Origin of the sequence: Lachnoanaerobaculum sp. MSX33, assembly GCF_000512995.1 — a bacterium.
Taxonomy (GTDB): Bacteria; Bacillota; Clostridia; order Lachnospirales; family Lachnospiraceae; genus Lachnoanaerobaculum.
This window is the reverse complement of sequence record NZ_AZXX01000086.1, coordinates 1-57,671: the sequence shown is the minus strand read 5'-3', so window position 1 is coordinate 57,671 and position 57,671 is coordinate 1. Positions and strand designations below refer to the sequence as shown.

Annotated in this window: 56 protein-coding genes, 1 pseudogene and 1 other annotated feature (1 of these 58 running past the window's edge); of the genes and pseudogenes, 47 read left to right on the top strand and 10 right to left on the bottom strand. The window is 35.3% G+C overall.

The genetic code is table 11. The annotated features are described in order from the left end of the window. Positions 1-902, bottom strand: the 5' portion of a protein-coding gene (locus tag HMPREF1495_RS10330; RefSeq protein WP_034214507.1) for a BCCT family transporter. 595 nt of this gene lie to the left of the window's left edge; 902 of the gene's 1,497 nt are visible here — the first part of the coding sequence; the start codon lies at positions 900-902; its stop codon lies beyond the left edge, outside the window. A gap of 187 nt (positions 903-1,089) precedes the next feature. Here HMPREF1495_RS10330 and HMPREF1495_RS10325 point away from each other — a divergent pair, with 187 nt between their 5' ends. The 17 genes from HMPREF1495_RS10325 to HMPREF1495_RS10250 all read left to right on the top strand — a co-directional run bounded on the left by HMPREF1495_RS10325 (position 1,090) and on the right by HMPREF1495_RS10250 (position 13,320). Further along, complete coding sequence (locus tag HMPREF1495_RS10325) at positions 1,090-1,635, top strand: hypothetical protein (RefSeq protein WP_009662573.1); 546 nt, start codon at positions 1,090-1,092, stop codon at positions 1,633-1,635. Then, positions 1,632-2,594 (top strand): ComEC/Rec2 family competence protein, encoded by a 963-nt coding sequence (locus HMPREF1495_RS10320; RefSeq protein ID WP_034214505.1) that lies wholly within the window; start codon positions 1,632-1,634, stop codon positions 2,592-2,594. Before HMPREF1495_RS10325 ends, HMPREF1495_RS10320 begins: the two co-directional genes overlap by 4 nt. A gap of 150 nt (positions 2,595-2,744) precedes the next feature. Continuing rightward, the gene (locus HMPREF1495_RS10315; RefSeq protein ID WP_034214502.1) at positions 2,745-3,773 is read left to right on the top strand and encodes a S66 family peptidase; all 1,029 of its coding nucleotides are present in this window, start codon (positions 2,745-2,747) and stop codon (positions 3,771-3,773) included. Positions 3,774-3,811: 38 nt separating this feature from the next. Then, on the top strand, positions 3,812-4,357 hold the full coding sequence (locus tag HMPREF1495_RS10310) for a DUF6609 family protein (RefSeq protein WP_034214501.1): 546 nt from the start codon (positions 3,812-3,814) through the stop codon (positions 4,355-4,357). A gap of 25 nt (positions 4,358-4,382) precedes the next feature. Continuing rightward, on the top strand, positions 4,383-4,922 hold the full coding sequence (locus tag HMPREF1495_RS10305; protein WP_034214497.1) for a DUF1697 domain-containing protein: 540 nt from the start codon (positions 4,383-4,385) through the stop codon (positions 4,920-4,922). A gap of 233 nt (positions 4,923-5,155) precedes the next feature. Further along, positions 5,156-6,025 carry a hypothetical protein gene (locus HMPREF1495_RS10300; protein WP_034214494.1) on the top strand — a complete coding sequence of 290 codons (870 nt, stop codon included), beginning with the start codon at positions 5,156-5,158 and terminating at the stop codon, positions 6,023-6,025. Positions 6,026-6,277: 252 nt separating this feature from the next. After that, complete coding sequence (locus HMPREF1495_RS10295) at positions 6,278-6,784, top strand: GNAT family N-acetyltransferase (RefSeq protein ID WP_034214492.1); 507 nt, start codon at positions 6,278-6,280, stop codon at positions 6,782-6,784. 35 nt (positions 6,785-6,819) lie between these two features. Beyond that, positions 6,820-7,134: a hypothetical protein gene (locus HMPREF1495_RS10290; RefSeq protein WP_034214490.1), complete on the top strand. Its 315-nt coding sequence runs from the start codon at positions 6,820-6,822 to the stop codon at positions 7,132-7,134. A 13-nt stretch (positions 7,135-7,147) separates the two neighbouring features. Then, the gene (locus tag HMPREF1495_RS13930; RefSeq protein WP_242832896.1) at positions 7,148-7,267 is read left to right on the top strand and encodes a DUF523 domain-containing protein; all 120 of its coding nucleotides are present in this window, start codon (positions 7,148-7,150) and stop codon (positions 7,265-7,267) included. Next, a complete protein-coding gene (locus HMPREF1495_RS10285; protein WP_034214488.1) occupies positions 7,268-7,774 on the top strand; it encodes a GNAT family N-acetyltransferase in 507 nt (168 codons plus the stop codon). It abuts the gene before it with no gap. Positions 7,775-7,811: 37 nt separating this feature from the next. Then, a complete protein-coding gene (locus tag HMPREF1495_RS10280; protein WP_034214487.1) occupies positions 7,812-8,327 on the top strand; it encodes a GrpB family protein in 516 nt (171 codons plus the stop codon). Further along, positions 8,324-8,740: a DUF523 domain-containing protein gene (locus HMPREF1495_RS10275; protein WP_034214484.1), complete on the top strand. Its 417-nt coding sequence runs from the start codon at positions 8,324-8,326 to the stop codon at positions 8,738-8,740. Before HMPREF1495_RS10280 ends, HMPREF1495_RS10275 begins: the two co-directional genes overlap by 4 nt. Positions 8,741-8,789: 49 nt before the next feature. Further along, positions 8,790-9,056 carry a hypothetical protein gene (locus tag HMPREF1495_RS10270; RefSeq protein ID WP_034214482.1) on the top strand — a complete coding sequence of 89 codons (267 nt, stop codon included), beginning with the start codon at positions 8,790-8,792 and terminating at the stop codon, positions 9,054-9,056. A 251-nt stretch (positions 9,057-9,307) separates the two neighbouring features. Next, the gene (locus HMPREF1495_RS10265; protein ID WP_034214480.1) at positions 9,308-10,639 is read left to right on the top strand and encodes a tagaturonate reductase; all 1,332 of its coding nucleotides are present in this window, start codon (positions 9,308-9,310) and stop codon (positions 10,637-10,639) included. A 475-nt stretch (positions 10,640-11,114) separates the two neighbouring features. Then, positions 11,115-11,315 (top strand): hypothetical protein, encoded by a 201-nt coding sequence (locus tag HMPREF1495_RS14120; RefSeq protein ID WP_242832895.1) that lies wholly within the window; start codon positions 11,115-11,117, stop codon positions 11,313-11,315. Positions 11,316-11,371: 56 nt separating this feature from the next. Then, positions 11,372-12,112: a hypothetical protein gene (locus HMPREF1495_RS10255; RefSeq protein WP_034214476.1), complete on the top strand. Its 741-nt coding sequence runs from the start codon at positions 11,372-11,374 to the stop codon at positions 12,110-12,112. Positions 12,113-12,192: 80 nt separating this feature from the next. Then, entirely contained in the window at positions 12,193-13,320 is a 1,128-nt protein-coding gene (locus tag HMPREF1495_RS10250; protein WP_034214475.1) for a glycerate kinase family protein, read from the top strand. A gap of 49 nt (positions 13,321-13,369) precedes the next feature. Here the strand turns inward: HMPREF1495_RS10250 and HMPREF1495_RS10245 are convergent, their stop codons facing one another. Further along, the gene (locus HMPREF1495_RS10245) at positions 13,370-14,458 is read right to left on the bottom strand and encodes a PTS transporter subunit IIC (protein ID WP_034214472.1); all 1,089 of its coding nucleotides are present in this window, start codon (positions 14,456-14,458) and stop codon (positions 13,370-13,372) included. A gap of 172 nt (positions 14,459-14,630) precedes the next feature. On the opposite strand from HMPREF1495_RS10245, the gene rpmG reads away from it, so the two are divergent. The 13 genes and pseudogenes from rpmG (at position 14,631) to HMPREF1495_RS10175 (ending at position 28,285) form a co-directional block, all read left to right on the top strand. Then, positions 14,631-14,795 (top strand): 50S ribosomal protein L33, encoded by a 165-nt coding sequence (gene rpmG, locus HMPREF1495_RS10240; RefSeq protein WP_278321299.1) that lies wholly within the window; start codon positions 14,631-14,633, stop codon positions 14,793-14,795. A gap of 8 nt (positions 14,796-14,803) precedes the next feature. Then, positions 14,804-15,001 carry a preprotein translocase subunit SecE gene (gene secE / locus HMPREF1495_RS10235; protein WP_007591298.1) on the top strand — a complete coding sequence of 66 codons (198 nt, stop codon included), beginning with the start codon at positions 14,804-14,806 and terminating at the stop codon, positions 14,999-15,001. 8 nt (positions 15,002-15,009) lie between these two features. Then, positions 15,010-15,543, top strand: coding sequence for a transcription termination/antitermination protein NusG (gene nusG, locus HMPREF1495_RS10230; RefSeq protein ID WP_034214470.1), 534 nt, complete (start codon positions 15,010-15,012; stop codon positions 15,541-15,543). A 71-nt stretch (positions 15,544-15,614) separates the two neighbouring features. Beyond that, a complete protein-coding gene (rplK, locus tag HMPREF1495_RS10225; RefSeq protein WP_009662424.1) occupies positions 15,615-16,040 on the top strand; it encodes a 50S ribosomal protein L11 in 426 nt (141 codons plus the stop codon). 17 nt (positions 16,041-16,057) lie between these two features. After that, the gene (gene rplA, locus HMPREF1495_RS10220) at positions 16,058-16,753 is read left to right on the top strand and encodes a 50S ribosomal protein L1 (RefSeq protein WP_007591304.1); all 696 of its coding nucleotides are present in this window, start codon (positions 16,058-16,060) and stop codon (positions 16,751-16,753) included. Positions 16,754-17,095: 342 nt separating this feature from the next. Then, the gene (locus HMPREF1495_RS10215; protein WP_034214468.1) at positions 17,096-17,794 is read left to right on the top strand and encodes a hypothetical protein; all 699 of its coding nucleotides are present in this window, start codon (positions 17,096-17,098) and stop codon (positions 17,792-17,794) included. A 20-nt stretch (positions 17,795-17,814) separates the two neighbouring features. Further along, on the top strand, positions 17,815-19,602 hold the full coding sequence (locus tag HMPREF1495_RS10210; RefSeq protein WP_034214465.1) for a leucine-rich repeat domain-containing protein: 1,788 nt from the start codon (positions 17,815-17,817) through the stop codon (positions 19,600-19,602). 35 nt (positions 19,603-19,637) lie between these two features. Beyond that, positions 19,638-21,257 (top strand): leucine-rich repeat domain-containing protein, encoded by a 1,620-nt coding sequence (locus tag HMPREF1495_RS10205; protein ID WP_034214463.1) that lies wholly within the window; start codon positions 19,638-19,640, stop codon positions 21,255-21,257. A gap of 149 nt (positions 21,258-21,406) precedes the next feature. After that, positions 21,407-22,874 (top strand): annotated as a pseudogene (locus tag HMPREF1495_RS14355) (transposase); the annotation flags it as partial. 469 nt (positions 22,875-23,343) lie between these two features. Continuing rightward, positions 23,344-23,754: a hypothetical protein gene (locus tag HMPREF1495_RS10190; RefSeq protein ID WP_007591309.1), complete on the top strand. Its 411-nt coding sequence runs from the start codon at positions 23,344-23,346 to the stop codon at positions 23,752-23,754. Between the two features lie 54 nt (positions 23,755-23,808). Next, the gene (gene radA, locus HMPREF1495_RS10185; protein WP_034214695.1) at positions 23,809-25,173 is read left to right on the top strand and encodes a DNA repair protein RadA; all 1,365 of its coding nucleotides are present in this window, start codon (positions 23,809-23,811) and stop codon (positions 25,171-25,173) included. A 25-nt stretch (positions 25,174-25,198) separates the two neighbouring features. Next, positions 25,199-25,666 carry a Cys-tRNA(Pro) deacylase gene (gene ybaK, locus HMPREF1495_RS10180; RefSeq protein ID WP_034214457.1) on the top strand — a complete coding sequence of 156 codons (468 nt, stop codon included), beginning with the start codon at positions 25,199-25,201 and terminating at the stop codon, positions 25,664-25,666. Between the two features lie 9 nt (positions 25,667-25,675). Beyond that, a complete protein-coding gene (locus HMPREF1495_RS10175; protein WP_034214455.1) occupies positions 25,676-28,285 on the top strand; it encodes a translation factor GTPase family protein in 2,610 nt (869 codons plus the stop codon). Positions 28,286-28,336: 51 nt separating this feature from the next. Here HMPREF1495_RS10175 and HMPREF1495_RS10170 read toward each other — a convergent pair whose 3' ends face one another. The 4 genes from HMPREF1495_RS10170 to HMPREF1495_RS10155 form a co-directional block, all read right to left on the bottom strand. Continuing rightward, the gene (locus HMPREF1495_RS10170) at positions 28,337-28,477 is read right to left on the bottom strand and encodes a FeoB-associated Cys-rich membrane protein (protein WP_007591313.1); all 141 of its coding nucleotides are present in this window, start codon (positions 28,475-28,477) and stop codon (positions 28,337-28,339) included. A gap of 41 nt (positions 28,478-28,518) precedes the next feature. Continuing rightward, positions 28,519-30,651 carry a ferrous iron transport protein B gene (feoB, locus tag HMPREF1495_RS10165; protein WP_034214452.1) on the bottom strand — a complete coding sequence of 711 codons (2,133 nt, stop codon included), beginning with the start codon at positions 30,649-30,651 and terminating at the stop codon, positions 28,519-28,521. Between the two features lie 9 nt (positions 30,652-30,660). Next, the gene (locus HMPREF1495_RS10160) at positions 30,661-30,885 is read right to left on the bottom strand and encodes a FeoA family protein (RefSeq protein ID WP_007591316.1); all 225 of its coding nucleotides are present in this window, start codon (positions 30,883-30,885) and stop codon (positions 30,661-30,663) included. Between the two features lie 113 nt (positions 30,886-30,998). Next, positions 30,999-31,211, bottom strand: coding sequence for a FeoA family protein (locus HMPREF1495_RS10155; RefSeq protein WP_007591319.1), 213 nt, complete (start codon positions 31,209-31,211; stop codon positions 30,999-31,001). Between the two features lie 291 nt (positions 31,212-31,502). Between HMPREF1495_RS10155 and HMPREF1495_RS10150 the strand changes: the two genes are divergently transcribed. From HMPREF1495_RS10150 to thrS, 5 genes are all read left to right on the top strand, one after another. Then, a complete protein-coding gene (locus tag HMPREF1495_RS10150) occupies positions 31,503-31,769 on the top strand; it encodes a DUF6110 family protein (protein ID WP_007591321.1) in 267 nt (88 codons plus the stop codon). Positions 31,770-31,903: 134 nt separating this feature from the next. After that, positions 31,904-33,940, top strand: a complete 2,037-nt coding sequence (locus tag HMPREF1495_RS10145) for a heavy metal translocating P-type ATPase (RefSeq protein WP_051007193.1) — start codon at positions 31,904-31,906, stop codon at positions 33,938-33,940. 152 nt (positions 33,941-34,092) lie between these two features. Then, the gene (locus HMPREF1495_RS10140; RefSeq protein ID WP_007591325.1) at positions 34,093-34,458 is read left to right on the top strand and encodes a metal-dependent transcriptional regulator; all 366 of its coding nucleotides are present in this window, start codon (positions 34,093-34,095) and stop codon (positions 34,456-34,458) included. Positions 34,459-34,614: 156 nt separating this feature from the next. Continuing rightward, positions 34,615-35,832, top strand: a complete 1,218-nt coding sequence (locus HMPREF1495_RS10135; protein WP_034214449.1) for an FAD-dependent oxidoreductase — start codon at positions 34,615-34,617, stop codon at positions 35,830-35,832. 52 nt (positions 35,833-35,884) lie between these two features. After that, positions 35,885-36,077, top strand: a binding site (T-box leader). Positions 36,078-36,121: 44 nt separating this feature from the next. Continuing rightward, entirely contained in the window at positions 36,122-38,077 is a 1,956-nt protein-coding gene (gene thrS / locus HMPREF1495_RS10130) for a threonine--tRNA ligase (RefSeq protein ID WP_034214447.1), read from the top strand. 51 nt (positions 38,078-38,128) lie between these two features. On the opposite strand, the gene HMPREF1495_RS10125 is transcribed toward thrS, so the two are convergent. Next, positions 38,129-38,611 carry an RNHCP domain-containing protein gene (locus HMPREF1495_RS10125; protein WP_034214445.1) on the bottom strand — a complete coding sequence of 161 codons (483 nt, stop codon included), beginning with the start codon at positions 38,609-38,611 and terminating at the stop codon, positions 38,129-38,131. A 221-nt stretch (positions 38,612-38,832) separates the two neighbouring features. Here HMPREF1495_RS10125 and HMPREF1495_RS10120 point away from each other — a divergent pair, with 221 nt between their 5' ends. Further along, positions 38,833-39,639, top strand: a complete 807-nt coding sequence (locus HMPREF1495_RS10120) for a CAP domain-containing protein (RefSeq protein WP_034214443.1) — start codon at positions 38,833-38,835, stop codon at positions 39,637-39,639. 53 nt (positions 39,640-39,692) lie between these two features. Here HMPREF1495_RS10120 and aroA read toward each other — a convergent pair whose 3' ends face one another. Further along, on the bottom strand, positions 39,693-40,943 hold the full coding sequence (gene aroA / locus HMPREF1495_RS10115) for a 3-phosphoshikimate 1-carboxyvinyltransferase (protein WP_034214441.1): 1,251 nt from the start codon (positions 40,941-40,943) through the stop codon (positions 39,693-39,695). Positions 40,944-40,953: 10 nt separating this feature from the next. Beyond that, positions 40,954-42,045 carry a prephenate dehydrogenase gene (locus HMPREF1495_RS10110; protein WP_034214439.1) on the bottom strand — a complete coding sequence of 364 codons (1,092 nt, stop codon included), beginning with the start codon at positions 42,043-42,045 and terminating at the stop codon, positions 40,954-40,956. A gap of 304 nt (positions 42,046-42,349) precedes the next feature. Between HMPREF1495_RS10110 and HMPREF1495_RS10105 the strand changes: the two genes are divergently transcribed. The 4 genes from HMPREF1495_RS10105 (at position 42,350) to htpG (ending at position 49,156) form a co-directional block, all read left to right on the top strand. Further along, positions 42,350-44,452 (top strand): elongation factor G, encoded by a 2,103-nt coding sequence (locus tag HMPREF1495_RS10105; protein WP_034214437.1) that lies wholly within the window; start codon positions 42,350-42,352, stop codon positions 44,450-44,452. A 144-nt stretch (positions 44,453-44,596) separates the two neighbouring features. After that, positions 44,597-45,208: a sortase B protein-sorting domain-containing protein gene (locus tag HMPREF1495_RS10100; RefSeq protein WP_034214435.1), complete on the top strand. Its 612-nt coding sequence runs from the start codon at positions 44,597-44,599 to the stop codon at positions 45,206-45,208. 242 nt (positions 45,209-45,450) lie between these two features. Continuing rightward, the gene (locus HMPREF1495_RS10095) at positions 45,451-46,974 is read left to right on the top strand and encodes a 4Fe-4S dicluster domain-containing protein (RefSeq protein ID WP_009662580.1); all 1,524 of its coding nucleotides are present in this window, start codon (positions 45,451-45,453) and stop codon (positions 46,972-46,974) included. Positions 46,975-47,107: 133 nt separating this feature from the next. After that, positions 47,108-49,156 (top strand): molecular chaperone HtpG, encoded by a 2,049-nt coding sequence (htpG, locus tag HMPREF1495_RS10090; RefSeq protein ID WP_034214432.1) that lies wholly within the window; start codon positions 47,108-47,110, stop codon positions 49,154-49,156. A gap of 69 nt (positions 49,157-49,225) precedes the next feature. On the opposite strand, the gene HMPREF1495_RS10085 is transcribed toward htpG, so the two are convergent. Next, positions 49,226-49,639: a TOBE domain-containing protein gene (locus HMPREF1495_RS10085; RefSeq protein WP_034214430.1), complete on the bottom strand. Its 414-nt coding sequence runs from the start codon at positions 49,637-49,639 to the stop codon at positions 49,226-49,228. A 344-nt stretch (positions 49,640-49,983) separates the two neighbouring features. Between HMPREF1495_RS10085 and HMPREF1495_RS10080 the strand changes: the two genes are divergently transcribed. The 7 genes from HMPREF1495_RS10080 (at position 49,984) to HMPREF1495_RS10055 (ending at position 57,346) form a co-directional block, all read left to right on the top strand. After that, the gene (locus HMPREF1495_RS10080; RefSeq protein ID WP_034214428.1) at positions 49,984-51,549 is read left to right on the top strand and encodes a leucine-rich repeat domain-containing protein; all 1,566 of its coding nucleotides are present in this window, start codon (positions 49,984-49,986) and stop codon (positions 51,547-51,549) included. A 71-nt stretch (positions 51,550-51,620) separates the two neighbouring features. Then, positions 51,621-51,833 (top strand): hypothetical protein, encoded by a 213-nt coding sequence (locus HMPREF1495_RS10075; protein ID WP_051402827.1) that lies wholly within the window; start codon positions 51,621-51,623, stop codon positions 51,831-51,833. Positions 51,834-51,938: 105 nt separating this feature from the next. After that, positions 51,939-53,066 (top strand): hypothetical protein, encoded by a 1,128-nt coding sequence (locus HMPREF1495_RS10070; protein ID WP_242832894.1) that lies wholly within the window; start codon positions 51,939-51,941, stop codon positions 53,064-53,066. A 56-nt stretch (positions 53,067-53,122) separates the two neighbouring features. Further along, positions 53,123-53,371, top strand: coding sequence for a hypothetical protein (locus HMPREF1495_RS14115; RefSeq protein ID WP_242832893.1), 249 nt, complete (start codon positions 53,123-53,125; stop codon positions 53,369-53,371). A 521-nt stretch (positions 53,372-53,892) separates the two neighbouring features. Further along, positions 53,893-55,056, top strand: a complete 1,164-nt coding sequence (locus tag HMPREF1495_RS10065) for a hypothetical protein (RefSeq protein WP_242832892.1) — start codon at positions 53,893-53,895, stop codon at positions 55,054-55,056. A 4-nt stretch (positions 55,057-55,060) separates the two neighbouring features. Then, positions 55,061-56,455: a hypothetical protein gene (locus HMPREF1495_RS10060; RefSeq protein WP_034214422.1), complete on the top strand. Its 1,395-nt coding sequence runs from the start codon at positions 55,061-55,063 to the stop codon at positions 56,453-56,455. Between the two features lie 276 nt (positions 56,456-56,731). After that, on the top strand, positions 56,732-57,346 hold the full coding sequence (locus HMPREF1495_RS10055; protein WP_242832891.1) for a hypothetical protein: 615 nt from the start codon (positions 56,732-56,734) through the stop codon (positions 57,344-57,346). Positions 57,347-57,671 lie beyond the last annotated feature (325 nt).

The window sequence follows — 57,671 nt, the reverse complement described above, 5'->3', positions numbered from 1 at the left end:
TGCCCGGTAGGGTCAATATAAGTTGAAAGTGAAAAGAAATTATTCACAAGGTTTCCAAGCGAAGTAAAACCGAGCTCAAGTATAAACTTTCCATGTCCTCCACCGAAGAATACATATATCAAAAGTGCAAAGAACAGATAAGTACAGCAGGATGCAAGCTTTGATACACCGTCAATGCCCAGATAAGCACAGGCGGAATAAATAATACAGGTCACAATCAAAATAGCTATAGTAAGTATATTATTATTTGAAACACCGAAAAGTTTGGCAACTGTTTGTGAAAGAAGCGGAGTGGCAAGTGAAAATGTAGTGGCCGTACCTGCTATAAGTGCAAATACCGCTATCAAGTCCACAATTTTCCCCCAAATACCGTCAACTTTGGAACCAAGAAGTACTCTAAGTCCTTCTGAATATTTTGCCCTTGTTCTTTTCCTTACATGAAGCATAAAGCCGAAGCATGATGCAAGTACAACATAAAATCCCCATGGAATAGGTCCCCAGTGAAATAAAGGATAGGTAGCCGACCAAAGTGTAGTATCTCCCAGAGAGCTGATTCTGCCTTCATTTGCATAAAGCATCCATTCACACAGTGAATAAAATAATATATCAGCCGCAAGTCCTGCGGTAAACATCATAGTGCCCCATGAAAAGTTTGAATGTTCCTTTTTGCCGCTTCCAAGCTTTATACTGCCGTATTTTGAAAATGCAATATATATGGATAATAAGAATATAAACAAACCGAATATAAGGTAAAATATTCCCAGGCTGTTGTTTAATAAGCTCCTTATTTGTGCAAGTATATTTCCGGCTTGAGCAGGAAATATGAAAAATAACATTACAAGTGATATTACAAGTAAAAAAGGAACTATAGTGACAAAATAATCAATATCAGATTTTTTCATAACACCTCCAAATGTTCAAAATCAAAATATTTACCAAGATATTGAACATGATAACATTTTTATAGCAATAAATCAAGATATAAAAAATATCTTAAAAAAAATGGAATAATCAAAAAAACACTACACAAAACAAAACCCTTTGATATAATATAAAAGTTAGTAAATGTCTAAGGAAAGGTATTCATGTATGATTAAATTTAAAAGACATATTATAGGAATTGTTTCTATAATATTTGCCTTATCTTCAGGAGCCTGTGCTAATTCGGATATAGTCGTCAGAGATTCCTCGATGAATAAAGAGGTAGATGAGCCTGTATTTGAAACTCAAAAAAATATAACTTTGGATTGGACTCAAATAAGAAGTGACGCAGAAGAGCAATTCAATGACAAAACTCTATACCCGATGAGTGATTATATTGATATGGCTTTTAAGGCTGATGAAAATAGGGTATTGCTTATATGGTCACTGTCAAATGAAATCAGTGATGATGAAGCATTGGCATACGGAACTGAATATATTAAAGCAGTAAATGATTATGCCGCAACTCAGGATTTTTCTATAGAAAAATCAAGCGAAAACTCTTATGGCGGACTCTTTGATAAGTATGATCTTGAGGTACAGCTTTTTAGAGAAGATGATATCATGGAAAACTCCAGATATATTGTGAATCAGGTTATTGAAGCAGGGACTAATACTAACTTAGAATTACAGAATAAAAAGGGGGATAAATGAAACTTCTAAAGAAATTTCTGATGGCGTCATTATGTTCATTGATGGTACTTAGTACAAGTATGACATCATTTGCAGGTGTTATAGGTAAGAGTTCATCAAAGTATCCTAAGGTTGTAATGGGTGCACCGGCAGATGCGGATACTTATTTAAACGGTGCCGAAATCCATATGCTCACCTCATCTACAAAGAGTCAGATGATGAGCTTTGTCATTAAGACAAAGAACGGCAAGATTATTGTAGTAGACGGAGGTCTTCCAGAGGATGAGCCACACTTGGTAGAAACTATAAAGAGTTTCGGTAATGAAGTAAGTGCATGGATTTTATCACATCCTCACAGCGATCACGGCGGCGCATTTACAAAGCTTGCAGAGAACGGTTTTGAGGGATTGCAGATAGATGCATTCTACTACAATATAAGAGAGCAGGCATGGTATGACAAATATGAAAGCTATAGAGCCGAGATGGTAAATACTATCAGAAACTCAATAGCAAAATTACCTGCAGGTGTATCTCATATGACAAGCAAGGGTGAGGTTTACTATGTAGACGGTGTAGCCATACATGTACTCAATGATCCTTATTGGATAGAGTCAAACTCTATCAACAATTCATCCGTAGTTTTCAGATTAGACTTTGACAACGGTACCAGAGTATTATTCTTAGGAGATATGGGACCTGCAGCAGGTGAGAGACTTAAGGCGGATGTACCTGCTTCAGAGTTAAAGGCTGATATCGTACAGATGGCTCATCACGGTCAGTACGGTGTAAACAAAGATGTTTATGAGCTCATCGCACCTAAGGTAGCTATGTGGAATGCTCCTGAGTGGCTTTGGGACAATGACGGAGGTTCAGGTTACAATACCGGAAATTATAAGACTCTTGAGGTTAGATCCTGGATGGAAGAGTTGGGAACAAAGAAGAACTTTGTTATAAAGGACGGAGACCAGACCATCAAATAATTTAATACCCAAAAATGATGAACCGGTACAGGTGTTGTGGATTCAATACTTGTACCGGTTTTTGTTTTAATGATAAATAATATAGTGAATTTATGAAAATTGATAGTATAATAAAGATGTTGAAATAGATAGAAGAATGTTGAGGTATTTATGGTAAAGAAAATAGGAATAGTAAGTTTATCAAGCGGTGTTTTAGGAGAAAGCTTTATTAAGCATGAACTTAAAATAGGTCTGGAAAGATTAAATAAATATGGTATTGAGGTTGAATTTTTGCCTAATGCACTTAAGGGTATGGACTTTATAAAAGAACATCCCGAATGTAGAGCTAAAGATTTGATAGAAGCGTTTAAGGATGACTCTATTGATATGATTTTATGTGCAATAGGAGGAGTTGATACATATAAACTTTTGCCATATCTGTTTGAAAACAATGAGCTGAAAAGGCACGTTAAACAAAAAATATTCTTAGGCTTTTCAGATACCACCAAAAATCATTTTATGCTAAATAAAGTGGGAATAAAAACATTCTACGGTCAGGCATTTTTACCTGATATATGTGAGCTCTCAAATGATATGTTGACATATACAAAAAAATACTTTGAGGAGCTTATCAAAACAGGAAAAATAAAAGAAATACGTCCAAGTGAGTTTTGGTATAAGGAAAGAGTAGACTTCAGTGAGAATTCTATCGGAGTTGATATGGAAAAATATAAAAATACCGGATTTGAATTACTTTGCGGTAAGTCGGTATTTAAAGGTGAGATTTTGGGCGGTTGTATCGATTCAATCTATGATATATTTGATAATTCAAGATTTGAAGATACGGTATCTCTTTGTAAAAAATATGATTTATTCCCAAGTCTTAATGAGTGGGAGAATAAAATTTTATTATTGGAGACAAGTGAGAATAAACCTGAACCGAAGCTATATAGAAAGATGATCGGAGCTTTAAAGGAGTACGGAATATTTGATGTGCTCTCAGGTGTTTTAGTCGGCAAGCCTCAAGATGAGGTATATTATGAGGAGTATAAGAAAATTTTAATTGAGGAAATCGGAGATAAAGACTTATCTGTTGTCTATAATATAAATGTGGGTCATGCAACACCAAGGTGCATTATTCCTTTCGGAGTTGAAGCCGAGGTAGATGTGGATAAGCAGGTGATTGTTTTTGATAATTAAATCGGATGCTTGTTGCAGAAATGACTTGAGGAGGTTATGTGTTTTTAAAATATAATAAAAACGAGAAGCTGGAATTCAATTATAAGAGGGCATGTGGCTTATGGTTGATTTTGGTGGCAGCAGTTATTTTAGTGGCTACTTTTGTTGGTGGAAAACAAATCATAAATATGCAGGTGTTTTGCATAGGATATATTGTCAGCTTCTTACTCATAAATACAAATAAAAAAGTGTTAAATAAGCTGTCTGACGGAAGTTCCTCTGAATTTCAAAGAAAAGTATCATTATATGCAATTATTTTATTGGTTGTTTTAATGTCACTACTTGGTGGACCGTTCTTTGCCGATGAGAATTGGAGATTGATTTGGTTGGGAGCATTGATGGCGACCGCAATACACTTTTTTATGTATTACTTTGTACATGGAAAATCAATGATTTATTTAGGTGCTGTTTGTACTTTGAATATTTTGGCAGGATATATTTTCTCAGGCGTTCCTGTAACTGTGATTGCATATATTGATGCGTCAATTAAGCTCATATTCGGAATTTACCTGTTGTTTTTTTCTAAGCCGACAAAACAGAAATGATTTTTATTGTATAGAGGTAAGTAAGTTGAGATATATACTTTTATTGCGTGGTATAAATGTTGGTGGAAAGAATAAAGTCTCTATGGGTGAATTGAAAGTTTTGTTAACTGAATTGGGATTTGAGGATGTTGATTCTTATATTAACAGCGGGAATGTATTCTTTAGCGGTGGGGAAAGCTATGAAAGTTGTATCTCTAAGATAAAACATTTATTGGAAACGAACTTTGACTTTTCAATCCCTTTTACTTTAATTAGTAAAGAAGAGTACTTGAAAGAGAAGGAGAGCCTTCCCAAATGGTGGTATGAAGAAATGGCAAGAAGAGACGTTTTATTCTTTTCCTATGATTTGGATAGAAGCAAAATCCTTGACTTTATAGATAAATCCACATTTTATAATGAAATAGTTTATATTGGAAAAAATGCTGTATTTTGGGGAAAATATGATGAATCGGAATACATGAAAACTACATACCACAAAAAGCTTATAAAACAGGAATTTTATAAGCAGGTAACAATACGGAATGGAAATACATTTGAAAAGATAGCAGAGATCCTTGAAAAATAAAGGCCAGGTTATATGAATAGCTAAGGCCTAATTTTTCCTGTATTTATATCATTTAGATAATACAAAATAAATCTTAAGAAAATAATTTGTTGATTAATTGAAAAGTTAAATGTAATATTTTTATATATAAAGTAGGGTATTTTGTTAATATAAATATTTAAAGTGATAAATATAATATTAAAAATTCTGTGTATATTTATTACACTGATGAATATTGTAGTGGAGGGCAACAAATGAAAAAAAGAATATGGTGTATTGCTTTAGTGTTAGGAATTGCGACAATTTTTAGCGGCTGTGGAGTTAGTTCTAATAAGACAGATGCGGAAACAAATAAAACTGAAATATCCTCATCTGTGGAAGCATCTAAGAAAAAAACGACAAAAAATAAAAAGGATTTAATATGTCCTACGAGACTTGGTTCTCTTGGTTGGTTTGATTCTTTACCTAAAGGTGAACATGTATGTTTTGCTGGTGTGATAGGTGCATTAAGCAATTATCAAAGAGGAAGTGTTACAAATAAAAGAGAAAATGTTGCAGGTGAAACACCGGTAGTAAATCCGTTCAACGCTTTACTTATCAGAGAAAGCTTTACTGAAGAAAAGGCAAAAGATTATGAATTAAAATTTGCTGATAAACTTGAAGAAGTACCGGATATTCTTAGGACACAAAAGTTTTGGGGCATTGGATTAAAGGATTATGCTGGATTAGGTTCCGGTGATGATGATAAAATTGATATAATTGTTGACAAATCTGATAAAGTGAATATAAATGGATTTGATTTTATAAGAGAAGAGGGGCATATAAATTTTTTGAAAGCAGATAATAATGATCAGGATGTAAATAATGCCGCTTATTATGTTGGATATTATTACACAACAAAAGGAGTGGATCCTGCTCTTCTTGAGGAGAATTCTGAGGAAATGATGGGAATGGCTGTATTTGTAACTTTTAGAGAAGGCGTAATTGCATTTTACACAGGAGAGGAAAACGATCGTGGTAAAGATATTACAGAGGAACAGATAAAAGCACTTCATAGCGGATCTGATTTGATTATGAGTACTCTGAGAAAAGAGAAGGGAAAGGCATCATATTCTATTTACTAATTTTGTAACATTGTAAATATAAAAGTGTTGACTATCAAATTATAAAAAGCTGTTTATATAATAGTGTTGAATGGCCCCGTGATAAGGGGCTATTTGATTTTTATATGTATATATTTTATGAAATATACTTATTAAAAAACAAAAAGAAGTAAAATTGTTTATATACGGAAAAACAAATAAAAACAGTTATTTTAAATATTGTTGAATTTATAAATTTGTCGCAGTTTTTATTTTTTAGAAAAAGGGTACAAAGTGGACAATATAATTATAAAAGAAGCGTCTACTGAGAATGCTTTAGCAAGAATAGAATATTCAAAAAAGATAGGATCGGAGACAGATAATTTATCATTTGGAGCGGAAGGCTTTCCGATTTCCGTTGAAGGAGAGGCGGAATATATAAAATCTTTTCTGAAAGATGAAAGATCCTGCTCATTTTTTGCATGGAGAGATGGTGAAATCATTGGAGATGTAAGAATAAGCGGAATGCCAAGAAGGATGAATCACAGGGCGGAACTTGGTATTACAGTCTTGAAATCGGAATGGAATAAAGGTCTTGGAAGCAGATTGCTTAAAATGGCGATAGAGTATGCCAAGTCACATGGTATTGAGATAATAAATCTTGAAGTCAGAAGCGATAATTTTAGAGCGATCCATGTCTATGAGAAGTTCGGATTCAGAAAAATCGGTACATCTTTCGCATATTTTAAAATAGGAGATTCATATATAGATTTTGATATAATGTATCTGGATTTGAGATAGAAAAATGCAGATTTGGAAGGATAGTATAGATAGATATGACCAATAAAGATTTGAAGTGCTTCAAAGAAAGACTGGATTCAATAGATTGGGACAGTGACTTTGAAAAAGCAGATAAAGAAAATTATGAGGTTTTGGACAGCTTATGTGAATATATTAAGACAGAGCTTAAAAGAAATAAAAACTCGGATACTATAGATAAAGCCCTATTACTCCTTGCAGGGAATGTCGGATGTGCAGAGGATTTTGAAAGATACGAAGAAAATTTTGTGAGTAGACTTGAAAAAGAAGGTAAACTTACAAAAGAGTTGGAAGAGTTATTTTACAATAATACGAACAGAAGGCAGGGATAGTGATATATAATTTATGAAGAAGGGATTGAGGATGAAGATAGCAGTCAGTGCCTGTTTGCTTGGAGAAAATTTTAAATATAATGGTGGGAATTTATTTGAAAAGACAGCTAAGATTATTGAGAAGGGAAGATAAATGGACAATATAATTATAAAAGAGGCATTTCCTGAGGATGCTTCAGCAAGAATAGAATATTCAAAAAAGATAGGGGCAGAGACAGATAATCTGTCATTTGGAGCGGAAGGCTTTCCGATTTCTGTTGAAGGAGAGGCGGAATATATAAAATCTTTTCTGAAAGATGAAAGATCATGCTCATTTTTTGCATGGAGAGATGGTGAAATCGTTGGAGATGTAAGCCTAAGCGGAATGCCAAGACGAATGAATCACAGGGCGGAACTTGGTATTACAGTTTTGAAATCGGAATGGAATAAAGGGCTTGGAAGCAGATTGCTTAAAATGGCGATAGAGTATGCCAAGTCACATGGTATTGAGATAATAAATCTTGAAGTCAGAAGTGATAATTTTAGAGCAATTCATGTCTATGAGAAGTTCGGATTCAGAAAAATCGGTACATCTTTCGCATATCTTAAAATAGGAGATTCATATATAGATTTTGATATAATGTATCTGGATTTGAGATAGAGAAATTATAGTTAGAATTTGTGGAGATGACCGGTAAATGAGAACAAAAAGAGTCGTAGTAGAAAAATGGAATCCGCAATGGAAATATGAATATGAAAAGATAGTAGCTTCATTAGGTAAAGATATTATTTACAATTCAATCAAAATTGAACATGTTGGAAGTACATCAGTTGAAGGACTGTCAGCAAAACCCGTCATTGATCTTGATATTGTTATTGAAAAGGACAAATTTGCAATTATTAAAGAATTACTTAATAAAAAAGGATATGAATACGAGGGGGATTTGGGTATTGAAGGTAGAGAAGCTTTTTCATACTCCGGAAAAGAAGAATTAATGACTCATCATTTATATGTATGCCCTCAAGACTCCAAAGAACTCTTCAAACATATTACATTTAGAAATTTTTTGGAAAATAATCCTGCTTTAGCAGCTGAATATTCAAAGGTGAAAGAACAGGCTGCAGTACTCTATCCGGATGATATAGATAAGTATATGGAATTCAAATCGGAAATTATTGAAAAGATTTATAAGAAGTGTAGGTTATTAAAATGAAAATAGCGGTAAGTGCATGTTTACTTGGAGAAAATTGTAAATATAACGGCGGAAATAATTACAGTGAAAAAGTAAGAGCTTATACAAAAGGACATGATGTAATACCTGTTTGTCCGGAAGTCCTTGGCGGACTGTCTATTCCAAGAGAACCTGCGGAAATAGTAAACGGTATAGTCAGTCTCAAGGACGGCACATCTGTTGATAAAGAATTCCGTGAAGGAGCGAGGAGAGCACTTGAGACAGTAAAAGAGCAAAATGCCGATATTGTTATATTACAGTCAAGAAGTCCCTCATGTGGAGTAAATGCAGTATATGACGGTTCATTTTCAGGGAAAATTATACCGGGACAGGGTGTATTTGCCGATTTATTAAGGAGAAACGGAATAAAGGCGATAGATGTAGAGGATTTATAGATAGACAGGGGGCTGCCGGCTTTCTTAATCAAAATATAGAGGTAAATAAATGAATGATTTTGATATATTATTTGATAAGATAAAACAACTGTCTAAAGCTGTTACAGAATCGAATTATTCTGATTACAGTAGACAAGGATATGATATTTTAATATGTATATATGATTTGGGAATTTCAAAAGTTTCTGTATATAATATGTTTTTTGAATATTATAAAAGCTTAGAGGAAGGACTATCAAAAGAGTGGTTTGCGGATATGCTTGATTATATATGTGGATGGTGCAATCCTGAAAAATATATTTGGAAAGATGAGTAATTATAGGCAGCTTTTGGCTGTCTTTTTTGATTGACAAAGAATTTCAAATATTATATACTCAAAAATGTAAACGCTTACATTATTAGAGGGCAAAAAAATAAAGTCTGAAGATATGAAGCAAATATATCGATGTATAAAGCTAAGATGTGGAAGCTGAAAGATAACATTGAAGTAGGTAAAATTATTTCAATGATAACAGATTACTGATGGCAATGGCTGCAGTAGTTAATAAAAAATATTAGGAGTATAATATGAAGGCTAAAGAGAGAATCATCCAATTTGGTGAAGGCGGTTTTTTGAGAGGATTTGTAGACTATTTCTTCCAGAAGTTAAACGATAAGGGCTTGTTTGAGGGATCGGTTGTGGTTGTTCAACCTATAAAGACCGGTATGTGTGAGATGCTTGAAGCGCAAAACTGTGAATACAATCTTTTTTTAAGAGGAGTTGATAACGGTAAGGTGGTAGATGAGCATACTCATATAGATGTTATCAGCAGATGTATCAATCCATATGATGACTATGAAGGATATTTGAATCTTGCAAAGAATCCCGATTTCAGATTTATTGTTTCAAATACAACGGAAGCCGGAATAGTGTATGAAGATGATAACAAGCTTTCCGATAAACCTGCAAACAGCTTTCCGGCAAAACTTACAGCTCTTTTATATGAGAGATTTAAAGCAGGATTGTCGGGATTTATTATACTTTCATGTGAACTTATAGATCACAACGGTGAAGAACTTTTAAAATGTTGTAAGCAGTATGCCTCCAAATGGGAGCTTGGAGCTGATTTTGCTTCATGGCTTGAAAAAGAAAACAGCTTCTGCTCTACATTGGTAGACAGAATTGTTACAGGATTCCCAAGAGATGAACATAAGGCACTTGAGGAGAGAATCGGTCAAAAGGACAATATGATGGATACAGCCGAGATTTTCCACCTTTGGGTAATACAGGGAAATCACGAGGATGAGCTTCCGCTACAAAAGGCAGGTTTTAATGTAGTTTGGACAGACAATGTGGATCCGTATAAGAAGAGAAAGGTTCGCATACTTAACGGAGCACATACTTCAATGGTTTTAGCTGCAAGATTGTACGGACTTGAGACGGTAGGCGAGTGCATGAAGGATGAAAAGGTATCATCACTTCTTAGAAAATCCGTGTTTGAGGAAATAATACCTACAATAGGAGATACCGAGGACAACAGAAAGTTTGGTGAGGCCGTATTTGAGAGATTTTCAAATCCTTTTATCAAACATCAGCTTTTATCAATTGCGCTTAATTCAGTGTCAAAGTTCAGAGCAAGAGTACTTCCTACAATCTTGGAATATAAGGCTGAAAACGGAAAGTATCCTGAGATACTAAGCTTTTCATTGGCTGCACTTATTGCATTCTATAAGACGGACGAGGCAAATGACGGTGAAGAGATTGTACAGTTTATGAAGAGCGCTTCGGTAGCGGATATCTTAAAGAGAGAAGATTACTGGGGTGAGGACCTTAGCGAAATGTATGATATCGTAAACAGATGGTTTGAAAAGATAGAAAAAGACGGTGTAGCGGCTTGCTATGATGAACTCTTAAAATAAGTTGTTTAAAGGTGGAGGAAACTTCACCTTTTTTATTTTGTTCTAAAGGCTTTAGTGTTGGCTGTACATTCTTATTGCCGGGGAAGATATCAATTGAAAAAAATATGAAGAGTGATATAATTCAGTCAAGATATATAGACTGTGAAAATTAATTAGAATTAGGAAGGAGTTAATGACGGTTATTTTGTGTCATCACATACAACTACAGCTATTGGACGTGAGATACAGTTTAATCAAGAGTAGGAAGAAATAAATGGGGGAAATGCCTATGCAAAAAAAGTCGATTGAGCGGATTATCGCATTTGCCATATGCAGTATAGAATTTATTATAATAATTCTTATATTGTGTATTAATGGATATAATTCTATAAAAAAGCCAATAGGTAGTACATATTGTGCAGATCAAATTTTTGATGTAGTGAATTCAGATGCTATTTCTTTTTTTGGAACTGATTTCTATGGAGATGGGACATATATGGACACAAAGACCCGTGAATATAGAAACTATACAATAGATCCCGGTGAGAGTTTTTGTACGATTACATTGGACAACGGCTCATATGCCATATATGATTATAAGAATACAGTTTGTGTTATTACACCGGGAGTAGGGATAAAATATTATACAAGAGTGGGAAATTCAAGCGGAGCATTTGTTTTACAAAAACATGATTAGGAGTAATCAATATTATTTTCACAGTCTATTAATTTAATTGTTTTATGGAGGTTAAGATGAATAATAAAGCTGCAAAGATATCGGTATTTATATTTTTTTGTATTTTCTCTTTAAATATTTGCATCAATTCATTTGGTATCACTTCTCCTTCGAATGATGTTATGATAAATGCTCTTTCAAAAAATGGGGAGCCTAATCAAAATGTTGTTAATAATACAAATCTATTCTTTGTATATAATGCGGTGCCTGTCAGCAAAATTAAATCTGAGGATGAACTTAGAAAACTTGTCTTTGAATCGAATACAGATACTATTGAGATGAAAGACTCCAACTGGGTTGTGACAGAATATAAGCCGTCAAATGAATACTTTGAAAGAATACTTTCGTATGATAAAAACGGTAATCTTTTTGAAGTCGAAAATTTAATTTATGAGGACAAAAATTACACAACAATAGCTTTGATGTCCGAGCTTTTAGGTGAACAATATAATACAGGAATGACAAATATCCTCTTGCTTGGGGCAGACAGAGCCACCCCATTCGGATCGGTATTGTTGGTGAAAGTTTTTGATGATGATTCATTAAAAGTAGGGGTTTTAGTCGATATTGAGAGAGATAAAATTTCTATAAAAAAGGGCTGGTATAGCTTTGATGAAATCAAAAAATTTATAGCTTTATATAATTCAGATAAAATCAGTGTGGGAAATTCAATCATAGTATTAATCGGGGGATTAATCGCTGTTTTATCGGTAGGATTTATTTTATATAAAAAATATAGTATAAGAATTATTTTATAAACTGGTAGATTTTTTAAGTGTATTTTGATGTATTTATATGATAAACTTGCATCAGTACAGATGAAAGGAGAAACAGCAAAATGAGAGTTGTTGTTGCCATTGATTCATTTAAAGGAAGTATGTCTTCTTTGGAGGCAGGTGAAGCTATATCAAAGGGAATAAAGAAAGCACATAAGGATGCGGAAGTTGAAATAAGACCGCTTGCAGACGGTGGTGAGGGTACTGTGGAAGCTCTTTCCATTGGTATGGGTGGAAGACTTATAAATGTTGATGTAACAGGACCTGTAGGGAGAAAAGTAAACGCTGTTTATGGAATAGTCTATTCAAGCAAAACAGCTATAATAGAAATGTCACAGGCTGCAGGCATTACACTTGTAAGCGGTAATGAAAAGAACCCTTTATATACTACAACATTCGGAGTAGGAGAGCTTATAAAGGATGCCATAAATAAAGGCTGCAGACATTTTGTGGTTGGAATAGGCGGTTCCGCAACAAATGACTGTGGAATAGGAATGCTTCAGGCACTTGGATATGAGTTCCTTGATAAAGAAGGTAAGCAGGTAGGATTCGGAGCAAGCGGTGTCAGAGATATTGTAAGCATAAGAGATGAGAATGTAATAAAAGAGCTTTCGGAATGTTATTTCAGAGTGGCATGTGATGTAAACAATCCTTTGTGCGGAAATCTGGGATGTTCTGCAATATACGGACCTCAAAAGGGTGCTACCAAGGAAATGGTAGCCGATATGGACGGATGGCTTAAGAACTATTCAAAAATTGTAAAGGAAAAATATCCCGATGCAGACTGTGAATATCCCGGAACCGGTGCGGCAGGCGGACTTGGATATGCATTCTTTAACTTTACAAATTCAAAGCTTGAATCGGGAATAAAAATAGTCCTTGATGAGACAAAGCTTGAGGAATATGTAAAGGATGCGGATATAGTGGTTACAGGAGAGGGCAGACTCGATCATCAGACAGTTATGGGAAAGGCTCCTGTAGGTGTGGCAAATATCGCAAAGAAGTATAATAAAAAAGTTATAGCATTCTCAGGAAGTGTAACAGAGGATGCAGGAGTTTGTAATGAACACGGAATTGACGCCTTCTTTCCTATCTTAAGAAGAATAGTTACATTGGAAGAAGCGATGCAAACAGATACTGCAAAGAAAAATCTGACAGATACTGCTGAGCAGGTATTCAGGTTATTGTAAAAATAAAATCCCCGGGATTTTGGAATTCACAAAATCCCGAGGATTATTTTTATAATTTAAGATCGCCTGTCTTTACCAGACCCATCTTTTTCACGAACATATGAATAACAGGTGTTATAACAGCCGGAAGAACAAATGATATAAATATAAGTCCTATCCAGTCAAATGAAGTAATGGAAGCTTTGCTTCCGTTTGCAATATCGCTTACCCAACCTGTATACACTCCGATCTGCCCTACAAGACCGCAGGTACCCATACCTGATGATACGGCAGCACCGTTCATTTGCAGTTTAAATATACATGTAGCAATAGGTCCTGTAATCATTGATGCAATACATGGTGCAATCCAGATGCGTGGATTCTTTACTATATTGCCCATTTGCAGCATTGATGTTCCAATACCTTGAGATATAAGTCCTGACCATTTGTTCTCGGGAAAGGAGATAATTGCAAAGCCGACCATCTGTGCACAGCAACCTGCTAAAGCTGCACCGCCTGCAAGTCCTGTAAGTCCAAGAGCCGCACAAATAGCTGCCGATGATATAGGAAGTGTAAGTGCTACACCGACAAGGAGTGAAACCAGTATACCCATAAGGAAAGGTTGAAGGCTTGTAGCCCACATAATTACAGTTCCAAGCTTCATAGCGGCTTTTCCAAGAGTTGGTGCAAGTATAGCTGATAAAAAGATACCGACAGATATCGTTACAAGAGGTGTAACAAGTATATCTATCTTGGTTTCTTTTGAAACCATTTTTCCGACTTCAGATGCTATAATGGCAACAAATAACACTGCCAAAGGTCCGCCTGCACCACCCAGTGCATTGGAAGCAAAACCTACAGTAATCAAGGAAAAGAGTACAAGCGGCGGAGTATTGAGTGCATAGCCGATAGCAACAGCCATTGCCGGACCGCTCATAGCACTTGCCAGAGATCCTACCGTATATTCAACCCCTGCAATAGTAGCAACCGTACTTGTAAGAAAAGAGATCTGAAACTGCTTACCTACAGTATTTATAATAGTACCTATAAGCAGTGAACAGAACAGTCCCTGTGCCATAGCGCCCAATGCATCAATGCCGTAACGCTTGGCTGAAATTACAATATCTTTCCTTTTGAAAAATAACTTTAGCTTTTCCATAGAAGCCCTCCATAGACGTGATTTTTTGTTTCAATGTTTATTCTAGAATTAAATTGAAATTTGTCAAGAAAAAAATATTTATATATTGACGGCTATACTTGTATATGTTAGAATACTTAAGATTAAGGATGCAAAGTCCTTTTTTTTTGGATTTTCAAGTCTAATTCGAACAATGGAGGTGGAGATTGTGCGTACAAAGATAACACTTGCTTGTACAGAGTGCAAGCAGAGAAACTATAATACGACAAAGGATAAGAAAAATCATCCTGACCGTATGGAAATTAAAAAGTATTGTAGGTTCTGTAGAACTCATACAGTGCATAAGGAAACAAAATAGGAGTAATTATGGCTGAAGGAAAAAGCGGAAAGATATCTGACTTTTGGAAGGGAATAAAGACAGAGTTTAAAAAGATAGTATGGCCGACAAAGGATGATATTGTAAAGCAAACTATTGCAGTTATTTCATCATCTATTGTACTTGGTATTATAATATCAATACTTGACTTTATCTTCAAATTTTTACTAAACTTTGTTCTTAAATAGGTGAAAATATGGCAGAGGCACAATGGTTCGTAGCCCATACTTATTCAGGCTATGAGAATAAAGTAAAAGTAGATATTGAAAAGACAATTGAGAATCGCGGACTTCAAGATCAGATACTTGAGGTTACGGTTCCTATGGAGACCATACTTGAAGTAAAAAATGGTGTCGAAAAATCGTCAGATAAAAAACTTTTCCCCGGATATGTTCTTATACATATGTATATGAATGATGAAACCTGGTATGTTGTAAGGAATACCAGAGGCGTTACAGGTTTCGTAGGCCCGGGAAGCAAGCCGGTACCACTCACCGAAGATGAACTTGTAGCACTTGGCTACAGCGGAGATGCCGCAAAGCCTGAAGCAAGACTTGAGGTTGACCTTAAGGAAGGCGATATGGTTACAGTCATCAGCGGAGCATGGAAGGATACCGTGGGAGTGATTACCGCTGTCAACGAAAAGAGGAAAACTGTTTCTATTAACGTAGAAATGTTTGGACGCGAGACAAAAGTAGAGCTCGAGTTCACAGAAGTTAAGAAGATGTAATTTATTACATAGTTGCATTTATTTAAATGCGTGGGAGGGAAATCCCCGAAATTACCACAAGGAGGTGCCATATGGCAAAGAAAGTTACAGGATATATCAAATTGCAGATACCTGCTGGTAAAGCAACACCGGCTCCACCTGTCGGTCCGGCTCTCGGACAGCATGGTGTAAACATAGTTGAGTTTACAAAGCAGTTTAATGCAAGAACAGCAGATCAGGGAGACTTAATCATCCCTGTTGTTATCACAGTTTATGCAGATAGAAGCTTTAGTTTCATAACTAAGACTCCACCGGCTGCAGTTTTACTTAAGAAAGCATGTAAAATCGCTTCAGGTTCAGGCGTACCTAACAAGACAAAGGTAGCTAAGATTACAAGAGCACAGCTTGAGGAAATCGCTACTCTTAAGATGCCTGATCTTAACGCAGCAAATATTGATTCAGCTATCTCTATGATAGCAGGTACAGCCCGCTCAATGGGTATCACAGTAGAAGACTAATTTAGGAGGTAATACACATGAAACACGGAAAAAGATATGTTGAAGCTGCCAAATTAGTTGATCGTAGCGTACAGTATGATGCAAGCGAGGCAGTAGCTTTAATTAAGAAGACAGCAGTTGCTAAGTTCGATGAAACAATAGAATTACATATAAGAACAGGTCTTGACGGACGTCATGCAGACCAGCAGATTCGTGGTGCGGTAGTTCTACCACACGGAACAGGTAAGACTGTAAAAATTTTAGTATTCGCAAAGGGACCAAAGGCTGATGAGGCTTTGGCTGCCGGAGCTGACTATGTTGGAGCAGAGGAGCTTATTCCAAAGATCCAGAACGACGGTTGGTTAGATTTTGATGTTATCGTTGCAACACCTGATATGATGGGCGTTGTAGGACGCCTCGGTAAGGTACTCGGACCAAAGGGACTTATGCCGAACCCTAAGGCAGGTACAGTTACAATGGATGTTACAAAGGCTATCGCAGACATCAAAGCAGGTAAGGTAGAGTATCGTCTTGATAAGACAAACCTCGTTCACGTACCTGTAGGAAAGGCTTCATTCAGTGAGCAGCAGCTTTTGGAGAACTTCCAGAGCATTATGGATGCTATCAATAAGGCAAAACCAAGCACAGTTAAGGGTGCTTATCTTAAGAGTGTAGTTTTAACATCAACAATGGGTCCGGGAATCAGACTCAACGTTGCTAAAATTACAGGCTAATAGCTAATATAATAAAGACGCACAGACTGCCATGTACTCGTAAAGAGTATGTGGCAGTTTTTTGTTATATGTAAAATGCGTATCGTGTTTTTTGTTTAATTTTTGTGAACAGTTAAGAACATAATAAGTATATATAGATACTTTTATATTAAAACTTGAAAATACCAGTTTTATAGATTAAAATATAGGTAAATAAGCATAACGAAAATAGTAGTATATTGTATTTATTGTCAAATAAAGATATCCGTATCCGCCATTATAATGTTAATGTCGGATACATTGGATTATCAGATGAATTAAGGGATTTTAGACGTGTTTTATTAAATTTTAGGGGGTATGATTATGTGTAGTGAAACAAGAAGAATAGAAATAAAGAAGCTCAAGATTATTGTAATAATATCTTTTGTGTTGACATTGCTTTTTTCATCGATGGATATTGCGGAATATTTAAATGACAGAAGAATAAACAGAGCGGAGAAATATCGTGTTGAAGCGGGAATTATTGCAATGCTGGCAGATTTATTAAGAGCAGACCTTGAGTGTATTGATAAGATAGGAAAGGTTCATGATGTATATACGGATAATGATAAGTCATATGCGGTTGAACGGGACATTTCAGATTACATTTATGGGCAAAGTAGGATTTTATATAGATATAAGATTGTAGAAGATGAAAATACACAGAAGTTTATAGATTTTTTTAATGATAATATGAAGCATCTGAGAGTGTGTAAAAGAGATAAAAACGGTAAGCTTACATCACCGCAAACCATATCTGAAACTGCAGGACTGGAAGAGTTTAAAGAAGTAAACAATTTAGATGAACTTATAAAATATATGTATAAAACAGCAGAGGACGGTACATATTATCTGTATGTTCTTAAATACATGGATTATGACGATTCGGAGTTTAAGGGGAAAATAATATATGAAAGAGAAGACGGGACAGAAAAAACTCTATTTGAGGATAGGGCTATAAGTATATGGGATTTGTTTACTAACAGAGATTATTTATATGAAGCTGTTAAGGTGGTGAAGTAAAATAAAGGGGAAATTTGTGTATGAGCAAAGGAAGAAAAGTCAGGCTGATTATTTTTATATTATTGATTGTGATTATTTCAATATATGTAAGTACTCATGCAAAAAGGAAACTGATTATAAAGGAAAATATATTAGTAGGTGTTAGAGAAGGTATATTTGAGAGTAGGCAAAGTATGAGAGAGCTGATAATTCCTACAGGTGTAAAAATGATAAATGAGTATGCCTTTATAGATTGTGAAAATTTAGAAACTGTAAAATTTCCGGATACATTGGAAAGTATCGGTATACTTTCATTTGCAGGCTGTAGAAAAATAGAATATATTAATATACCGGATAATGTAAAAGAGATAGGTGAAGGAGCGTTTTATAAATGCTCAAATTTAAAAAAGGTAGAATTTCCCAAAGGCCTGGAGAAAATAAATGCAACAGCATTTAAAGATTGTACTGCTTTGGAAAAAATAAGTATTCCGCTTGGAGTAAAGGAGATTGGTGAGTCTACATTTTCAAACTGTAATAACCTGACAGAAATAGGGCTTAATGACGGTTTAAAAAGTATAGGAAGTGAAGCGTTTTTGGGATGTGAAAAAATAAAAAGTATAGATATTCCGGATTCGGTCGAACAGATAAATTCCTATGCTTTCAAAGGTTGTAAAAAACTTTCTGAAATAGATATGTCTAAGGGAATAAAATATATTGAGGAAGGTGCATTTGAAGGTACAAAGTATTATGAGAGGGGACTCTGGGAAGATGAGAATGGAATATATATAGGTGATGCCCTGATAAAATATTGGAATAAAGGCAGTGAAATGAAGGTAAAAGATGGTACAAGAGTGATTGCAAGTAAAGCCTGTTCAAATCTGCCTGATTTAATTACGGTTGAATTACCTGAAAGTATTATAGTTGTGGGGGATGAAGCCTTCACAAACTGTAAAAGTCTTAAAAATATAAATATGCCGCAAAGCTTAGAAGATATTGAAGACAGAGCATTTTATGAATGTGATATAGAAAGCATAAATATATCTGAAAAGGTAAAGAATATAGGAAGTATGGCATTTGCAAATTGTAGAAATTTATCTGATATCGATATGGAAAAAACTCCTGACGAATTGGATGCAGGAGTATTTGAGAATACATACTGGCTTGAAAATTTGGAAAAGGATGAATACGGATGTAAATATTTCCAAGATATACTACTTAAATATGAACATGGAGCAAGTTATGTTAAAGTCAGGGAAGGAACAAAGAGTATAGGTAGTGAGGCGTTTTTAAACTCTGAAGGATTAAAAAGCATAGAGATTCCAAAAAGTGTGGAAATCATAGGCAGGGAAGCTTTTAGCGGATGTAAGAATTTAAATGAGTGTATATTTGAAGAAGAAAGCAATATTAAAGAAATTCAATTGGGAGCTTTTAAAGAATGTAAAAGTCTTAAAGAAATAGAGATACCCAAGAGTACAGAATATCTTGGTGTAAAGGCTTTTGAAGACTGTGAAGCACTTGAAAAGGTTGTATTTAAGGAGGGCTGTGATATCAAAATATTGAATATGGGAGTATTTTTTGGTTGTACCGGTTTAAAAGAGATTACTCTGCCTTCAAGATTGGAAGAGGTACACTTTGCAGCTTTTGCATATTGTAAAAGCCTTGAAAAAATAAGATTTCCGGAAAGTATGAAGTATATAGACAGTCTTGCTATAACTATATGCAAGAACCTAAAGCAAATTGAAGTACCTTCAAGTATAAAAGAGGATTTTGCTATAATAAAGAAAAAGATAAACTCTGAAAAGGTATACCCTAAAGTTATATATTATTGAAATTACCTATTAGAATAGCAATATCAGAGGGGAGGATGTTTGTGGGTAACAGAAAGACTAAGATATATTTATTTATTATAACGGGTATAGCCCTTACCATAGCTATAGGTTTCTTTTTGAGCAATTTGAAATGTAAGAAGATTATAGAAGATAATATCTTTTTAGGTATTGAAGACGGTATATTGGAGAAAAGAGAGAATATCAAAAAAATAGAGATACCTGACGGAGTGACAGATATAGGTGATAGAGTATTTTATAATTGTACAAATCTGGAAAATATTACGATACCGGAGACAGTAAAGACAATAGGATTTCATGCCTTTGATAATTGTGTAAAAATTAAAGATATAAAATTACCTGATAATCTGGAAGTAATACAGACAGGGGCTTTTAACAATTGTATTTCACTAAAGAAAATAGAAATACCGAAGGGTGTGAGAGCTGCTTATACGGAAGTATTTTCGGATTGCAGATCTTTGGAGGATATTGTTTTTTTGGGAAATATAGGTGAAATAGAGGACAGTGCCTTTGAGGGTTGCGAGAAGCTTAAAACAATAAAATTTCCTAACAGTCTTGAAAAAATAGGCAAATATGCCTTCAGAAATTGTAGCAGTTTATCTGATATAAATATTCCCGAAGAGATAAAAACTGTTGGAGAAGATGCTTTCTTAGGAACTGATATTCTTAGGAAAGCGGATATTGATGAATACGGTTGTGCATATATAGGAAAAGTATTGGTATATAGTGATGGGGATAAAGAGTATGTTAAGGTTAAAGATTACACCGAAGTAATTGCAGACTGTGTATTTTATGATAATGAAAATTTAAAGAAGATTGAATTTCCGGACAGTTTAGAGAGAATAGGAAATGAGAGCTTCAGATCTTGTAAATCTTTGGAAGAAATAAGCATTCCTAAAGGAGTACATATTATAGGGGAATCCGCATTTATGTATTCGGGATTAAAAAAGGTGAGTTTACCGGAGAGCGTGGTTGATATAGGTGATTATGCGTTTATGGAGTGTATACATTTATCTGAAATAAATATACCGAAGTGCGTAGAAAATATAGGACATTGGTGTTTTAGTAATACCGACTATCTGCTTGATATGGAGTCTGATGAATATGGATGTAAATATGTTGGCGATATACTTCTCGGTTACACAGGTAAAGGTGTGAGAAGAATAAAAATTAGAGACGGCACCAGAATGATAGCAGCGGGAGCTTTTGAAGACAGAGAGTTTATCGAAGGTGTTTATATACCTAAAAGTGTTGAAATAATATGTGAATATGCATTTTATAATTGCTCAAGATTAAAAGAGGTATATTTCAGTGAGGGTAGCAATTTGAGTGAACTTAGGTCATGTACATTTGGTCAGTGTACATCTTTGGAAGAAATAGAAATGCCTGAGAATTTAAAGAAAATACAAGATCATGTCTTTATAAATTGTGCTTTTAAAACTATAACGGTACCTGAAAATGTAGAATATGTAGATCCCTATGCTATCAGTGAATGTTATATGCTGGAAGAGATTAGAGTACCGGAAAAACTGAAAGATGAATATTATTTAGGTAAAATATATATTTTAAAAGATAAATATCATTCAAGCGAGGAATTAAATGAGAGGTTTAAAGAACCTGATGTTGTATTCTATTAAAATAATATATTGTTACAGTACATGGGTAGTATATTTCCATTGTGAAAAATGCCGAAAATTATTTTCTGATTTTATTATGAGTGATTAGGTTGGTAGAGTTTTGTTGGTTCTATGTCAAGATTTAGTACAAATTAAAATGAAAATCGAGTTTACCCGATGACGATCCTGTCTATACCATAAAAAAAGTTATGGAGGATTTAAATTTTTCCGGACTGTTAGCCAATTGTTCGGACAAGGGAAGAACAGGGTACAACCCGATCATGATGTACGCAGTTATTACTTATGCAAATATGCGAGGAATACGTTCCATCGATCGCATTGTAGATTTATGTGAACGAGATATCGCTTTTATCCTGCTTACTGGGGGCAAAAAGCTTAAAAGAGATGCTTTCTATGAATTTAAAGGCAAGAAACTTACCTTAGACATTCTTGACGAATTAAACTATCAGTTTATGAGACGTTTACAAAAAGAAGGGCTTGTAACATTAAAAGAATTGTTTATTGATGGAACAAAAATAGAAGCTAATGCTAATCGTTATACTTTTGTATGGCGTGGAAGTATTAATTATCATCCGGCAGGTCTTCTGGATTCTATCGATAAGCTTTATTCAGACTATAACTCTTTTTTACAAGATAATGGTTTTGGGGAGAAGTACGGGCTTGGAAATGCACAGATGTTTGTGATTGACGGAATTGATAAAGTCATAGATGCTATTCTCTTGAACTGCTTAAACTTCAGAAAAACCTTATGGCTATTGCTTACGGAGAAGGCATTGTCTTTGTTAACGGAAAGGGCAAGAGAAAGCTACAACTTCAACAACTATATGAAGAACTTGAACATTGTGGACAGCGATTAATGAACTATAAAGAATGCTTTGAGATTATGGGAAAAGATAGAAACAGCTATTCCAAAACTGATTTGGAAGCAACCTTTATGCGAATGAAGGAAGATCATATGTTGAACGGACAGCTAAAGCCGGTATACAATGTACAGATAGCGGTAGAGAATTATTTTATTGTACATAGTTATGTAAGTAATGATCGTACAGATTATAATACATTAATTCCAGTTTCCCCAAAGCATAAGGAAGCATTTGGAGAAGTACTTGAAGAAGTGACGGCAGACAGCGGCTATTGTAGTGAGAAAAATCTCTTATATCTAAAAGAAAATAAGATAGATAGTTATATAAAACTACAGGATCATGAAAAACGAAAAACCAGAGCATACAGTAAAGATATAGGCAAATACTACAACATGAGGACAATGGTATTTGAGGATGAGCAAGTCTATATCTGTCATGACGGCCGTGAACTGAGACATATCAACACAGAAAAGAAAGAACAGAACGGTTATACACAAACATATGAAGTATATGGATGTTCAGACTGTAGTGGATGTGAACATAAGTCTAAATGTTTATACAAGTATAATCCTGATAAAGATATTGATAAGAACAAAGTAATGAAGATTAATGACACTTTAACGATCATACTTTAGATAAGGTTTATAAAGAATTTATGCTTTTTGCAATAGGAAGAAATATAAATAAATATCATCGTTTTCTCTATGCCAAACTAAAGAAATTTGAAGGAAAACTACAGGAGAAAACAGCATAGTAAAAAATGCAAAAGCAAAATATATACCAAGGGGATTTTATGCCAAAAAATAGACAGCATTATAGAAAAATAAAATATCCTGACAAAGTTACAAAGCAAAAACGCCTTGTATTTGTCAGGATATTTTTATTTAGTTCTGCGGGAAGTAGAAATGCTTATTTCCCGACAGCCCCTTTTTTATTGTGCGATGACAACTATTGAAAAATGATGAAGAATTATGGACGGAACAGTCATTCATCAAAATTGACACTATATGTACACCACGGTATTATGTTAAGACAAAGAGAATACTATCCACTTGTGGGATAATAAGGATTTTGTAGCTTGTGTACAAAGCCGGGATTGGATTGATGAGTATGAACCGGCTATAGAAGCTAAAATAGATGTTAATTCTCAATAATATACTTGTTTGAACTTTCCAAATGTTGTATACTATTTCTACAAAAACATAGCTTGGTAGGAGGTTTATATGCCTGTAGTAGAGAGTCTGATTTGCAAAGAGGCGGATGGTAAACTTAGTTTTGGAAATTATATTCTTGGTACAAAGTCAAAGGTAGAAGATTTTGCACATGAGGGGGACGTATATAAGGTAAAGACATTTAAGGAGATAACAAAGCTTGAAAGAAATTCGGCTTTTGTGTATGAATCGGTTCCGGGTAGTACAGTAATGGAATTTGAAACCACCCCAAATATAACTTCTTTTGATATATACGGTTTTGGGGATACTCAAATAACTATCGGCTTGGAAGAAGATACGGAATATGAGGTTTATGTCGATGATGTAAGTATCGGAGGCATGAAGACCAATCTATCAGGTAAGCTTATATTTAGTGTTGAGCTAAGTGAGAACGGATCAAAGGTTTTAATCAAAAAAAGATAGTTGCATGGGCATATCGGTAAGCCGGATATGCCCATTTTAAATAGAAAGGTTTTTATGGCAAAAGCAAAAACCAGTGCATTCTTTTGTAAGGAATGCGGATATGAGTCACCGAAGTGGTTGGGACAATGCCATATGTGTAAGGCATGGAACAGTCTTGTGGAAGAGCCCGTAGCAAAGACAAAGACGGTAAGCAGAGGAATATCTGCAAATACATATAAAAAGCCTGCTAAGCTGTCTGAAATACAGCTGGAAGATGAGGACAGATTTAAGACAGGTTTTGAGGAACTTGACAGAGTACTTGGCGGTGGAGTGGTAAGAGGTTCACTTGTTTTGGTGGGTGGAGATCCGGGAATTGGAAAGTCCACATTATTGCTTCAGGTTTGTAAGAACATATCGAATGATAACAGAACTGTGCTTTATATCTCAGGTGAGGAGAGTTTAAAGCAGATAAAGATGAGAGCAAAGAGAGTGGGAGAAATCACAGATAATTTAAGTTTTCTGTGTGAGACCAATCTCAATATTATAAAAGAAACCGTGCTGAGTGAAAAGCCGGATGTGGTAGTCATAGACTCTATACAGACTATGTTTAATGAAGAGGTTGCGTCGGCTCCGGGAAGTGTAAGTCAGGTAAGAGAATCCACAAATCTTTTAATGCAGGTGGCAAAGGAAAATAATATAGCTATATTTATAGTCGGACATGTAACAAAAGAAGGACAGGTTGCAGGTCCGAGAGTGCTTGAGCATATGGTAGATACGGTACTATATTTTGAAGGTGACAGATTTGCTTCATATAGAATACTGCGTGCTGTCAAGAACAGATTCGGTTCTACAAATGAGATAGGTGTATTTGAAATGCAGCAGGTGGGACTTATAGAAGTGAAAAATCCTTCCGAGTTTATGCTATCCGGCAGACCGCAGAATGCTACAGGAGCGGCCGTAGCATGTTTGATGGAGGGGACAAGACCGATACTGGTTGAAGTACAGGCTTTGGTGGTTCCTACAGCATTCGGACTTCCGAGGAGAACTTCCACAGGAACGGATGTAAACAGAATAAATCTTTTGATGGCGGTTATAGAAAAAAGATGTGCACTTGCAATGAGCAGATATGATGCATATATAAATATAGCCGGTGGACTTAGAATAAATGAGCCTGCACTGGATTTGTCAATTATCATGTCGCTTATCTCAAGCATGAAAAACAGGACAATAGATGAAAAGACGGTAATATTCGGAGAGGTGGGACTCTCAGGCGAGGTAAGAGCTGTAAGTATGCCTGAGATCAGAATCAGAGAGGCTATGAAGCTTGGATTTGAGGTATGTATTTTACCCATGGTATGCCTTGAGAAGATTTCTTTTAAAGGGAATATGAAGCTTATAGGGGTAAGAAATATAAATGAAGCGGTCTCACTTTTAAGTTGACAGATATAAAAGGAAAGAGAGAAAAATGGACGAGAAAACAAATGTAATGAGACTTTTGGATCAGAAAAAGATAAAGTATAATCATTATTCATATATAGATACGCCGGCTACAAACGGTGTAGAGGTGGCAAATCTCTTGGGACAGGATGAGAGAAAGGTTTTTAAGACTTTGGTAACTGTAGGAAAGAGTAAGGCAAACTATGTGTTTGTAATACCGGTGGCAGAGGAGCTTAACTTAAAAGAGGCGGCAAAAGCGGTGGGTGAAAAGTCTATAGAAATGCTGAAGTCAAAGGATTTATTGCCGCTTACAGGATATATACATGGAGGCTGTTCTCCGATAGGTATGAAAAAGAGATTTACTACTGTAATTGATTCCACAGCTTTGAATTATGAAAATATTATATTCAGTGCAGGCAAAATCGGTTATCAGGTGGAGATGGATCCAAAAGAAATTGAAAAATTTGTGCCTGTAAGTTTTGCCGCATTGACATAGGTTAAAGCTATGATTAATGTCGGTGTGTTGGCACATGTAGATGCCGGGAAAACTACATTGATAGAGGCGATACTCTACAAAACAGGAAAGCTCAGAAAAACAGGAAGAGTGGATTTCGGAGACAGCTTTTTGGATAATGATGAATATGAAAGAAAAAGAGGAATAACTATATTTTCAAAGCTTGCAAGGACAAGTATAGATGATATAGAAATAAATATAATTGACACTCCGGGACATGTAGATTTCAGTGCGGAAATGGAAAGAACCATTTCCGTACTTGATATTGCAGTTCTCGTAATCAGCGGAAGTGAAGGTGTACAATCACATTCACATACTCTTTTCAGATTATTAAGAGAAGCAAATATACCTACTGTAATATTTGTAAATAAAATAGACAGTGATAAGTTTGACAAGGACAAAGTATTGGAGGGGCTTAAAAAAGCTCTTTCAAAAAATATAGTGGACTTTTCAAATGAAAATAAGATGCTTTTAGAAGAGGTTGCAGCCTGTGATGAAGCTCTTATAGAAAAGTTTATTGAAGGGGAAGATATAACAAAATCCGATATAAGCTATTGTATAGAGAATTCAAAGGTATTTCCTACTATATTCGGTTCAGGATTAAAACTTATTAATATAGAAGGAATACTTGAACTTATAAAAGAGTATATACATGAAAAGACTTATCCTGATGAACTATCAGGAATAGTATACAAGATAAAATATGATGAAAACGGAAACAGACTTTCCTTTATAAAGCTTCTTGGTGGAAGCCTGAAGGTAAAGGATACACTCTTTGATGAAAAGATAAATCAGATAAGAGCTTATGACGGTGAAAAATACATAGCTGTAGAAAATGCCTTTGCAGGTGATATTATAGCGGTAACAGGACTGTCAAAAGTTCATGCAGGTGATACATTCGGAGATATAAAAAGGCCTGTACAAAAGCTTTTACCGGTACTCAGTTACAATATGGTATTCCCAGACGATATAAGCATAAATCAAATATACCCTAAGCTTTTGCAGATATTTGACGAGATACCTGAAATAAAAATGGAGTATGATGAAGAACTTGCTAAAATCAAGGTAAGCTTAATGGGTGAAGTTCAGATAGATCTTATAAAAAATCTTGTAGGTGAGAGACTCGGGTTAAACTGCGATTTTATAGACGGCGGTATTATTTATAAGGAAACTATAGCAGGATATATCGAGGGTGTAGGGCATTTTGAGCCTTTAAGACATTATGCCGAAGTGCATATGCTTATCAGTGAAGGCGAGAGAGGAAGCGGCATAGTATTTGTAAATGAGGTGTCGGATGATGAGCTTCCAAAGAATTATCAGAGTCAGGTAAGAAATATTGTTGAGACTTCAAAATTCAGAGGAGTGCTGACAGGCAGTGAGCTTACCGATGTGGTGCTTACTCTGGTAGCAGGCAGAGCGCATGAAAAGCATACCGAGGGAGGAGATTTTCTTGAGGCGGTAAACAGAGCTGTAAGACATGGATTGATGTATGCAAAATCTGTCTTACTGGAACCTTACTATGACTTTGAGATAAATATACCCATGAATTCTCTTGGCAGACTGTTAAATGATTTAAACAATATGAATGCCGAAGATATAAGCTATGAGGGGGGTGAGACTCTTAGAGTTACGGGATATGCACCTACCGTCAATATACAAAACTATGGAAGTACGCTTTTATCATATACCAAGGGACTTGGACATATAGGATTCAGTCTTAAAGGATTTTTACCATGCCATAATGCGGATGAGATTATAGAAAAAAGCTCATATATGTCGGAATATGATACAAAGAACACTCCGGATTCCGTATTTTGTTCTCATGGCGAGAGTTTTATAGTGCCGTGGAATGAAGTATTTAACTATATGCATTTACCTTTAAAGAAGTTTGAGCTTGTAAAAGAAGAGGAGAAGATAGAGACTGTCAGATCCACCTATGACGCTTCAAAAGCCGACAGTGAAGAGCTTATGGCCATATTTGAAAGGACCTATGGTAAAGTCACTCCAAGGATAGGAGACCGGGATGCTCCTGTAAAGAGAACACCTGAAAAAGAATATGTTTATAAAGAAAGGGTAAAGAAGAAACATTATCTGTTGGTTGACGGATATAATATTATCTTTGCCTCAAAGTCTTTAAATGAACTTGCACAGATAAATATTGATGCGGCAAGAGACAGGCTTGTTGAACTTCTTATAGATTATAAGGCGTATAAAGATTATGAGATTATTGTTGTATTTGATGCTTACAGACTGGTAAATCATCCTACGGAAGTAAAGAATTTCTCGGGTGTGTATGTGGTATATACAAAGACTGCGGAAACAGCAGATCAGTATATAGAAAAGACAACACATGAAATGATAAAAAGATATGATGTCACCGTAGCAACATCAGATGGTATTGAGCAGATTATTATAAGAGGTAAGGGGGCAATACTTATCTCTGCAAGGGAGTTTTTAAAGGATCTTGAGGATACCAAAGAGGCTTTCAGAAAAGAACATATAGAAAAGACTTCAGTTACAAACAGATTGTTTGATTCTTTAGAAGGAGAGTTAAAAGAAAAAATAGAAAATATCAGACTTGGTAAAAAAGAAGAGCCCTAGCAAATGCCGGGGCTCTTTCTTTTAATTGGATTCAAATATTTGAATAAAGAATCAGGTATGACAGCTGCCTGAGCAACCGCCACATCCTCCACCACAAGAGGACTTCCCGTTTTTCTTATCTTTATAAATAGATCTTACAATAAGACCCACTACGCCGACCAATACAGCTGAAATAACAACTGTTGCTGCCATAATTATCTCCTTTCTTTAATGAAACGGTTTATGCGTAAGCTTTAGTTTTTTTCTTCATAAGGCTTGCGTACAAGACCGTAAATAATAGCTGCGATTCCGATAAATCCGAATATTGTACCGACACCGAACTTACCTGTAAGGATAAGTGAACCTATCTGATATATAATCATAGCTACTATATATGCAAAAATACATTGATATCCTACAGCAGTCCAGAACCACTTTATACTGCTCATCTCTCTTCTGATAGCACTCATCGCTGCAATACAAGGAGCACACAGAAGGTTGAATACGAGGTATGAGTAAGCTGATAGAGGTGTGTAGTCGGCACGTAAAAGCTGCCAGATACCCTCACCGGTATCCGCATTGAAATTGGAAACATGGTATAGAATACCGAATGTACCTACGACATTCTCTTTTGCCATAAGTCCTGTGATGGCTGCAACTGCAGGCTTCCATGTACCCCAACCGAGAGGAGCAAAAATCCAAGCAAATGTGTTTCCGATATTTGCAAGAAGAGAAGTATCCATCTGATCTTCAGCAAGATATGAGAATGAACCGTCTACAAATCCGAAATAGCTAAGGAACCATATAAGGATAGTTGCAAGTGTAATAACTGTACCTGCCTTCTTTACGAAGCTCCAACCTCTTTCAGCCATTGATCTGATGATTGAACCTGCTGTAGGAAGGTGATATGCAGGAAGCTCTATAACGAACGGTGAAGGATCGCCTGAGAATAGTTTTGTCTTCTTAAGCATGATACCTGAGATGACAATAGCGGCAATACCTACAAAGTAAGCTGATGAAGCAACCCACGCGTCATTATCAAACAATGCACCTGATATAAGTGCTATAACAGGAAGTTTTGCAGAACATGGAATAAATGTGGTTGTAATAACCGTCATTCTTCTGTCATGCTCACTCTCAATAGTTCTTGAAGCCATAATTCCCGGAACACCGCAACCTGTACCTATAAGGATTGGAATAAAGCTCTTACCTGAAAGTCCGAATCTTCTAAAAACTCTGTCCATAACGAATGCAATTCTCGCCATATATCCACAGCCCTCTAAGAAAGCGAGGAAGAAGAAGAGTGTAAGCATCTGAGGAAGGAATCCGATTACGGCACCTACACCGGCAATAATACCGTTTACAATAAGACCGACAAGCCACTCTGCAACGCCGGCAGATTCAAGGAAACCTTGAACACCCGGCTGAATAATTTCTGCGAACAAAACATCATTTACCCAGTCGGTCATTCCTGTACCTACAGTGGTAATAGAAATATAATAAACGGCAAACATGATAGCTGCGAATATCGGAAGACCCAAAATTCTGTTTGTAACTATCTTGTCAATCTTATCTGAAATACTTACATAGTCTTTATTTTTAACCTTATAAAAACTTGCAATAACTGTTGAGATATAATTGTATCTCTCGGATGTGATAATACTTTCAGATTCATCATCCATAGCATCTTCACATTTTGTTATAATCTTTTCAATATCGGCAAGTGTACTTTCTGAAAGATTTAACTGCTCAATAGCCTTATCATCTCTTTGGAACAACTTAACACCGTACCATCTTCTTTGAAGCTCAGGTACGCTGCTTGGAAGAAGAGCGATGATATCTTTAACGGCTTCTTCTACATTCTTGTCAAACTCATGTTTTTCCTTTGGAAGAGTGTGGCTCTTTGCTATCTCGATAGCCTTTTCTGCAGCCTCCATAACACCTGTACCCTTAAGTGCGGATATTTCCACAACAGGACATCCAAGTTTTTCACTCATTTTATCAAGGTCAAGCTTGTTTCCGCTCTTTTCAAGTACATCGAGCATGTTTACCGCGATAACAACAGGGACACCTAACTCTGTAACCTGTGAAGTAAGATATAAGTTTCTCTCAAGGTTTGTACCGTCGATGATATTAAGTATCGCATCAGGCTTTTCATTGAGAACATAGTTTCTTGCTACAACTTCCTCCAATGTATATGGAGAGAGAGAATAAACACCCGGAAGGTCTGTAATAATAACATCTGTATGTCCTTTAAGTTTTCCTTCCTTCTTTTCAACTGTAACACCGGGCCAGTTTCCAACTGTCTGGTTTGAACCTGTCAAGGCATTAAATAAAGTAGTTTTACCGGTATTTGGGTTTCCGGTAAGCGCAATTCTGATTGCCATATTAGCTCCTTATCTTTTTATTTCAATATTTTCCGCATCTGCTTTTCTGATAGAAAGCTCGTATCCTCTAACAGTAACCTCAATAGGGTCACCAAGAGGCGCTACCTTACGTACATGAATAGTTGTACCCTTTGTTACACCCATATCCATGATTCTTCTTTTTACAGGACCTTCGCCATGAACTCTGGCAACAGTAACAGTCTCACCGATTTTTACATCTCTTAAAGTATCCATTCCATTCTCCTTTCCGCATTATAATAAGTGATTTCTGAAAACATACAATGGAAATTCCATTGGCGAATGTAGATAAATGCTTACATTCTACTTCTTAAAATTGTTTGGGCTACTTAGATCATAATCTTTGAGGCTAATTCCTTGCTGATTGCTACTCTTGAATCCTTGATATTAACAATCAAGTTTCCGGCCATAGCATTAACAACGGTTATTTTGCCGTCAACAACAAATCCGAGAGTTGCCAAAAAAGTTTTATCTTTTTCACGACCGCCGATTTGCTTTATTGTGTATTCTTCACCTAAGTTAGCCATAAGTAATGGCATCATAACTCCTCCTTTTCATGAAACATGTCAAATACATTCTATAGGTTAGCATACACTAACATTAAATGCAAGATTTTTTTAAGAAAAAGTTAGAGCTTACTTACTGAATTTACTGATTATCAGTAAAAACTAACTAAAAAGTATTAAAAAAAATACAATATTCACGAGTAAAAGGCCTATTTTGGAGCAAATTTTCTATTTACAAGGATTTAAGTTTATGATATATTATTACCGTAATAAATTTTATAAAATATAATTGTTAAAATTAGTTGACGCTAACTTAAGGAGGTTAATATGTTTTTACTTAATGGTTTTGGATGGAAGAAGTTCGGTTTATTTGCAGCAGGTACACTTTTCGGTACAGCAGGAATTAAGTTGCTTTCAAGCAAGGATGCTAAGAAAGCTTATGCACAGGGAACAGCGGCAGTACTTCGTATGAAGGAGTGTGTAATGGATACAGTTTCATGTGTACAGGAGAATGCAAGTGATATTTTAGCAGAAGCTAAGGATATCAACGAGGAGCGTGCAGCAAAGGAAGCTGAAGGAAACATCGAAGAGTAATTTCTCTTATCAGTAATATATAGTTTTTAGTATAAGGAAGAGTCTGACTCTTCCTTAAGTTATAAAAAGATGTAGAGGGATAAAAAGTGAATTGTAAAATTTTACACGAGTCAAAAAGAAGAATGCGTGTGCGCATGGCTCAAAAAAGAATGTCGGTAAAAGAAGCTGATATGCTTCAATATTATTTGGAAGGCTTTGAATTTATCAGAAAAGCCGTTGTATATGAAAGAACCTGCGATGTCGCTATTTATTATAAGGAAAATAAAAGAGACGCAGTTATAAATAAACTTAAGAAATTTGATTATAATAATACAGCCTTGCTTGAGAGTATGCCAAGTACTTCAGGCAGACAGATAACAAGAGATTTTCAGGAGAAGATGGTGGGAATGCTCATGTTCACAGGCGTGAGAAAAATGTTCTTCCCAAACATCATCAATAATATTTATACAATTGTTAAGGCTGTTCCATATATTTATAAAGGCCTTAAATGTTTGTTTAAGTTAAAATTTGAGGTTGATTTGCTTGATGCATTGTCTATAGGAATATCTATTGCACAGGGCAATTTCTCAACAGCCGGATCACTTATGCTTTTGCTTGGTGTAGGTAATGAGCTTGAAGATTGGACACATAAGAAGTCTGTAGACGATCTTGCAAGAAGTATGTCATTAAATGTAGATAAGGTATGGCTTGTAACAGATGACGGTGAAGTTTCCGTTCCTATTTCACAGATTCAATCAGGTGATACCATCAGAGTTCATACAGGAAATATAGTGCCTGTTGACGGAGAGATGGTAAGTGGAGAGGCTATGTTAAATCAGGCATCTCTTACAGGTGAATCCGTACCGGTAGAAAAGAGAGCCGGATCAAGAGTATATGCAGGAACTGTTGTAGAAGAGGGAGAATGTCTCTTAAAGGTGGCCGCAACTACAGGACAGAGCAGATACGATAAGATTGTATCAATGATTGAGGAGAGCGAAAAGCTTAAATCAAATACCGAAAATATGGCAAACAGACTTGCAGACAGACTTGTACCATATTCATTGCTTGCAACAGGACTTACATATCTGTTCACAAGAAATGTAACAAGAGCATTGTCTGTTCTTATGGTGGATTTCTCATGTGCATTGAAGCTTTCTATGCCTCTTGCAGTACTTTCGGCAATGAGAGAGGCCGGAAATGACAAGATTACCGTAAAGGGCGGAAAGTTTATGGAGGCAATTGCCAATGCAGATACTATAGTATTTGATAAGACAGGTACACTTACATATGCATGCCCTAAGGTACAAAGAATTATCGGCATTGACGGAGATGATGAGAATCAGCTCTTAAAGATTGCCGCATGCCTTGAGGAGCATTATCCTCACTCAATAGCAAATGCTGTAGTAAAAGAGGCTAAAGACAGAAAGATTCGTCATAAAGAGATGCATTCCGAGGTGCAGTATGTAGTTGCACACGGTATTGCAAGTAAAATAGAAGGTGACAAGGTTGTAATAGGAAGCTATCATTTTGTAATTGAAGATGAGAAGGCACAGCTTAGTGAAGATGCAAAGAAGAAGCTTGCAGAGCTTGACCACAGATATTCGCATCTGTTTATGGCTATTGCAGGAAGACTTGCAGCCATTATTGAGATTGCAGATCCTCTAAGAGCCGAAGCAAAGGATGTTTTAAAGAAATTAAAGGCTCTTGGAATCAAAAAGACAGTTATGATGACAGGAGATAATATCCATACGGCCGAAGCTATTGCAAAAGAGGTAGGAGTAGATAAATTCTACGCTGAAGTATTGCCTGAGGATAAGGCAAGCTACGTGGAAAAAGAAAAGGCAAAGGGAAGAACCGTAATAATGATCGGTGACGGTATAAACGATTCACCTGCATTATCGGCTGCAGACTGCGGTATTGCCATAAGTGAAGGTGCCGCAATTGCCAGAGAGATAGCGGATGTATGTATATCTGCCGATGATTTAAACGATCTTGTAAGATTAAAAGAACTTTCAAATAAGCTTACAAGAAGAGTTCGCTCAAACTTCAGATTTATTATGGGATTTAACGGTTCATTAATAGGTCTGGGCATTTTGGGAATACTTGCTCCGGGAACATCATCACTGCTTCACAATTTGTCAACTGTAGGTATATCACTTTCAAGTATGACAAATCTTTTACCGGAGAATTAATAAAAACCAAATTTAATATATTCGGACATCTTTTGATGTCCGATTTTTACAAAGATAACCAAAAGAGTCGCAAGCATTTGATAATTGCGACATCTTTAGGTATAATATCAGCATAAACAGTAAGCAGGAATTTATTAAAGAAGGAGGTAATTATGGTTATACAGGAAGCTGCCGAGATGTATCTGGAGACAATACTCAGTTTAAAGAAAAAGACGGGAGTTGTAAGGGCAGTTGACATTGCAAGAGAAATGGGATATTCAAAGCCGACTATAAGTGAGCAGATGAAAAAGTTCAGAGAAAACGGCTATGTTGAAGTTGACAATGAAGGACATATCACATTGACTGAAAAGGGCTTGGAGATTGCTGAATCTACACTTGAAAGACATATCACATTAGGTGAAATTTTACAAAAGATGGGTGTAAGCAAGGAAACAGCGATAGAAGATGCCTGCAGAATAGAACACTATATCAGTGAAGAGACATTTGAATGTTTTAAGGAATATTTTAAGAATAAATAGTCTAAAGAAAAAGCCTATGGATCCGTGACGGATTTATGGGCTTTTGTCAAAAAAATATCTAAATGTATTTTATCAGATACTTTATTGAAAAATATTTATTTACACTGTAAACTTAACCCGATTTATATTAAGTTAGTTGGAAGTAAGAGGTAAAATATGGGATTACATATAGTAAATGAGGCCAATAAATGTCTGCAATGTAAAAAACCGCTTTGCAGCAGTCATTGTCCTATAACAACATCAATACCGCAGGTTATATCACTTTTTAAAGAAGGAAAGATAATGGAGGCCGGAGAAATTCTCTTTGATAACAATCCTTTATCTTTGGTTTGCTCAATAGTTTGTGACCATGAAGCTCAATGCCTCGGTAATTGTATAATGAACAGAAAAAACAATCCGGTAAGATTTTGTGATATAGAAAAGTTTATATCGGACTTTTATCTGGACAGAATGGAATTTGTTAAAAAGCCGAGAAAGAATGTGATGGTCGCAGTCATAGGCGGAGGTCCTGCAGGTATGACTGTAGCGATTAAGATGATAAAAGAAGGCTATGATGTAACTATTTTTGATGAAAAGAATACAATAGGCGGAGTGCTTCAGTACGGCATTCCTGATTTCAGATTGCCGAAGTCTTTAATGCAAAGATACTATGACAAGATGGAAAAAATGGGAATAAAGATAAGAAACAATACCGCAGTTGGCGGAGCTTTGGAGATAAAGGATCTTTTCAGAGACGGTTACAAGGCAGTATTTGTAGGTACCGGAGTGTGGAGAGCAAAGACTTTGGGTATTGCAGGTGAGAGTATGCCGAATGTACATTTCAGTGTAGACTACTTGGCAAATCCTGACGGACATAAGCTTGGAGACAGTGTTGCGATAATCGGTATGGGAAATGCCGCAATGGATGTGGCAAGAACGGCACTTAGAAGAGGTTCAAGAACGGTAAAGCTCTATGCCAGAAGTAAAAGAGTTGCAGCAAACTCCGTAGAGGTCGAGGCGGCCAAATATGAAGGAGCCGAGTTTATATTCGGTAAGGCTATTGAAGCCATTACATATGACGGTCCTGTATTTAAGACTGCAATATTTGATGAAGAAGATAATGTTATCGACTATGAAAAAGAACTCGACTATGTAGATGCAGATTCTACAATCATATCTGTAAGTAACGGACCTAAGAATAAACTTGTTCTTACAACAGACGGACTTAGAGCATCGGATAAGGGGCTTTTGATAGTTGATGAAAACTGCATGACAACGGTTGAAGGTGTTTTTGCGGCAGGTGATGTGGTTCACGGCTCAAAAACAGTAGTTGATGCAGTCGCTCAGGCAAAGGTTGCCGTAGAAGGTATGCTCAATTATTTGGAAAATTTATAAATAAAATACACTGAGACCTTGACAAAGGTAAAATCAAGTAATATTATATTGTGCATAAACGAAGAAGAGAAAAGTAGCATATGTGGAAATTACAGAGAGAGTTGGAGGCTGAGAGCAACTTATGGAAGTATATGTGAAGACCGTCTCGGAGTGGCTTTAATACAGCACGTTGATTACGTTATAATCAAATGAGGGATATATTTATATATCTGAATTAAGGTGGAACCGCGTCAATCGCCCTTAAACGAAAGTTTAGGGGCGATTTTTTATTATTGGAAATGGAGGAAATATGAAGATAACATTAAAAGACGGCTCAGTAAAAGAATATGAGAGCAAAAAAAGTATTATTGATATTGCTAAGGACATCAGTGAGGGTTTGGCAAGAAATGTTGTTGCCGGTGAAGTAAACGGTGTTATGCATGATTTAAGAGATGAAATTGAGAGTGATTGTGAGCTCAATCTTATTACATTAAAGGATAGGGAGGCACTCTCCGTTATAAGACATTCAGCATCGCATGTACTTGCTGAAGCTGTAAAAAGAGTTTTCCCGGATGCCAAGCTTGCTATCGGACCAAGCATTGCGGAAGGATTTTACTATGATTTTGACCATGAGCCTTTCTCAAGAGAAGATCTTGACAAGCTTGAGGCTGAAATGAAGAAGGTTATAAAAGAAGGTGCTCATATAGAGAAATTTGAGCTTCCAAGAGAAGAAGCCATCAAGTTTATGGAAGAAAGACAAGAGCCATATAAGGTAGAACTTATAAAAGATTTGCCTGAGGGTGAGAAGATATCTTTCTATAAGCAGGGAGATTTCACAGATCTTTGTGCAGGACCTCATCTTCAAAGAACAAAGGATATAAAGGCTTTTAAACTTATATCATCATCAATGGCATATTGGAGAGGTGATTCAAACAAGGCAAAGCTTCAAAGAATATACGGTACAGCCTATAATTCAAAAGAGGAGCTTGAGGCACATTTAAAGCATCTTGAAGATATTAAGCTTAGAGATCATAACAAGCTTGGAAGAGAAATGGAACTCTTTACAACTGTAGATGTAGTGGGTCAAGGACTTCCTCTTATGTTACCGAAGGGTACAAAGATGATTCAGAAACTACAAAGATGGATTGAGGATCTTGAGGACAATGAGTGGGGCTATGTAAGAACAAAGACTCCGCTTATGGCAAAGTCGGATCTTTATAAGATTTCAGGACACTGGGATCACTATCAGGACGGTATGTTTATTTTGGGAGATCCTCAGCATGACGGAGAGATTCTTGCACTAAGACCGATGACATGTCCGTTCCAGTATTATGTATACAAGAATACTCAAAAGTCATACAGAGATCTTCCATATCGTATGGGTGAGACTTCAACACTTTTCAGAAATGAAGATTCGGGAGAGATGCACGGACTTACAAGAGTAAGACAGTTTACTATTTCCGAAGGCCATAATGTAATAAGACCGGATCAGGCTGAAGAAGAGCTTCAAAGCTGTCTTAACCTTGCAATATATGTACTTGAAACACTGGGTCTTAGAGATGATGTAACATTCAGACTTTCAAAGTGGGATAAGGATAATAAGGAAAAATACCTTGGAGATGAGGCATATTGGGAAGGTACACAGGCGGCACTTAGAAATATACTGGTAGAAAAGGGACTTCCTTTTACAGAGGCTGACGGTGAGGCCGCATTCTACGGTCCTAAGATTGATATTCAGGCAAAGAATGTTTACGGCAAAGAGGATACAATGATTACAATCCAGCTTGATGCCGCTATTGCAGAAAACTTCGACCTTTATTATATCGATCAAAACGGTGCAAAGGTAAGACCTTATATTGTACACAGAACATCTCTTGGATGCTATGAGAGAACACTTGCATGGCTTATAGAAAAATATGCAGGAAAGTTCCCTACATGGTTATGCCCTGAGCAGGTAAGAATTCTTCCTATATCAGACAAGTATGCAGACTATGCAAACTCCGTTTTAAAAGAACTTAAGAAAAACGGTGTGGACGCTACTGTTGATACAAGAACGGAGAAGATAGGATTTAAGATAAGAGATGCCAGACTTTCAAGACTTCCATATATGCTTGTAGTAGGAGAGAAGGAAGAAGCTGAAGGAAGCGTATCTGTAAGAAGCAGATTTGCAGGAGATGAGGGAAGCAAAAAACTTTCAGATTTTGTCGATATGATCTGCAAAGAGATAAGAACAAAAGAAATCAGAAAAGAAGAAGTAACTGAATAAAATGTGAATTTAAAAGATGGCAAAGACCTTTAAAAAATCTTTGCCATCTCTTTATTTTTGTTTATCAAGTGTATTTTCCAGTAAATGAAGCGGGAAAGGCGGTGAGGCCAAAGGTTTTACGGCAATCGACATCAAAAGTACTGGATTGTCATCTGCGGCGCTTCTGTTGGTGTTAAGCTTACCGCATTTTTTACATCTGTGAACTATTGCCCATTCACCCTTATCCTTAACCCAGATGGAAATAGGCTCCATAATGCCTTTGCAATCGCTTTTCCTATCTCCCGGTTCATTGTCCACATGAATGGAAGACAGGCAGTAGGGGCAATGGTTTCTGTGATGTGTACCGGCACCTTCAGGATTTATCATCTTTCCGCAATTGGCACAGGGGAAAGATTCGTTGCATGCTTCATATCTGTAGTCAGGTTCTATCTTTACGGCATTTTTCTTTTTGATTGTACCGGTTTTCTTCTGTGATGAAGGGGCGCTGTTAAGTTTTTTTAGAGCCTCTTCTAAATCAAATTTATCTTGACTCATATTTTCTTCTCCATTGTGTATTTCTTACAATATACTTCATTTGGTTTAATAAAACAGGCACTTTGAATTGCCTAAAGTGTCTGATATAATTATATTGTATAAAAGTTATATAGATACTTATTTTTGTATTATACCCAAGAAATTTACATATGTAAAATATATTTTTACAGTGTTGATTACTATATATTTTAATGGATTTCGGATGAGTTGTAGGAGAAAAAATGAAGAAGAGATTAGTTGTTTTGGCAGCGGCTTTGTCAATGAGTATGGGACTTTCCATGGTCTCGTATGCAGGAAGTTGGCAGCATGATTCAAAGGGGACATGGTATTTGACGGATGATTACAAATATCCCGTATCACAGTGGAAAAATATCGACGGAAACTGGTATTATTTCAATACAAAGGGATATACCTTGACAGGCTGGCAGTGGGTGGACGGTAAGGCTTATTTCTTTAATGACGGAAGAAACAGCGCCTTTCCTCAAAGTGCTATGCTAAGGAATACCAAATCACCTGACGGATATGATTTAAACGGAGAGGGTGCCTGGACACAAAACGGAATTGTAATGACAAAATCCGGACAGGCGGGACTTGATGTGGCAATGCATATCACAGGAGAGAACACAGGCGAAAGAGCGGAGCTTTTCCTTAAGTTAAACGAGTACAGAAAAAGCAAGGGATTGCCTGAGATGGTGATAAGCGGTGAGCTTATGGCGGCGGCACAGCAAAGAGCAAAGGAGAGTGCGATGTCATTTGAACATACCAGACCTGACGGACAGGCTTTTTATACCGTGAACAATATAACAAACAATTATATCGGAGTATCTGAGATATTGACAATGGACAATTCATCATCTACAGATATAAAGATTACATCTTTTAAGAACTCTCCAAAGCATAATGAACTTATGCTTCAAAGTGAGGGATTTATAGAGAATGTTCCGGCATCCACAATATATGCCGGAGTCGGATATTATTACAGCAACGGATTTTATTATGTAGCAATGCTTTTCGGACATCAAAAATAAAAAATTGCCGCCATCGGTATATACTTACAGTATTATATCGACTGCGGCTTTTTTCAAATATTTACTTTTCTTAAATCGTCAAAAAATTCAGGATATGATATTTCAACACAAGCTTTATTATCAAGCTTTATTTCACCGTCTGAAATCAGTCCGAGAATAGCAAATGTCATTGCGATTCTGTGATCGTCATGAGTAGATATGGTGACATTTCCCAAAAGTTTGTTTGTTCCCTCAATCTCCATACCGTCTTCGGTTTCTACTACATTTACACCGAGTTTTGAAAGTTCTTCACACATTACCTTTATTCTGTTGGATTCTTTTACCTTAAGTTCTGCAGCATCCTTTATAATTGTTTTACCTTCAGCCAATGAAGCTACGGCGGCAAGTAAAGGCAGTTCATCTATAAGAGTCGGTATAATGTCTCCTCCTATAGTAGTTGCATGAAGCTTTGAATAGGATATTTTGATATCGGCTACAGGCTCAAACTCATCATTTGAATTGATTATTTCTATATTTGCACCCATATCTTTTAAAACTTTTATTACGCCGTCTCTTGTAGGGTTTATACCTACATTTTCAAGTATAAGCTCCGAACACGGAACCAAAACTGCGGCAGCCATAAAAAAAGCAGCTGATGATATATCGGAAGGAACGTCTATATCGGTTGCAAAAAGTTCCTTACATGGATTTATTGTAGCGGAAGTTTTTGTCGTATATAAATCTGCACCGAATTTTTTTAACATCAATTCGGTATGGTCTCTTGATTTTGCAGGCTCAATCACAGTAGTCGGGGAATCTGCGTATAATCCTGCAAGAAGTATGGCGGATTTCACCTGCGCACTGGCAACGGGAGAGTTATATTCAATACCGTGAAGCGAGCTTCCTGTAATGGTAAGAGGTGCAAAACCGTTATTACTTTTAATATTGGCGCCCATCAATGTGAGAGGAGCTATAATTCTGTTCATAGGCCTTTTTTGTATAGACTTGTCACCTGTGAGGACAGAAGTGAAGTTTTGTGCAGATAAAATACCGCTTACAAGTCTGGTTGTAGTACCGCTGTTGCCGCAGTCAAGTATTTCTCCCGGTTTACTGAGACCGTAAAGTCCCTTTCCCCTTACTGTAACGGAAGTATTTTGTATTTCTATATCAATACCCATTTTTTTAAAAATTGATATTGTTGAGATGCAGTCGGCACCTGTTAAAAAGCCTTTTATATTTGTAATACCCTTGGATATGGCACCGAACATAACAGCTCTGTGAGAAATTGATTTATCGCCGGGAACCCTTAATCTACCTTTTATCATATTTCCTCCGTTAAATAATTTTATAATTATATTCCTTCAATAATTTGCCTGCCATTTCACAGGAATCGGCATCATAGAAAGAAATATTTAAAGCACCCTCGCCCTTTTCTCTGTTGTGATTGATACCGATATTTTTAATATTTATAGAATTTGCGGCCAATATGGCGGAGATAACGGAAATTGCTCCCGGTTTATCCTGTATATGCACGCTTAAATCATGTTTTGAAATAATAAGTCCCTGAGAGTTTGTATCAAGAGAATTTCTGTATTCACCGGATTTTGCAAACATATTGTTGATATATGTGCTTGACTTGGAAGACAAATGTGAGTATACATCCTCTAAAGTATCTATATATTTTCTAAGCATCATATTTATAGGTTCACAATTAAGCATACATATCTGTTCCCACATGATTGGAGAGGCCGAGGCTATTCTTGTAATATCCTTAAATCCCCCTGCGGCAACTCTTTTCATTACTCCGTCATCATAGTCATTTTCACTCACCAGATTTACAAGTGTAGCCGCAATAATATGAGGTAAATGGCTTATAGTGGCAACAACTTTATCATGCTTTTGATAATCTATTACAAAGGGAATAGCCTTTATTGATTCGATTATTCCTGAAAATACCTTTAATTTTTCGTCATTTATTTTTGAGGAAGGAGTGATCATATAATAAGCGTTTTCCAAAAGCAGAGCATCCGAAGCGTCATACCCTGTTTTTTCAGAACCTGCCATAGGATGTCCGCCTATAAAGACATCCTCAAGTTCAAGTTCTTTTGCAAGACTGTGAATTGAGGACTTTGTGGACCCCACATCCGTTATGATTGCATCCTTTCTTATATAAGGCTTTATATCTTTAAGATATTTATCATTGAGCTCTACCGGAGTACATAAAAACACTATATCACAGTCTGAAAGAGTGCTGTCTATACCCTCAAGAATAATGTCGATAATCCCGTCACTTTTCCCTTTTAGCAGCTCGGAACGGTTGTTTGTATAGGCATAGATTATTGATTCAGGTCTGTATTTTCTTATTGCTTTGGCAATCGATCCCGCTATAAGTCCAAAGCCTATAAAAGCTATATTATTATATTGCATAATCCTCCGTCCCGACATTACGTCAATTTTAAATATAAAAAGTCTAGTACATTTGGAGTCATTAGTCAATTACTTTTGCTTTAATAATTTAAAGTGATATAGTAATATGGCTTTATCAGGACTATTTATCTTTACTAAAACAGTCTATTTATACAAAAACTTTATAAAAATATATTACGATTTAACTATAATAAAAGTGTAAATTACATTGTCTAAATTGAATATAAAACTTGAAATTTTATCGTATGTTTAGTAAAATATCTTTATCAGAAAAGTCTATTGACTAAAAAGGAGGGATACTCTTATGAAGGTTTATGAAACTAAACAGATTCGTAACGTCGTACTACTTGGCCATGGAGGCTCGGGTAAGACTACAGTGGCAGAGGCCATGAGCTTTGTTGCAGGAAATATTTCAAAGATGGGAAGTATTTCAAGCGGAAATACCATCAGCGACTATGACAAAGAAGAAATTAAAAGAGGTTTTTCCATCAGTACATCTTTGGTTCCGGTAGAATATGAAGGAGATACCGGAAGTGTAAAGATAAATCTTTTGGATACTCCGGGATATTTCGACTTCGTAGGCGAGGTGGAAGAAGCCGTATCAGCTGCAGACGCTGCCATTATTGTAGTCAATTGTAAGGCCGGAATTGAAGTAGGTACAGTAAAAGCATGGGAGTTGTGCGAAGAATACGGTTTACCTAGAATATTCTTTGTAACAAATATGGACGATGACAAGGCAAGCTATCGTGAACTGCTTTTGAAGCTTGAAACTCGCTTCGGAAGAAAAGTGGCTCCTTTCCATCTTCCAATCAGAGAAAACGAAAAGTTCGTGGGATTTGTAAATGTCGTAAAGATGAAGGGTAGAAGATTTACAAACCTATCAGATTATGTAGAGTGTGAGATACCTGATTATGTTGAAGCCAACTTAAAGATTGCAAGAGAGGCCTTGATGGAGGCCGTTGCCGAGACAAGCGAAGAATACATGGAAAGATATCTTTCAGGTGAGGAATTCAGTGATGATGAAATTTCAACAGCACTCAAAGAAAATATTTGCAACGGAGATATCGTGCCTGTAATGATGGGTTCAGGAGTGGACGCACAGGGATTTAAGGCACTTATGATGGCAATTGAAAAGTATTTCCCGTCACCTGATTATAAAGAGTGTGTGGGAGTGGACGTAAGCAACGGTGAGCATTTTACAGCAAAATATAATAAAGAGGTTTCATTATCTGCAAGAGTATTTAAGACAATCGTGGATCCTTTCATAGGAAAATACTCATTGGTTAAGGTTTGTACAGGTACACTGAAGCCTGACAGTGCAATCTATAATGTAGGTAAGGAAACAGAGGAGAAATCCGGAAAGATTTATGTACTCAGAGGAAAGAACGCTATAGAAGTACCTGAGCTTGTTGCCGGTGATATCGGCGCTATGGCTAAGCTTAGTGCAACAACTACAGGTGATACTATTGCGTTAAAGAATGCACCTATCCTTTATCATGGACCAAAGATCTCATCACCATATACATGTATGAGATATAAGATCGTAAACAAGGGTGAAGAGGATAAACTTTCATCAGGTCTGTCAAAACTTATGGAAGAAGATTTGACATTAAAGCATGTGAACGATACTTTAAACAGACAGACTCTTCTTTACGGAATAGGTGATCAACAACTTGAAATCGTAGTTAGCAAACTTTTAGATAGATATAAGGTGAAGATAGAGCTTTCAAGACCTAAGGTAGCTTTCAAAGAGACTATCAGACAAAAGGTTGAGGCTGCAGGAAGATATAAGAAGCAATCAGGTGGACACGGTCAGTTCGGTGATGTAAAGATGAGCTTTGAACCTTCAGGAGATCTTGAGAAGCCATATGTATTTGAGGAGACTGTATTCGGAGGTTCGGTACCTAAGAATTATTTCCCTGCAGTTGAAAAAGGAGTGGCTGAGTGTTGCGTTAAGGGACCTTTGGCCGCATATCCTGTAGTAGGTGTAAAGGCTGTGCTTTTGGACGGTTCATATCACCCTGTTGATTCATCTGAAATGGCATTTAAGATGGCTGCAACAATCGCATTTAAGGACGGATTTATGAAGGCTGCACCTGTACTTTTGGAGCCTATTTATACAGTAAGTGTAATAGTTCCCGATAAATTCACAGGTGATGTTATGGGAGATCTCAACAAGAGACGTGGTAGAGTTCTCGGTATGGAGTCAATCAATCACGGAAAACAGCTTATAAGAGCCGATGTTCCTATGCTTGAGCTTTTCGGATACAATACCGAACTTCGTTCAATGACCGGAGGTATGGGTGTATTCAGCTATGAATTTGCAAGGTATGAGCAGACACCGGGAGATATCCAGAAGAAGGAAGTTGAGGCAAGAGCTTCTAAACTTGAAAATGATACGGAATAATAAATATATTTATAAGAAAATATGTTTATTCGTAAGAAATCTTACTATAAATTTACATATTGAATAAAGTGCTTGAAAATTTTTTCATAAGGTTATATATTAGCTTCATCAAAAAAACTTATATGAAAAAGGAGGTATCATATCATGCACTTATCAATAATCAAAAAAACAGTTTTATCATTAACATTGGCTTTAGGTTTAGTTTCAGGTAGTGTAGTTGCTTTTGCCGCACCTTCACAGATAATTATTCCTGGAAAATCTGCAGACGCTGCAAGCGCACAGGTTATTAATGAGGGAAAGATAACCCGTATTATAGGAATAGAGGGAGAGAAGGCACCTTCAGAGATTATTATACCGGGTACTTCTACAGTTGTAGTAAGATCAACAGTATCTAATGCAACACCTTCTATGGCTACTCGTTCAAACTCTACAGCATCAAGCAGCAGAGGAGGTTCATCAAGCTCATCAAGAAGTGGAAGCTCAAGAACTGTTACTGCAACAACAGCACCTACAAATACTCCTGCGTCAAATTACGGTCCTGCACCATCAAATACTACTGCACCTTCAGCTAATGTAGGTCCTGCAGCAGGAAACACAAATGTTACAACAAAGGGTGATGTGACAGCAGCTAAGCGTGGAAAATTAAATGTACCTAAGACAGCTGATGCTTCAGCAATGGGACTTTATGCAGCATTACTCGGTCTTTCAACTGTAGCAGGTGCATTTGTAATTGCAACAAAGAAGAAAGAGAACTAATCTTAAGTTAAATTAAATAAGACATTTTACGGCAGGCTGTACAGTCTGCCGTTTTTGCGTTTTTTTTAATGCAATTTTGTATGTTTCTTATAAAAAACAAGAAATTGATAAAAAAATAACAATATACCTTTATTTTATTTTTTAAATATAGTATTATATCATTGCTCAGTATAGAAGACGGTTTTAGAAATACTGAAACTATTGTCACTATAAACGGAAAATTTTTTTAGTGGAGGAAAATTGTGAGAGGTGTTGAAACAAGAATTCAGGAAATAAGACATAGAATCTTTAGAGAAGTTGCCAGAATGGCTTATCACACAGAGTGGCCGGTAGATAAAAGAATAGAGGAGCTTCCTTATAAGATTATTCCCGGTGAAGTGGGAAATTTTAGAAATAATGTTTTCCTGGAAAGAGCTATAGTAGGTGAGAGGCTCAGACTTGCTATGGGATTGCCTTACAGAAGTGCGGCTAATCATGCTCCTTTGTCTGAGGGTATAGAGCTTGCGGATAAGGCGGAGACATATTATACACCACCGTTAATTAATATAATTAAATTTGCATGTCATGGTTGTGTTGAAAAGAGAGTATATGTAACTAACGGTTGTCAGGGATGCCTGGCACATCCATGTTCGGAGGTTTGTCCTACAGGTGCCGTAAAGATAGATAAAGAGAGCGGATTCTCAAGTATCAATCAGGAAAAGTGTATCAAATGCGGAAGATGTGCAAATGTTTGCGCATATAATGCAATCATTATTCAGACAAGACCTTGTGCGGCTTCATGCGGTATGGATGCAATATCTTCAGATGAAAACGGTAAAGCCGATATTGACTACGATAAATGTGTATCATGTGGACAGTGCCTTGTAAATTGTCCTTTCGGCGCAATTTCAGATAAATCACAGATTTTCCAGACTATCAGAGCCATTCAGTCGGGAGACAGAGTATATGCGGCTATTGCTCCTGCTTTCGTAGGCCAGTTCGGTCCGAAGGTTACTCCCGGAAAACTCCGTGCGGCAATGAAAGCGCTCGGATTTGCCGATGTATTTGAGGTTGCTATCGGTGCCGATCTTTGTGCCACACAGGAGGCATTTGACTTCCTTGATGAAGTGCCTGAGAAATTACCTTTTATGGGTACATCATGTTGTCCTTCGTGGTCATTGATGGCAAAGAAAGTGTTCCCGGATCAGGCTGAATGTATATCAATGGCACTTACACCTATGACACTTACGGCAAGACTTATAAAGAAACAGCATCCGGACGGAAAAGTGGTATTTATCGGACCATGTTCCGCAAAGAAGCTTGAGGCTATGTGGACAGAGGTAAGAAGTGAAGTGGACTTTGTGCTTACATTTGAAGAGATGGCCGGAATATTTGATGCAAAACATATAGATATTGAAAATCTTGAAGAAGATCCGAACGGTGTCAACGATGCATCTACAGACGGAAGAAACTTTGCGGTATCCGGAGGAGTTGCAAAGGCGGTTGTAGGAGTTATTAAGAGTCAGTATCCTGACAGAGAAGTAAAGGTAATGAATGCGGAAGGCCTTGCAGATTGCAAAAAGATGATGACAATGGCCAAAGCAGGAAAGTATCCGGGATATCTTCTTGAAGGAATGGCATGTCCGGGAGGCTGCGTGGCAGGACCGGGAACAATGCAGAATATCAAGAAATCTCAAGGTGCAGTAAATCAGTATGCGGCTAAGGCAACACATGGTATTGCTATTGAGACTGAATCTGTAAAAGAGCTTGATAAGTTGGTTAAATAATTAAATATAATAATAGTTATTGGCACTCATATTAGGTGAGTGCCAATTTTTTATTGACTTTTATATTTTCATGGTTATAATAGTTATATCAAAGCAAATAATATATTTGCAAATTTATTAGAGAGGTGATGAAATGAAAAAGGGAAACTTATCAATAAACAGTGAAAATATATTTCCGATTATAAAGAAATGGTTGTATTCAGATCATGATATTTTTGTAAGAGAATTGATTTCAAATGCAACAGATGCTATAACAAAGTTGAAAAAATTAAGCCTTGCAGGAGAGTTTACAAAGCCTGAAGGAGATGAATATAAGATAAATGTGGAAGTCAGCCCAAAACAAAAACTTATACGTTTTATAGATAACGGTATCGGTATGACTGAAGAAGAGGTGGAAAAGTATATAAATCAGATAGCCTTTTCAGGTGCTGTGGATTTTATAGAAAAATATAAGGATAAGACAAATGAAGAGCAGATAATAGGTCATTTCGGTCTTGGATTTTACTCCGCATTCATGGTAGCGGATAAAGTAAGTATTGACACACTGTCATACAAAGAAGGCGCAAAGCCTATACATTGGGTAAGTGACGGCGGTCTTGAGTTTGAGATGGGAGAAGGCAACAGAGCTTCGAGAGGAACTGCTATTACACTATACCTTAATGATAACTGCCATGAGTTCGCAAACGAGTTCAGAGTAAGAGAGATACTTAACAAGTACTGTTCATTTATGCCTGTAGAGATATTCTTAAAGGATATAGATGCGGAGGAAGCTACTGAAATTATAGAAAAAGATGAGCTTTTAGAAAGCGATACCGTAATAGAGACTATAATTGAGCCTGCAAAGACAGAGGAAAAAGAAAAAGAAGACGGCACTAAGGAAGAGGTTGAAATAGAGCCTGCAAAGGAAAAGATAAAGATTAAAAAGCGTCCTGTAGCGCTAAATGATATACATCCGCTTTGGACTAAGCATCCTAATGAGTGCAGCGATGAAGAATATATCGATTTCTACAGAAAAGTCTTTATGGATTATAAGGAACCGCTCTTCTGGATTCATTTAAATATGGATTATCCTTTTAACCTAAAAGGAATTTTATACTTCCCTAAGATAAATACGGAGTATGATTCTATAGAGGGAACAATAAAGCTTTACAACAATCAGGTATTTATCGCCGACAATATAAAGGAAGTTATTCCGGAGTTTTTATTACTGTTAAAGGGTGTAATAGACAGTGCGGACATTCCGCTTAATGTTTCAAGATCCGCTTTGCAAAATGACGGTTCGGTAAGAAAAATCTCGGAATATATTGCAAAGAAAGTTGCAGATAAGCTTTCAGGTATGTGCAAGACCGAGAGAGATAAGTATGAGAAATACTGGGATGATATCGCACCGTTTATAAAGTACGGTTATCTTAAAGACGAGAAGTTCGGTAAAAAGGTAGAAGATTATATATTATTTAAAAATATAAATGATAAGTACCTTACATTAAACGAGCTTGTTGATGAAAGTAAAAATTCCGAGGATAAGGTTGAAACTTCTGCAGATGAGAATATTGAGAACTCCGAAGAGAAAAAAGAGGTTGAAAAAACTCAGATATTCTATGTAAATGATGTAAAAGAGCAGAGCCAGTATGTAAATATCTTTAAGTCTGCCGGAAAGGATGCTGTAGTATTGCCACACAGCATTGATGTACCTTTTATCTCAACTCTTGAGATGAAAAGAGATAATGTAAAATTCCTTAGAATAGATTCCGATATGACGGATGATATGAGAAGTGAGGAGGTAGCTGAAGATACAAAGGCTTCATATGATGCATTATCTGAAAAGGTAAAGACCGCTCTTCACAATGACAGATTGAAAGTTTCTGTACAGCTTTTAAAGAGCGATGATATTTCTTCGGTAATCACAATATCTGAAGAGAGCAGAAGAATGCAGGAGATGATGAAGCAGTACGGAATGATGGGCATGGATCCTTCAATGTTTGGAGGAGAGGGAGAGACTTTGGTTCTTAATGCAAATCATCCGCTTGTAAAGGAACTTCTTGAAAACAATCATGAAGAGTTATTTGACATGATATGTGAACAGTTGTATGATTTGGCTTCAATATCACACAGTCCGCTTTCACCTGAGAGAATGAGTGCATTTATAAAAAGAAGCAATGAGCTTATGCTTAAGTTAAAATAATAAAATAAAAAAGACTGCTACTTAAAGATTGAGAAATCTTAAGGGCAGTCTTTTTTGATTTAAAAAATATTATTCAATACCTACCATTACCGAAGTAGCCTTGATAATAGCATAAGCTTCTTTACCTACGGCAAGCTCAAGCTCTTTTACAGCATTCTTTGAGATTGTTGCGGAAACTACACCAAGCTTTGTCTCGACAGCTACGATGTCATTAACAGCACCTTCCTCAATGCTCTTTACAACACCTTTGAACTTGTTTCTTGCAGAAATCTTTGGAAGCTCTGTAGCAACCATAACCTCTGTAGCCTTGATAACAGCGATTGCGGCAGCTCCGTCCTTTAATCCGAGCTCCTTGATAGCATTAACAGAAATAGTAGCTGAAACAGCCTCTCCATTTACTTCAATAGTAACGATGCCGTTAACAGCACCTTCATTTACATTCTTTACAATTCCTTTGAATTGATTTCTTGCACTTAATTTCATTGTGTAAAAACCTCTCGTCAAAAATATTTTGCTTAAATAGATTAAGCAATACTACAGATTCTAGCATAAATTTAAAATATAGCAAGTGGTATTTATTGAGGGGATGGAGGAGAAGGTTGGAGAGCGTGTAGTTAATTAGACTTTCAATAATAATATTTATTAAATGAAAATAATCACTTGTTCTATAAAAAACACTAAAGGACAGCTGTTACAATTATACCAAATATAAAAATATGTATTTTTATATTGACATTTAAATAAAAATTTTAGAAAATATTTATAGTATATAATCGTGGTTAATTTTAAGTTGCAACTGAATAAAAGAGTTTAAATTGGGATAAAAAATGAAGAATATTAAAAAATACTTAGTCATATTACTGTTTTTTTTAGTGCTTTGGATTGTTTATCTTACGTTTATTAATTGGAAGTGTAGGATAATAATTAAAGACAATGTTTTTATAGGTATAAAAAGTGGAATTACTGAAAAAAAAGAAGATTTAAAAGTAGTGGAAATACCGGATGGAGTAAATGAAATTGGAATTTTTGCTTTTGCAGACTGCATGAATTTAGAGATGGTTACATTATCCGACGGAATTAAAGAAATTGAAATGGGAGCTTTTTATAATTGCCCAAATTTAAAAGATATCAAATTACCTGAAAGATTAGAAGTTATACGAAATGGTGCATTTTTAAAATGTAAATCATTAACAGAAATAGATATTCCCGGTGATGTTAGAGTAATAGAGGAAGGTGCATTTTCAGAATGTAGTTCTCTGACAAACGTACAGCTACCCAATACTATAACTGAAATAAAAGAAAAAACATTTAGTGATTGTATAAATCTTAAGAGCATATATTTACCGGATAGTTTAAAGATTGTAGGTGCCTCTGCCTTTTATAATTGCAGCAGTTTATCTACAGTGAGAATGTCAGAAGGAATTGAAAGAGTAGAAGAAAATGCGTTTTGGGGAACAGAATTCTTAAAAAGCGGAATGGTTGATGAATATGGATCTGTATACCTTGGAAAAGTGCTTTTATATAATAAAGGTTTAAATAGTACTGTCATAGTTAAAGATTCTACAAAGGTAATTGCAAGTGCTGTATTTATAAATAATTCCAGGTTAAGAGAGATTGAACTTCCTGAAGGAATAATTGAAATTGGAGATAATTGTTTTGAGAATTGTACGGCATTGAAAAAGATAAATATTAAAGAAGGGCTGAAAAGAATCGGAATAAATGCCTTTGCTCATTCAGGTTTGGAAGAAGTTAAATTGCCTGAAAGTATAATTGAAATTGGCAATGGAGCATTTAATAATTGCAAGGACTTGTATGATATTAATTTACCCTCAGAGATAGAAAGCATTGCCGGGTATAGTCTTGAAAATACTAAGTATTTAAATAATATAAAACCGGATGAATACGGATGTAAGTATGTAGATAATATACTTTTAACTTCTGAAAATAATGAAAGTTCAATAATCCGTATTAAAGCAGGAACCAGGTTAATTGGGGCACAGGCTTTTAGAAATAGAAAAGATATTGAAGAAGTCTATATCCCTAAAAGTGTAGAGACAATATGTGCAGAGGCATTTTTTCAATGCTCAAATTTAAGAAAAGTAGATTTTGAAGATGGTATTAAATTAAGAGAAATTCATTATTTTACATTTGTCGGGTGTGTAAAGATGGAAAATATTGATTTACCTAACAGTTTAACAGCAATATATGCATACTCGTTTGGAGATTGTTCTTTCACTAAAATAAAAATACCTGAAAATGTAGAATATCTGGATTCATTCGCTATCAGAGAATGCTATTCATTAAAGGAGATTGAATTGCCTGAGAGATTGAAGGGAGAATATCACTGGATTGAGACCGATGGAATAAAGACACCTAAACTTGTATTTTACTAGAAAACTATGTACAAGTTCTACAATAATATAAAGGGTGAACCCAAAAATTATATATTATTAAAAGAAGAGATATGAAAAATGAAAGAGCTGTGTGGGAATATATGAATAAGCGAAATGATGAAGGAGTTATATATATAAATGAACTTGACATAGTTGGACATGACAGAACAGGTCGACCCGGAAAGTTTATATATGATTATGGGAATGGAAAAATTAAAAAAATATCAATTAATAGAATAGGCTTATTTGATTTATTTAAAGACAAGTATAAAGATTGGTCATAAGGAGAAACTTATGGTCTGGATAAAGAGTAGACTAAAGTTTATATGTAGTTTAGCCGGTTATTTGAAGAAATTGTATAATGCTATGGCAGAGGAGATTATATACAAATGAGGAAAAAAAACAAGCTAAGGTTGTCAATATTATTCACATTATTTTTCATTATTATTTTTATAACAGTATTGATATTTTTTGTATTGCCTAAATTCGACTTTATGTATATATCCGCAGACAAGCATTGGCAGAAGGAAAAGATTGGGGACGGGGATGAAAAGACAGGTGGAACTGAAATAGTAAAGCAAGGGACAAACGGCATATACTTTGTGTATAAAGACAAACTAATGTATATGGATGAAGCGGATGAGCAGGTTAGAGAAATATGCAAAGTGCAAAGTAAAATTATAGGTATTATAGTAAAAGATAATAATATTTTTTTGTTCAAACGGGATGATGTTGAAGGTATTTATAAAGCGGATTTAAGTGGGAAAATAGTAAGACTTTTTGGTGCTTCAGGAACACCAAGTATTGAAGGGGAAAATATATATATATTGGATGGAGAACCCAGTTTAAGAAAATATGATTTTAATGGAAGAAAAATTTTTGAAAATAAAGTTAAATCCGATTTTATATCAAGTAGCATGATATTTGATAATTATATTTTTTTTATAAGATATAATTTTGATATTGGTGATGATGGTGTGGAAGTTAGTATACCTAAGTATTATCTTTTTGATGCCAACAAAATAAATTATAAGACAAGGAAATTAAAACTTTCAAGATATTATATGCAACCTGAACCCGGAAATAGGTATTGGAAAGAAGACGTTATACCTTATGATTCTTTTGCTAAGGAAGTGGATAAAACAGTAAGGGAAGGGAAAATATTTGATGATACAACTGAGAAAAATTTGGATGATTATGAACTGCAAAGTGTAGAGCTAATTCCTTGGTCTTTTTCAGAAGTACAAGATGGATATATTTATCTTTATGGAGAACAGAGAGTTACTTATAGAGATAAGAAATATAAAGAAAAAATGTCGGTTATTAAAGAAGAATGGGAAAGTGAAAAAATAAAAAAAGTAACGTATACAACCATAGCAAGAGTACTATGCAGAATTAATATAGAGGATATAAAAGATACTTCTGAGGATACTTACATTAATTATGAATTAGTATGTTATGATCTGGAAAAAAATGGGGAGGTTTTATTATTAACAATAAGAATGCATATGTATTAAAAGAAGACGAATATTTTGACAGTAGCAAAGAGGATAGAAATATATATGTGTATTCTATGGATGTTGACACAGGTCTATATAAGGAGATTTATAGAAAAAAAAGATTTTTTAAAGGAAATTATTCCAGTGAAATGTTTGTGACAGATAAATATATATTCATTTATGAAGGTAGTGAATATGGCGTAAAGGAATGTATTACAAGGATTAACAGAGATGGTAACAGCCCTGTGTTAGTAATGGATGAAAACGGTGAAGTTGTTATGAAGCCGCTGGAATCTAAAATTGAAGAAAAGAGTGGAAAATAGTTTACACATATATCATAATTTTAAAAATTGTGCATTCACGCCGGAAGTATTAAAAGTATCAGCTATGTCATCTGATATAAAATCACTGAGAGTAGAAGAAGTAAAAAATATACGGTGTGAAGCAAAACGAAGAGGTCGAGGTTATAGTAGAGTAGGTGAAATAGTGAACTATACGGATAAACTACAATATCCGTAACTTTGGGCTTTTGCTTTACGGTAAATAAAAGTCGTCAAAGCCGGTAAAATCAATAGATTTATGCTTTGAAGAATAGAAAGGATAAGTTGTGAAAATGAAAAGGATACAAGTTATAGTACCGGTTTTAGCAGTCTTAATATTTTTAATAGTACTTTCAATTTATGTTATACTGCCAAAATTTGATTTTATGTATGTATTAGTAGATAAGCATTGGCAAAAGGAAAAGATAGCAGATAATGATGCCGGTGAAGGCGGAAAAAAACTTAATAAAGTTGTTCAAGGGGAAGACGGTACGTATTTTGTTTATGAAAACAGGCTGATGTATATGGGAAATAAAAATGCAGAAATAAAAGAGATTTGTAAAATACAAGGGAATATTTCCGGTATTTTAGTAAAGGATAAAAATATTTTTTTACGAGAGGAAAGCGGTAACAGTATTTACAAACTGAACACAGATGGAGAGATAATAAGCATTATTTATGCTCCGGGAATAATGTACCTGGAAGGTAATAATATATATACATTAAGTGGAGGTACTGAGTTTGAAGAATATGACTTCAACGGGAAAAGAATTTTTAAAAATGATTTAGGATATAATGGGTTTGATAGGGATAATACTATATTTAATAACTATGTTTTTAACATAGATTTTTTAAAAGCAGAAGTTTATGCGCCAAAATATTATTTATTTGATATTAATAAAATAAAATATAAAGAATATACTCTGCATTTTTCAAAATACTATTTACCTCCGGAAACTTGGGATTCTTATTTGAGAGAAGAAGTTATACCTTATGATTTATTTGCAAAAGAGATGGATAAAAAGGTAAGAAAAGGAAAAATAATTGACAGAAATCTGGATAACTATGAACTCCAAAGTATCGAGTTATCAATTTGGGATTTCTCAGAGGTTTCAGATGGATATATCTATTTTCTTGGAGAGCAGAAACTTACTTATAGAGATAAAAATTATAAAGACAAGTTATCCGGAAACATGAATGGGTATATAAATACATATGAAAATAAAGAATATATGAGTAAAATAAAGTATGAGGTAAAATTATATCCTATAGGCAGAGTTAAAGTGGATGATATAAAAAATATATTGGACAGTGCTACTATCAGCTATGATGCTATAGATAGACCATTAAGTAATAGTCGTAATAGGAATGACTTTACTATTAGAGACAAAAAGATATATATATCGTATATTGAAGATTATGTAGAGAATAATCAGGAATATAGGGAATTGAAAATATATGATATAGATGCTGAAACCGGTATATCAAAAGAAGTTTACACAATGAAGGGGCTGTCTGCAGATGAACGTATGATAAAAATCTTTGTAACAGATAATTATATATTTATTTACAGATATATTGATAATTATGGGAAACTGTGTATTACTCGAGTTAATCGTGACGGCAGTAACGCTGTACTGGTAATAGATGAAAACGGAGAAGTAGTAATGCAAGCGTTGGAGAAATAGAATTATGAGAAAAATAATATTCACATGGGTAGTAGTGATTGCTATAGTATTGCCTATATTTGCTTTAATATTTTACACATTGCCTAAAGTTAACTCCATGTATATCTCATCAGATACATATAAACAGGAAAATAAATCAAATCAGGATGGAAAAAACGGTGTAAAAGTAATCAGTAAAGTGGAGCAGTCAGAAAACGGTATATATTTTGTATATAAAGGCAGACTTATGTATATAGAAAACTCTGATGGAAATATAAGTGAAATCTGCAAATTACCAAGTGAAATTGTGGGTGTTTTAGCAAAAGATAATACTGTTTTTTTGCGTGAATGTGATGATATTGCGAGTATTTATAAGGTGAATTCAAATGGAGAAATAGTAAAAATTACCAATGATTCAGGCAAGATGTATATGGAAGGTGAAAATATATATACATTAAATGTGAGACACGGTTTAAGAAAATATGATTTTAGTGGAAAGATAATTTTTAGCAATAAAGAGGCATTAGATTTTACGACAAGTAATACTATATTTGATGATTACATTTTTTATAAATGGTATCAAAATGAACGTATAGCTCTTAGTGTTCCACAATATTACAGACTTGATGTAAATAAGATAAAGTATCTTCTACATGAGGTAAAGTTTTCGAGGTACTATTTAGAACCGGAGGAATGGGACTCATATAATAGAGAAAATGTTATAGAATATGATGATTTGGCAAAAAAAGTGGATAAGGAAGTAAGAAGCGGAGGAATGTATGAACAACTAAATGGGAAAGATCCGGATAATTATGAGTTACAGAGTATAGAATTATCTGTTTGGAATTTTTCAGATGAGGTAGATGGGTATATTTATCTTTATGGAAACCAGAAAATCACTTATCTGGACAAGGAATATAGAAGAAAGTCGGAAGAGATGACTTTGGAAGAAGAATACAGTGATAATAACAGAGAGAAGTTTACCTACCAAATTAATGTAAAAGCGGTATTTAGAATCAGTATAGATGAAATAAAAAACAGCTCTAATGAAACTTATGTAAACTATGAGAGAGTAGGTAAAAGCCCGGATATACCGGGAGATTGGAGCAGATTTATTGTTGACAAAAACAATGTATATGTAATAAATGAGGATGAATATACAGATAAAGAAGCATATAGAAATCTATATATTTATTCTATAGATGTTGATACCGGCTTGAACAAGGAAGTTTATAAAAAGAAGAGGTTTTTCCTTGGTAATGACTCATCTGAAATATTTGCTACAGATAAATATATATTCATATATGAGTATGGTGATTATGGTGAAAAACAATGTATTACAAGGATAAATCGCGATGGAAGCAACCCTATATTAGTAATGAATGAAAACGGTGAAGTTGTTATGAAACCTATTCAATAAATATTGTATAAAGATTGTGATGACCGTCTTGGAAACAGGAATAAAAGAGTATTATGGTGAGGAAGTGTTTATGAACAAAATCCGATTTATATCTGTAAGCATATTTTTTTACTTATATTAAGCGGTTGTAGTATTTTTAAAAAAGGAACTGATGCAAATAAAGTTGAATATGCTATAAATTTTATAGAATATAATAAGAAATACAAAATTAATATTGATAATGATGGTGAGACAGATTCAGTAAAAGTATTTATTGATGAAGATGGTTGTATATGGGTGGAAGTAAATAATCAAAAAAATGCAATAGGCTACGGTGAAAAAGGCATAAAAAGTACAATTATAAGTGATAACAATGGGAGTTATTGTATTGGCATTGCAATTCATTATGATAATGACACACGAATAAGTGAATTCTACAGATTGAATAAAGACAATATAGTATACATGTCAACTGCGGGCGTATATATAAAATCTGCATATCAGGACTTGGGGTTATATGTGGAAGATAGAAAATATATCATAGGCTTTCAAACTACAATGAGCATATATTTAATTAATTCTGATTTGAACATTGTTTCAGAAGGCAATTATGTTATAAATGATTTCAAATATACACTAGTGAAAGAACTTAAAGCATATAAGTACAATGATAAAGCCGCCTGTTATGAAACGACTGTATATCAAAAAGGAGAGGTGCTTCATTTATACGAAACAGATATGCAACACTTAATATATTTTAAAACGGAGAATGGAGATAAAGGATATATTAATTTAACAAAAGATGATTATGAAAGTACCGCAGGCGAATTTTATATAGAGGAAGAAAGATTGTTGATTATTTTGATAGAGAGGAAATATCATGGGCGGGATAATATTGATATAGTTTCCTGACCATATATGAAGCATTAGGCAAGAAAAAAGGAGCTTGAGGGGAATCAATAAATGAGAATAAAAATGAGTAGTGAGGCAAAAAAAAATTAAGAAATATAATATGTATATATTTATTTTTTATTTTTGCAGGCATTTTTATATTGGGAGCACAGAAATTAAAAGCATATATTGAACAAGTAAGATTTGAGAGAGAACAAAAGGCTTATAATTTTAGGAGTGATGGTTTTTTGAGATATAGACTTTCAAAATTTGTGTTTGCAAAATTAGAATTTACAAATCATAAAGGTGAGGTATTTATGATAGAAGAGGATAATGATATGAAACA

Coding starts and splice junctions, on each gene's coding strand:
- HMPREF1495_RS10325 (WP_009662573.1), top strand. CDS start 1,090: ATGATTAAATTTAAAAGACATATTATAGGAATTGTTTCTATAATATTT.
- HMPREF1495_RS10320 (WP_034214505.1), top strand. CDS start 1,632: ATGAAACTTCTAAAGAAATTTCTGATGGCGTCATTATGTTCATTGATG.
- HMPREF1495_RS10315 (WP_034214502.1), top strand. CDS start 2,745: ATGGTAAAGAAAATAGGAATAGTAAGTTTATCAAGCGGTGTTTTAGGA.
- HMPREF1495_RS10300 (WP_034214494.1), top strand. CDS start 5,156: ATGAAAAAAAGAATATGGTGTATTGCTTTAGTGTTAGGAATTGCGACA.
- HMPREF1495_RS10290 (WP_034214490.1), top strand. CDS start 6,820: ATGACCAATAAAGATTTGAAGTGCTTCAAAGAAAGACTGGATTCAATA.
- HMPREF1495_RS13930 (WP_242832896.1), top strand. CDS start 7,148: ATGAAGAAGGGATTGAGGATGAAGATAGCAGTCAGTGCCTGTTTGCTT.
- HMPREF1495_RS10285 (WP_034214488.1), top strand. CDS start 7,268: ATGGACAATATAATTATAAAAGAGGCATTTCCTGAGGATGCTTCAGCA.
- HMPREF1495_RS10280 (WP_034214487.1), top strand. CDS start 7,812: ATGAGAACAAAAAGAGTCGTAGTAGAAAAATGGAATCCGCAATGGAAA.
- HMPREF1495_RS10275 (WP_034214484.1), top strand. CDS start 8,324: ATGAAAATAGCGGTAAGTGCATGTTTACTTGGAGAAAATTGTAAATAT.
- HMPREF1495_RS10270 (WP_034214482.1), top strand. CDS start 8,790: ATGAATGATTTTGATATATTATTTGATAAGATAAAACAACTGTCTAAA.
- HMPREF1495_RS10265 (WP_034214480.1), top strand. CDS start 9,308: ATGAAGGCTAAAGAGAGAATCATCCAATTTGGTGAAGGCGGTTTTTTG.
- HMPREF1495_RS14120 (WP_242832895.1), top strand. CDS start 11,115: ATGGACACAAAGACCCGTGAATATAGAAACTATACAATAGATCCCGGT.
- HMPREF1495_RS10255 (WP_034214476.1), top strand. CDS start 11,372: ATGAATAATAAAGCTGCAAAGATATCGGTATTTATATTTTTTTGTATT.
- HMPREF1495_RS10250 (WP_034214475.1), top strand. CDS start 12,193: ATGAGAGTTGTTGTTGCCATTGATTCATTTAAAGGAAGTATGTCTTCT.
- HMPREF1495_RS10245 (WP_034214472.1), bottom strand. CDS start 14,458: ATGGAAAAGCTAAAGTTATTTTTCAAAAGGAAAGATATTGTAATTTCA.
- rpmG (WP_278321299.1), top strand. CDS start 14,631: ATGGAGGTGGAGATTGTGCGTACAAAGATAACACTTGCTTGTACAGAG.
- secE (WP_007591298.1), top strand. CDS start 14,804: ATGGCTGAAGGAAAAAGCGGAAAGATATCTGACTTTTGGAAGGGAATA.
- nusG (WP_034214470.1), top strand. CDS start 15,010: ATGGCAGAGGCACAATGGTTCGTAGCCCATACTTATTCAGGCTATGAG.
- rplK (WP_009662424.1), top strand. CDS start 15,615: ATGGCAAAGAAAGTTACAGGATATATCAAATTGCAGATACCTGCTGGT.
- rplA (WP_007591304.1), top strand. CDS start 16,058: ATGAAACACGGAAAAAGATATGTTGAAGCTGCCAAATTAGTTGATCGT.
- HMPREF1495_RS10215 (WP_034214468.1), top strand. CDS start 17,096: ATGTGTAGTGAAACAAGAAGAATAGAAATAAAGAAGCTCAAGATTATT.
- HMPREF1495_RS10210 (WP_034214465.1), top strand. CDS start 17,815: ATGAGCAAAGGAAGAAAAGTCAGGCTGATTATTTTTATATTATTGATT.
- HMPREF1495_RS10205 (WP_034214463.1), top strand. CDS start 19,638: ATGTTTGTGGGTAACAGAAAGACTAAGATATATTTATTTATTATAACG.
- HMPREF1495_RS10190 (WP_007591309.1), top strand. CDS start 23,344: ATGCCTGTAGTAGAGAGTCTGATTTGCAAAGAGGCGGATGGTAAACTT.
- radA (WP_034214695.1), top strand. CDS start 23,809: ATGGCAAAAGCAAAAACCAGTGCATTCTTTTGTAAGGAATGCGGATAT.
- ybaK (WP_034214457.1), top strand. CDS start 25,199: ATGGACGAGAAAACAAATGTAATGAGACTTTTGGATCAGAAAAAGATA.
- HMPREF1495_RS10175 (WP_034214455.1), top strand. CDS start 25,676: ATGATTAATGTCGGTGTGTTGGCACATGTAGATGCCGGGAAAACTACA.
- HMPREF1495_RS10170 (WP_007591313.1), bottom strand. CDS start 28,477: ATGGCAGCAACAGTTGTTATTTCAGCTGTATTGGTCGGCGTAGTGGGT.
- feoB (WP_034214452.1), bottom strand. CDS start 30,651: ATGGCAATCAGAATTGCGCTTACCGGAAACCCAAATACCGGTAAAACT.
- HMPREF1495_RS10160 (WP_007591316.1), bottom strand. CDS start 30,885: ATGGATACTTTAAGAGATGTAAAAATCGGTGAGACTGTTACTGTTGCC.
- HMPREF1495_RS10155 (WP_007591319.1), bottom strand. CDS start 31,211: ATGATGCCATTACTTATGGCTAACTTAGGTGAAGAATACACAATAAAG.
- HMPREF1495_RS10150 (WP_007591321.1), top strand. CDS start 31,503: ATGTTTTTACTTAATGGTTTTGGATGGAAGAAGTTCGGTTTATTTGCA.
- HMPREF1495_RS10145 (WP_051007193.1), top strand. CDS start 31,904: ATGGCTCAAAAAAGAATGTCGGTAAAAGAAGCTGATATGCTTCAATAT.
- HMPREF1495_RS10140 (WP_007591325.1), top strand. CDS start 34,093: ATGGTTATACAGGAAGCTGCCGAGATGTATCTGGAGACAATACTCAGT.
- HMPREF1495_RS10135 (WP_034214449.1), top strand. CDS start 34,615: ATGGGATTACATATAGTAAATGAGGCCAATAAATGTCTGCAATGTAAA.
- thrS (WP_034214447.1), top strand. CDS start 36,122: ATGAAGATAACATTAAAAGACGGCTCAGTAAAAGAATATGAGAGCAAA.
- HMPREF1495_RS10125 (WP_034214445.1), bottom strand. CDS start 38,611: ATGAGTCAAGATAAATTTGATTTAGAAGAGGCTCTAAAAAAACTTAAC.
- HMPREF1495_RS10120 (WP_034214443.1), top strand. CDS start 38,833: ATGAAGAAGAGATTAGTTGTTTTGGCAGCGGCTTTGTCAATGAGTATG.
- aroA (WP_034214441.1), bottom strand. CDS start 40,943: ATGATAAAAGGTAGATTAAGGGTTCCCGGCGATAAATCAATTTCTCAC.
- HMPREF1495_RS10110 (WP_034214439.1), bottom strand. CDS start 42,045: ATGCAATATAATAATATAGCTTTTATAGGCTTTGGACTTATAGCGGGA.
- HMPREF1495_RS10105 (WP_034214437.1), top strand. CDS start 42,350: ATGAAGGTTTATGAAACTAAACAGATTCGTAACGTCGTACTACTTGGC.
- HMPREF1495_RS10100 (WP_034214435.1), top strand. CDS start 44,597: ATGCACTTATCAATAATCAAAAAAACAGTTTTATCATTAACATTGGCT.
- htpG (WP_034214432.1), top strand. CDS start 47,108: ATGAAAAAGGGAAACTTATCAATAAACAGTGAAAATATATTTCCGATT.
- HMPREF1495_RS10085 (WP_034214430.1), bottom strand. CDS start 49,639: ATGAAATTAAGTGCAAGAAATCAATTCAAAGGAATTGTAAAGAATGTA.
- HMPREF1495_RS10080 (WP_034214428.1), top strand. CDS start 49,984: ATGAAGAATATTAAAAAATACTTAGTCATATTACTGTTTTTTTTAGTG.
- HMPREF1495_RS10075 (WP_051402827.1), top strand. CDS start 51,621: ATGAAAAATGAAAGAGCTGTGTGGGAATATATGAATAAGCGAAATGAT.
- HMPREF1495_RS10070 (WP_242832894.1), top strand. CDS start 51,939: ATGAGGAAAAAAAACAAGCTAAGGTTGTCAATATTATTCACATTATTT.
- HMPREF1495_RS14115 (WP_242832893.1), top strand. CDS start 53,123: ATGGATGTTGACACAGGTCTATATAAGGAGATTTATAGAAAAAAAAGA.
- HMPREF1495_RS10065 (WP_242832892.1), top strand. CDS start 53,893: ATGGGAAATAAAAATGCAGAAATAAAAGAGATTTGTAAAATACAAGGG.
- HMPREF1495_RS10060 (WP_034214422.1), top strand. CDS start 55,061: ATGAGAAAAATAATATTCACATGGGTAGTAGTGATTGCTATAGTATTG.